Source organism: Roseateles flavus (assembly GCF_039872765.1).
In the GTDB taxonomy this organism is placed as follows: Bacteria; Pseudomonadota; Gammaproteobacteria; order Burkholderiales; family Burkholderiaceae_C; genus Roseateles_B; species Roseateles_B flavus.
Genome location: NZ_JBDPZC010000005.1, coordinates 110851 through 167112, shown reverse-complemented (window position 1 = coordinate 167112; position 56262 = coordinate 110851). Strand labels below are relative to the sequence as shown.

Genomic DNA, 56262 nt, shown 5'->3' with positions numbered 1-56262 from the left:
ACCTGGCGTGACTGCATGCGTTCGAAAGCGGCAGGAAGCTCGCGCATGCCGAAGCGCTGGTCGATCACGGGTGCGATGCGCCCGTCGAGGTGCAGGCGCACGAGTTGCTGCATCATGGCTGCATTGCGCTGCGGTTCCCGCTTGGCAAACTCTCCCCAGAAGACGCCGATCAGGGACGCGCCCTTGAGCAGGCAGAGGTTCAGAGGCAGGGCGGGGATCTGCCCTTGCGCGAAGCCCACGACCAGATGCCGGCCGCGCCAGGCGATGGAGCGGAACGCCGCTTCGCTGAGCTCGCCGCCCACGGGGTCGTAGATGAGGTCGGGCCCTCGGCCCCCTATCAACTCTTTCAGGGTGGCCCGCAGGTCCTGGCTGGAGAGGTCGATGGCGTGGTCGGCACCGATGTCAAGGCAGCGTCGACATTTCTCGGGACTGGAAGCCGCGGCGATCACGCGTGCGCCTGCAGCCTTGGCCAGCTGGATGGCGGCGGAGCCCACGCCGCCCGCGGCGCCCAGCACCAGCACGGTCTCGCCGGCCTGCAGCTGGCCGCGGTCCAGCAAGGCGTGCTGGCTCGTTGCATAGGTGCAGATGAAGGCCGCGGCCATGTCCAGGTCGAAGGCGTCCGGCAAGGGCACGAGCAGAGCAGCGCTGATGCAGGCGTGGGTGGCGAAGGCGCCGGTGCCGCTGAAGCCGGCAACGCGGGCGCCGGCTTGCAGGTGGCGCACGCCTTCGCCCACGGTCTCCACAGTGCCTGAGAACTCGGCGCCGGGCACGAAGGGCAGGGGTGGGCGCATCTGGTACTTGCCCTGCACGATCAGCAGGTCCGGGAAGTTCAGGCTGGCGGCGTGGATCCTCACGCGGACTTCGCCGGGGCCCGGCTCGGGCACGCTCTGAGTCTCCCATCGCAGGGTCTGAACGCCGGCGGCGTCGGGGCTGATCCAGGCTTGCATGGCGGTCTCCTTGATGCTGGCTCGCGGGGTGGGAGCGGCGGCGAAGTGCTGGCTCCCGGCTAGCGGCGCATGCTAGAGGCAAGTGGGGCGCCGCGGCGTCACCCGCGTGACGCAAGTCAAGCCCGTGCCAGCCCCGAGCCGGAGCCGGCCGCCGCTCAATAGAATCGACGACATGCGGATTCTCATTTCCAACGACGACGGCTACCTGGCCCCCGGCCTGGCGGCCCTGGTGAAGGCCTGTGAGGGCCTGGGGCAGATCGACGTCATCGCGCCGGAGCAGAATGCTTCGGGAACCTCCAATGCTCTGACGCTGTCGCGGCCCCTGTCGGTCTACACCGCGGCCAACGGCTTTCGCTATGTCAACGGCACGCCTTCGGACTGCGTCCACCTGGCGCTGACCGGCGTGCTGGGCTACCGGCCGGACCTGGTGCTCTCCGGCATCAACAACGGCGCGAACATGGGGGACGACACGCTCTATTCGGGCACGGTGGCAGCGGCCACGGAGGGCTATCTCTTTGGCATTCCTTCGGTCGCCTTCTCGCAGGCGGACAAGGGCTGGGCGCACCTCGATGCCGCGGCGGCCCTGGCCCGCTCTCTGGTGGAGCAGCTCATCGCGGGGGGGCTCGACGAGCCCTTCCTGCTGAACGTCAACGTGCCCAATCGTGCCGATGCCGCGAGCCTTCCGCGCAGCCTGACGCGGCTGGGCCGGCGCCATGCCAGCGAGCCCCTGATCCATCAGCTGAATCCCCGAGGCGAGTCGATGTATTGGATAGGCCCGGCCGGTGATGCACGCGAGGCGGGCGAGGGCACGGACTTCCATGCCTGTGCCAATGGCCGGGTGTCCATCACGCCGCTGCAGATCGACCTCACCGATCACACCCGACTGCCACAGTGGCGCCAGCGCCTGGCAGGAGTGCAGCCGTGAACGCAGGCACGCCCAAGCCGCGCCGCTTCCCGCTGGGGCTGGAGCAGGTCCAGGCCAAGCCGTCAGCGCCCGCGCGCGAGCTGCTGCGCCCGCAGGCGCACCTGCACATGGCGGCCGCGGATGCTGCCCGGCTGCAGGCCCCTCAGGGCCTGGGGCTGGACTCCGCCGGTGTGCGCCAGCGCATGGTGCAGCGCCTGCAACGCGAAGGGCTGAGGGATGATCGGGTGCTCCAGGCCCTTGCCGACGTCCCGCGCCATGAATTCGTCGACAGCGCGCTGGCGATTCAGGCCTACGAGGACACCAGTCTGCCCATCGGCCATGGTCAGACCATCTCCAAGCCCTCGGTCGTGGGGCGCATGCTGGCCCTGTTGCTGGCCGGCGAGGGCGCGCGCCAGCAGGGGCGCCTGGGTCGGGTGCTGGAGATCGGTACCGGCTGCGGCTACCAGGCGGCCGTGCTCGCGCGCCTGGCCCGCCAGGTGGTGAGCATCGAGCGGCTCAAGCCCCTGCACGACAAGGCCGTGGACACGCTGGCACGCCTGCAGGTGCCAGGTCTGAAGCTGATCCATGGCGACGGTCGCCTGGGTGATGCGGGGTCGGCGCCCTACGATGCGATCATCGCAGCGGCCGGTGGCGAAGACCTTCCGCCCGCCTGGCTGGCTCAGCTGGCTCCTGGCGGCCGTCTCGTTGCGCCCATGCAGGCGCCGGGCGGCAAGGGGCAGGTGCTGGTGGTGGTCGATCACGTGCGGGATGCGAGCGGTCAACGATTTGTTCGTACCCAGCACGAGGCCGTGCTTTTCGTGCCCCTAAAATCCGGCGTCATGTAAGGGCGAAGGCCTCGCCCTGTGATGTCGTCCCGCTTCGGCGGGCTTTCAGGGTGATTGCAAGAACATGCCTTTCCAACTCCGCCCACTGCCGCAGGTGCAGACGCCGTTGATGTCCATCGAGGGGCGCCTTCGCGGCCTCGCGTCCCTGGGCTTGCTGGGCCTGCTGGTGGCTTGCGCAGTTCCGCCTCACCGCGCGCCGGTGGAAGATCGCAGCGCCGGCTCGGCCAGCAAGTCCGCCACCGCCACTCCCGTGCCTGCGGGCACCGGGGTCGTGCCAGCGGTGGATCCCAAGCTGCTGCCCGGTGCCGAGAATGCCGGCAAGCCGGGCTACTACACGGTCAAGCAGGGTGACACGCTGATCCGCATTGCGCTGGACAACGGCCAGAACTGGCGTGACCTCGTCAAGTGGAACAACCTCGCCAACGCCAACCTGATCGAGGTGGGTCAGGTCTTGCGCGTGGTGGCGCCGGGCGCCAGTGCCGTGGTGAGCACCAAGCCGGTGAGCACGGCCAAGGTCGAGACCCGACCCCTGGACGGCAAGCCCCCTGTGGTCGCGCCGGCTGCATCGGCTGGGGGCACGGCGCCTTCGTCGGCCGCGGCATCGTCTGCGCCGGCCAGCGCCGTGGCTTCCGCCGCCTCGTCCACCGCACCGGCGGCCAGTGTGCCTGCTGCCAAGGGCGGCGACGAAGACGTCGCATGGGCCTGGCCCGTGCCCGGCGCGGTGATCCAGTCCTTTGATGACAGCCGCAACAAGGGCGTGGACCTCGGCGGCAAGGCCGGCGATGCCGTGCTGGCCGCGGCCAGCGGGCGCGTGATGTACGTGGGTTCCTCCCTGCGGGGCTACGGCAACGCCATCATCGTCAAGCACGCGAATGACTACCTCAGCGTCTATGCGCATAATCAGACCATGCTCGTGAAAGAGGACCAACTGGTCCACCGCGGTCAGAAAATTGCCGAGATGGGGTCAAGCGATGCCGATCAGGTCAAGCTTCATTTCGAAGTCCGCAAGAGTGGCAAGCCCCTGGATCCCGCCAAGGTGCTGCCGCCGCGCTGAACACGCCTAGCACAAGGGGCTGATCATGGAGAACCCTCTGGAATCTGCCCCTGACCTGCCGCGTCTGCCGCTGAACGGCGCTCCAGGCCTGGCCGACGACAGCGCGTCGCCACACGACGACAGCGAAGAAGCTGACAGCGTGCGCCCCCCCGAGCTGCTGGCTCAGGGCGAGGTCGAGCTGGGCAATGCCCTGCAGGCCTATCTCCGGGACATCCGGCGCACGCCGCTGCTGACTCCCCAGCAGGAGTTCGACACCGCCATGCAGGCGCGTGCGGGCAGCTTCGAAGCGCGGCAGGCCATGATCGAGCACAACCTGCGCCTGGTCGTGAGCATCGCCAAGAACTACCTCGGCCGCGGCCTGCCCATGAGCGACCTCATCGAGGAAGGCAATCTGGGCCTGATGCATGCCATCGGCAAGTTCGAGCCCGAGCGCGGCTTCCGTTTCTCCACCTATGCGAGCTGGTGGATCCGCCAGGGCATCGAACGCGCCCTGATGCACCAGGCCCGCCTGGTGCGGCTGCCCGTGCACATCGTGCGCGAGCTCAACCAGGTGCTCAAGGCTCGTCGTGCGCTCGAGGCCCTGGCCAGCCAGAAGGGTGCCGAGGCGCAAGTGCGCGCCGACGAGATCGCCCATCTGCTCAACCGCCCGGTCGGTGAGATCAACGAGCTGCTGGCCTATGCCGAGCTGCCCAGTTCGCTGGACCTGCCCGTGGACCGCGGCAATGAGGGCGGAGAGGCCATGGTCGACCTCGTCGCCGACGAGCAGTCGCCCGACCCCATGGGCTCGCGCCTCAACCACGAGATCGAGGACCTGCTGGCCCACGGGCTGGCCTCGCTCAGCGAGCGCGAGCGCGAGGTGCTGTCGGGTCGCTACGGCCTGGCGGACCGCGAGCCCGAAACCCTGGACGTCCTGGCGCAGCGCCTGGGCCTTACGCGCGAGCGCATCCGGCAGATCCAGATCGAGGCCCTCACCAAGCTCAAGCGCAACATGATGCGCCACGGCATCAATCGCGACGCCATCTTCTGAGCGGTCGGGGCCGCGCTTCCCGGGCGGTGCCGCCGGCCCTGGGATAATCGGCGCATGACGCAACAATCGGAATGGCTCAAGGTCGAGTCGCTGGACATCGAGGCGCAGGGCATTGCCCACAACAGCGAAGGCAAGGTGGTCTTCATCGAGGGCGCACTGCCCGGTGAAGAGGTGCAGGTCACCGTCGGCCGCAAGAAGAACAACTGGGAGCAGGGCAGCCTCGTCGCCCTGCGTCGCGAAAGCTCGCAGCGGGTGATGCCCGGCTGCCCGCACTTCGGCCTGCATGCCGGCGCCTGCGGTGGCTGCAAGATGCAGCACCTGCATGTCTCGGCCCAGGTGGCCGTGAAGCAGCGGGTGGTCGAGGACAACCTCTGGCACCTGGGCAAGGTCAAGGCCGAGCGCCTGCTGCGCCCCATCGAGGGGCCGGCCTGGGGCTATCGCTACCGTGCGCGGCTGTCGGTGCGCTATGTCGCGAAGAAGGGCGAGGTGCTGGTGGGCTTCCACGAGCGCAAGAGCCGCTACATCGCCGACATGCAGCAATGCCGCATCCTCCCGCAGAAGGTCAGCGACCTGCTGATGCCCCTGCGTGCCCTGATCGCCAGCATGGACGAGCGCGACCGCCTGCCGCAGATCGAGCTGGCGATGGGCGACGTCGACGGGCTGCAGATCACGGCCCTGGTGCTGCGCCACCTGGAGCCGCTGGGCGAGCCCGACAGGCAGCGCTTGCGCGACTTCGCCGCGCAGCACGAGGTGCAGTGGTGGCTGCAGCCCAAGGGGCCGGACACCGTGCACCTCCTGGACGAAGGTGGCACCGAGCTGGCTTACACGCTGCCCGAGTTCGGCATCCTGATGCCCTTCAAGCCGACCGACTTCACGCAGGTCAACCACCACATCAACACCGTGCTGGTGGGGCGTGCGCTGCGTCTGCTGGAGGTGCAGAAGGATGAGCGCGTGATCGACTGGTTCTGCGGCCTGGGCAACTTCACTTTGCCCTTGGCCACGCAGGCGCAGGAGGTGCTGGGCATCGAGGGCAGCGAGGCGCTGGTGCAGCGCTCGCGCGAGAACGCCCGGCGAAACAAGCTGGACCACAAGACCCGCTTCGTGGCGCGCAACCTCTTCGAGATGACCCCCGGGATGCTGGTGGCGGACGGCCATGCCGACCGCTGGCTGGTGGATCCACCTCGCGAAGGCGCCTTCGCGCTGGTCAAGGCCCTGTCGGATCTGTGTGCCGACCCGAGCCTCGCGCCGGGCTGGCAGCCGCCGCGGCGCATCGTGTACGTGTCCTGCAACCCGGCCACGCTCGCGCGCGATGCGGGGCTGCTGGTCAATGTGGGCGGCTACCGCTGCACGGCGGCCAGTGCGGTGAACATGTTCCCGCACACCGCCCACGTGGAGAGCATCGCCGTCTTCGAGCGCTGAGCGGCATTGCCGTCGCCATGAAAAAAGGGCTCCGGTGACGGAGCCCTTTGTACTTTGGCGTCTCCTGCAGGCCGGGAGGACCTGCGGGGGTGCAGGCGCTCAGTCGCGCTCGCCGCCGAAGATGCCCAGCATCGCCAGCAGGTTCTGGAACACGTTGTAGATGTCCAGGTAGATGGCGAGGGCGGCGCTGATGTAGTTGGTCTCGCCGCCGTCGATGATGCGCTTGACGTCGTACACCATGAAGGCCGAGAACACGGCCATGGACAGCACCATCAGTGTCAGCATCAGGGCCGACGATTGCAGGAACACGTTCACCAGGCCGGCCACCAGCATGATGATGGCACCGATGAACAGGAACTTGCCCATGCTGGACAGGTCGCGCTTGATCACGGTGGCGAGACTGGCCATGGCCAGGAAGATGACGCCGGTGCCAGCAAAGGCCGTCATGATCAGCGAGGGACCGTTCTTAAAGCCCAGCACGAAGCTCAGCAGGCGGGAGAGCATGAGGCCCATGAAGAAGGTGAAGGCCAGCAGCGAGGCGACGCCAGCGGCGCTGTTCTTCGTCTTCTCGACGAGGAACATCAGGCCAAAGGCGCCCACCATGAACAGGATGAGGCTGGTCCCGGTACCCAGGGTCGACAGGATGCCAGTGCTCACGCCAATCCATGCGCCGAGCACGGTAGGCACCATGGACAGCGCCAGCAGCCAGTAAGTATTGCGCAGCACACGCTGCCGGTCGGCGGCCAGGCCTTGGGCAAAGCTGCCGAGTTGACCTTGAACGTCGTACATGAATTTCTCCGGTTTCATTGACAGTCCGCCCGGGATGGGCAGGCTGGCCGATTCTAGGGTGAGGCGCGCGACTGTTTTGCCATTCATGCGCCGAATCCCGCGATGGCCTGAGGCTAAAGTGAGGCCTTGTCTGCAATTCTCAAGATCACGGGATCACCTCATGAAGCAAAAGCCCTATCTCGCCCTGGATGACGTCAAGCGCATCGCCGCCGCCGCCGAAGCCGAGGCGCTGAAGAACCAATGGGCGGTCAGCATCGCCATCGTGGACGACGGCGGCCACCTGCTGTGGCTGCAGCGCCTGGACGGCGCCGCCGCCATCTCGGCCCAGATCGCCCCGGCCAAGGCGCACACGGCCGCGCTGGGCCGCCGCGAGTCCAAGGTCTATGAAGACATGATCAACCAGGGCCGGGTGTCTTTCCTCAGTGCACCGGGCCTGAGCGGCCTGCTGGAGGGCGGCGTGCCGGTGATGGTGGATGGCTTCTGCGTAGGCGCCGTGGGGGTCAGCGGCGTGAAGTCGAGCGAGGACGCGCAGATTGCACGCGCCGGTATCGCCGCTCTGGGCTGAGGACAGGCCGCTGGGCCTGCGAGGGTTCGTTTCACACGAATGACGCCGCCATCGATGACGGGACTTTTTGTGCGGAACTTCGCTCGGTAATTACCCTGCTAGGTTATACTTAGCAGGTTTACCCGCAACCATCCCGCACCCAGCGAAACTCGAATCGTTTCCCCTTCGGATTCAGGTCTTTTTCGGCAGCCTCCTGCAGGTCTCTTGAGCCTCTTGCAGGTGCCGATCAGGCCGCACAAGCCGCCTCAGACCTCCTGGTGTGTGGCGGCTTTTTCAGAGCAGAGCTGGGCGCGCACAATAACGGAGAATCCCGTGCTGCCCGATCTGCTTTCCTCCCCCTCAGCGATTCTCGCCCTGGCAGACGGCACGGTCTTCAAAGGCACCTCGATCGGCGCTGCCGGTCATACCGTCGGCGAAGTGGTGTTCAACACCTCGCTCACCGGTTACCAGGAAATCCTCACCGACCCCAGCTATTGCCGGCAGATCGTCACGCTGACGTATCCGCACATCGGCAACTACGGCGTCAACGATGAGGACGTCGAGGCCCAGAAGATCTTTGCCGCAGGCCTGATCATCAAGGAAGTCCCCGTCCTTGATTCCAACTTCCGCAAGACGCGCAGCCTCCAGCAGTACCTGAAGGACGAAGGCACGGTGGCCATCGCCGGCCTCGACACCCGCCGACTCACCCGCGTGCTTCGCACCCATGGCGCCCAGAACGGTTGCATCCTGGCGCTCCCCGCGGGCGAGGCCATCACCGACGCTCATATCGCCGACGCCATCGCCCGCGCCAAGGCAGCCCCCAGCATGGCTGGCCAGGACCTGGCCAAGGTGGTGTCGCGCACCGAGCGCGAAGCCTGGACGCAGACCGAGTGGGCCCTGGGCAAGGGTTACGGCGAGCAGACCGCGCCCAAGTTCCATGTGGTCGCCTATGACTTCGGCGTGAAGCGCAACATCCTGCGCATGCTGGCCTCGCGCGGCTGCAAGATCACCGTCGTGCCGGCCCAGACGCCCGCCAGCGCGGTCTTCGACCTCGAGCCGGATGGCGTCTTCCTGTCCAACGGCCCCGGGGATCCGGAACCCTGCGACTACGCCATCGAGGCGGCCCGCCAGCTGATCGAGGCCGGCATCCCGACCTTCGGCATCTGCCTGGGTCACCAGATCATGGCCCTGGCCAGCGGCGCCAAGACCTTCAAGATGAAGTTCGGCCACCACGGCGGCAACCACCCCGTGAAGGACCTGGACAACCAGCGCGTTTCCATCACCAGCCAGAACCACGGTTTTGCTGTGGACGCCGCCACCTTGCCTGCGAATCTGCGCCCAACCCACATCAGCCTGTTCGACGGCACGCTGCAAGGCCTGGCCCGCACCGACAAGCCCGCCTTCTGCTTCCAGGGCCACCCCGAGGCAAGCCCGGGCCCGCATGACATCGCTTACCTGTTCGACCGTTTCATCGGTCTGATGGCCAAGGCCTGAGGCCGACAGAGAAGGAGAACAAACAATGGCAAAACGCAGCGACATCAAGAGCATCCTCATCATCGGCGCCGGCCCCATCATCATTGGCCAGGCCTGTGAGTTCGACTACTCCGGCGCCCAGGCCTGCAAGGCCCTGCGCGAGGAAGGCTACAAGGTCATCCTGGTCAACAGCAATCCGGCGACCATCATGACGGACCCGGACACGGCGGACGTGACCTACATCGAGCCCATCACCTGGCAGGTGGTCGAGAAGATCATCGCCAAGGAGCGCCCGGACGCCGTCCTGCCCACCATGGGCGGCCAGACCGCGCTGAACTGCGCGCTGGACCTGCACAAGCACGGCGTGCTGGCCAAGTACAACGTGGAGATGATCGGCGCCAACGAGAAGGCCATCGAGAAGGCGGAAGACCGCCTGAAGTTCAAGGACGCGATGACCAAGATCGGCCTGGACTCGGCCAAGTCCGGCATCGCCCACACCATGGAAGAGGCCTGGGCGGTGCAGAAACGCATCCAGGCCGAGATTGGCGGCCCCGGCTTCCCCATGGTGATCCGCCCCAGCTTCACGCTGGGTGGCACCGGCGGCGGCATTGCCTACAACCCCGAGGAATTCGAGGAGATCTGCAAGCGCGGCCTCGACCTCTCGCCCACCAACGAGCTGCTGATCGAGGAATCGCTGATCGGATGGAAGGAGTACGAGATGGAAGTGGTCCGCGACAAGGCGGACAACTGCATCATCGTGTGCTCCATCGAGAACCTGGACCCCATGGGCATCCACACCGGTGACTCCATCACGGTGGCCCCGGCCCAGACGCTGACCGACAAGGAATACCAGCTGCTGCGCAACGCCTCCATCGCCATCCTGCGCGAGATCGGCGTGGACACCGGCGGCTCCAACGTGCAGTTCTCGATCAATCCGAAGAACGGTCGCATGATCGTGATCGAGATGAACCCGCGTGTGTCGCGCTCCTCGGCACTGGCCTCCAAGGCCACAGGCTTCCCCATCGCCAAGGTGGCCGCCAAGCTGGCCGTGGGCTACACGCTGGACGAGCTGAAGAACGACATCACCGGCGGCGCGACCCCGGCGTCCTTCGAGCCCTCCATCGATTACGTCGTCACCAAGATCCCGCGCTTCGCCTTCGAGAAGTTCCCGATGGCCGATTCGCACCTGACGACGCAGATGAAGTCGGTGGGCGAAGTGATGGCCATGGGCCGCAGCTTCCAGGAGTCCTTCCAGAAGGCTCTGCGCGGCCTGGAGACCGGCATCGACGGCCTGACCGAGCGCTCGACCGACCGTGAGGAAATCGTTCAGGAAATCGGTGAGCCCGGCCCCGAGCGCATTCTTTTCCTGGCCGACGCCTTCCGCATCGGCATGAGCCTGCAGGAGGTCTTTGACGAGACCGCCGTGGATCCCTGGTTCCTGGCCCAGATCGAGCAACTGATCCAGATCGAGCAAAGCCTCAAGGGCCGCGAGCTGGCCTCGCTGAGCAAGGACGAGCTGCGCTTCCTGAAGCAGAAGGGCTTCTCGGACAAGCGCATCGCCAAGCTGCTGGGCACCAATCAGCACGAGGTGCGCCGCACCCGTCATGCCCAGGGCATCCGCCCGGTCTACAAGCGCGTGGACACCTGCGCGGCCGAGTTCGAGACGCAGACGGCCTACATGTACTCCACCTATGACGAGGAGTGCGAGGCCGCCCCGACGGACAAGAAAAAGATCATGGTGCTGGGCGGTGGCCCGAACCGCATCGGCCAGGGCATCGAGTTCGACTACTGCTGCGTCCACGCCGCCCTCGCCATGCGCGAGGATGGCTACGAGACCATCATGGTCAACTGCAACCCCGAGACCGTCTCGACCGACTACGACACCTCGGACCGCCTCTACTTCGAGCCGGTCACGCTGGAAGACGTGCTGGAGATCGTCGACAAAGAAAAGCCCGTCGGCGTGATCGTGCAGTACGGCGGCCAGACCCCGCTGAAGCTGGCGCTGGACCTGGAAGCCAACGGCGTGCCCATCATCGGCACGACGCCTGATTCCATCGACATCGCCGAGGACCGCGAGCGCTTCCAGAAGCTGCTGCACACCCTCGGCCTGAAGCAGCCGCCCAACCGCACCGCGCGCAGCGAGGACGAGGCCGTCGCGCTGGCGCAGGAGATCGGCTACCCGCTGGTCGTGCGCCCGAGCTATGTGCTGGGCGGCCGCGCGATGGAGATCGTGCACGGCGACAAGGACCTGGAGCGCTACATGCGCGAAGCGGTGCGCGTCTCCGACAAGTCCCCGGTGCTGCTGGACCACTTCCTGCAGGACGCTGTCGAGGTCGACGTGGACTGCATCTCCGACGGCGAGGCCACGATGATCGGCGGCATCATGGAGCACGTGGAGGCCGCCGGCATCCACTCGGGCGACTCCGCCTGCTCGCTGCCGCCCTACACGCTGTCCGCCGAGCTGCAGGACGAGCTGCGCCGTCAGACCGCGGCCATGGCCCGTGCGCTGAAGGTGGTCGGCCTGATGAACGTGCAGTTCGCCATCCAGGGTGACGTCACCAAGGGCTTGGCCGAGAACCAGGTCTATGTGCTGGAAGTGAACCCGCGTGCCTCGCGCACGGTGCCCTTCGTGTCCAAGGCGACGGGCCAGCAGCTGGCCAAGATCGCCGCGCGCTGCATGGCCGGGCAGAAGCTGGCCCAGCAGAAGGACCGCAAGGGCGAGGTGCCGCATGAGGTCGTGCCGCCGTACTTCAGCGTCAAGGAAGCCGTCTTCCCCTTCAACAAGTTCCCTGGCGTCGATCCCATCCTCAGCCCGGAAATGCGTTCGACGGGTGAAGTCATGGGTGCCGGCCGCACCTTCGGCGAGGCCATGCTCAAGAGCCAGCTGGGCGCAGGCAGCCGCCTGCCGCGCCAGGGCAATGTGCTGATCACGGTGAAGAACAACGACAAGGCCCGTGCCGTTGCCGTTGCCCGTGACCTGCATGCCCTGGGCTTTGGCGTGGTTGCCACCAAGGGCACGGCTGCTGCCATCGCCGAGGCCGGCGTGCCGGTCCAGCTGGTCAACAAGGTCAAGGACGGCCGCCCGCACATCGTGGACATGATCAAGGGTGGCGACATCCAGCTGGTCTTCACCACCGTGGACGAGACCCGCACCGCCATTGCCGACAGCCGCCACATCCGTCAGGCTGCCCTGGCCAACCGCGTGACCTACTACACCACCATGGCCGGCTGCGAGGCCGCCGTGGAGGGCATGAAGCACAAGGACGGCCTGCTGGTGCAATCCCTTCAAGAGCTGCACACCGAACTGAACTAAACTTCAGACCTGCCGGATCGCTCCCTCAGTGCAGGGAGCCCGGTCCGGCCCCAAAAACCGCCGCCGCGGCTCCCTAGCGAGCTTCCGCGGCGGTCTTGTTTTGTCTATCAAGGTTCCATGTATGGCCACGATCCCTCTGACCAAGCGCGGCTCTGAAAAGCTGAAGGAAGAACTGCATCGACTCAAGACGGTCGAGCGTCATGCCGTGATCAACGCCATCGCCGAGGCGCGTGCGCAGGGCGATCTGTCCGAGAACGCCGAGTACGAGGCCGCCAAGGACAAGCAGGGCTTCATCGAAGGCCGCATCCTCGAGATCGAGGGCAAGCTCGCTGCGGCCCAGGTCATCGATCCGTCCGAGGTCGACGCCGGTGGCAAGGTCGTGTTCGGCACCACCGTGGACCTGGAAGAGGAAGCCACCGGCAACGAGGTGACCTACCAGATCGTCGGTGATGACGAGGCCGACCTGAAGCTGGGCCTGATCTCCATCTCCTCGCCCATCGCCCGCGCGCTGATCGGCAAGGAAGCCGGTGATGTGGCCGAGGTGCATGCGCCGGGTGGCGTCAAGCGCTACGAGATCGTCGAAGTCCGGTATGTCTGACCACCCCCTACGCGCTGCGCGCGCGCCCTCAAGGGGGCAAGGCCGTAGGACCGGCAGAGCCGGATCCTCGGCCTTCGCTCGGGAAGGCGGTGCGTGGGTTCAGGGCGCTGTGGTTCGTGTCAACGGAAGCGGCTGATGCTGAGGCGTGTTCGGGCCTTGCTGGCCGCCCTGTGGGGCGGCTTTCTTCTGTGCGTGGCAGGTGTCGCAGCGCCGGTGGCGTTTGGCGTGCTGGCGCGGCCGGAGGCGGGGCGGTATGTGGGGCGGCTGTTCGAGCTGGATGCGCAGCTGGGCCTGGTGCTCGGCTTGCTTCTGGTGATGATGGAGCGCCGTGTGCAGCGGGATGCAGAGTCCGCCCGCATCACGACGCCGGAGCTGCTGCTGCCGCTGGGCGCGCTGTTCTGCGTGGTGCTGGGCTACTACGGCCTGCAGCCGCTGATGGCAGAGGCGCGGGCAGGGCAGGGGGCGTTCAGCTTTGGGGCGCTGCACGGCATCTCCTCAGGCATCTTCGCGCTCAAGGGCTTGCTGGTCCTGAGCCTGGCCTGGCGGACCAGCCGACGCTGAAGCGTTCGCAGACATGAAAAAAGGACCGGCACCCGAAGGTGGCGGTCCCGGCCGGCTGGTGCCAGCGGTGTTCAGTCGGTGACGCGCTTCTTCACGCTGCGCTGCTTGGGCCTGGCGCGCTTGATTTCGCCACCCTGGGCCACGCGCTGGTTGCCCAGCAGCTGGACCTTCTTGATGGTAGGACGGCTGTTGCCATTCTTGGAGAACTTCACGATCTTCACCACCTTGGGCGCTGGCATGCCGCCCTCGCGCTCGTTGCGCTCCTTCTCGGGAATAGGGCGCCACAGGATCAGCAGCTTGCCGATGTGCTGGATGGGCGCGGCATCGAGTTCGTCAGCGAGCTGATCGAGAATGGCGCCGCGCATCTCGCGGTCATCAGACATCACGCGCACCTTGATGAGGCCGTGGGCCTTCAGGGCGTGGTCGGTTTCTTTCACGACGGCAGGCGTGAGTCCATCGGCGCCAATCATCACGACGGGGTCGAGGTGGTGGGCGTCGGCACGTTTTTCCTTGCGCTGGGCAGGGGTCAGTTGAATCGCAGGCATGGCCGTATTATCGGGCCAGACGCTCCAAATCATGAAAATCGACAGCAAAAGCAAGAAGATCAACAAGGCGTGGCTCAACGACCACGTCAACGACCCCTATGTGCGCCAGGCCCAGAAGGAGGGCTACCGCTCCCGCGCGGCCTACAAGCTCAAGGAGATCGACGAGGAACTGCGGCTGATCAAGCCGGGGCAGGTCGTCGTGGATCTCGGCGCCTCGCCGGGCGCCTGGAGCCAGTACCTGCGCCGCAAGTTCGCACCCAAGCAGGCGGGGGCGGGCGGTGCCGCGGTCGGTGAGCTCAATGGCACCATCATCGCGCTGGACCTGCTGGAGTTCGAGCCCGTCGAGGGCGTGCAGTTCATCCAGGGCGACTTCCGCGAAGAGGCCGTGCTGCATGAGCTGGAGGCTGCGCTGGAGGGCAAGCCGGTGGACGTGGTCGTTTCGGACATGGCACCCAATCTCTCCGGCATCGAGATCACCGATGCCGCGCGCATCGAGCACCTGATCGAGCTGGCCATCGATTTCTCCCAGCAGCACCTCAAGCCCGAGGGCGTGCTGGTGGCCAAGGTCTTCCATGGCAGCGGCTACAACCAGCTGGTGGAATTGTTCAGAAAGGCCTTCAAGAAGGTGAAGGCCGTCAAGCCCAAGGCCTCGCGGGACCGCTCCGCGGAGACCTTTCTGGTGGGCATGGGTTTGAAGTAGGTCAAGCCGGATTGCCGCAAAAGTCGCAAGCGCGACTTTTGGCTATCGCGCGGCAAGGATTTGACAATCAGGTCTCAGCCCTTGACTGCAATAGAATCAACCCCATATGCCGTGCATCAGCCGCTCCCTGCGGCATGTGGAATGGAATAAGGAGTCGCGGTGAACAATCAGTGGTTCTCGAAGGTAGCTGTTTGGCTGGTGATCGCTTTGGTGCTTTTCACCGTGTTCAAGCAGTTCGACAAGCAGCGCCCTGTCGATGCCGTGACCTATACCCAGTTCATGGACGACGCCAAGGCCGGCAAGATCAAGCGGGTCGAGACGCAAGGGCGCGTGATCAAGGTCACGCCCAACGATGGCGTGCCTTACTCCATCGTCCAGCCCGGTGATCTCTGGATGGTGGGTGACCTGATGAAGTACGGCGTGCAGGTGGTCGGCAAGGCCGACGACGAGCCGTCCGTGCTGCAGACCCTGCTCATCAGCTGGGGTCCCATGATCCTGCTGATCGGCGTGTGGATCTACTTCATGCGCCAGATGCAGGGCGGCGGCAAGGGCGGCGCCTTCAGCTTCGGCAAGTCCAAGGCTCGCATGCTGGACGAGGCCAACAACAACATCACGTTTGCCGACGTCGCCGGTTGCGACGAGGCCAAGGAAGAGGTCAAGGAACTCGTGGACTTCCTCAAGGATCCGCAGAAGTTCCAGAAGCTGGGGGGCCGCATTCCCCGTGGCGTGCTGATGGTCGGCCCGCCGGGCACCGGCAAGACGCTGCTGGCCAAGTCCATCGCCGGCGAGGCCAAGGTGCCGTTCTTCACGATCTCGGGCTCCGACTTCGTCGAGATGTTCGTGGGCGTGGGTGCAGCCCGTGTCCGTGACATGTTCGAGCAGGCCAAGAAGAGCGCGCCCTGCATCATCTTCATCGACGAAATCGACGCCGTCGGCCGCCACCGCGGTGCCGGCCTGGGCGGTGGCAATGACGAGCGCGAGCAGACCCTCAACCAGATGCTGGTCGAGATGGACGGCTTCGACACCAACCTGGGTGTCATCGTGATCGCCGCCACCAACCGCCCGGACATCCTGGACCCGGCCCTGCTGCGCCCCGGCCGCTTCGACCGCCAGGTCTACGTGACCCTGCCGGACATCCGCGGCCGCGAGCAGATCCTGAACGTGCACATGCGCAAGGTGCCCATCGGTCAGGACGTCAACGCGTCGATCCTGGCCCGTGGCACGCCCGGCATGAGCGGTGCGGACCTGGCCAACTTGGTGAATGAGGCTGCGCTGTTCGCTGCCCGCCGCAATGCCCGCACCGTCGAGATGATCGATTTCGAGCGCGCCAAGGACAAGCTCTACATGGGCCCCGAGCGCAAGAGCATGGTCATGACGGACGAGGAAAAGCGGGCCACCGCTTACCACGAGTCCGGCCATGCCATCGTGGCGGAGTGCCTGCCCGGCACGGATCCGGTGCACAAGGTCACCATCATGCCTCGCGGCCGCGCCCTGGGCGTGACCTGGCAGCTGCCCGAGCGTGACCAGTACAGCCGCTACTACAAGCAGATGCTCAACGAGATCAGCATCCTCTTCGGTGGCCGCATCGCCGAGGACCTGTTCGTCAAGGACATCTCCACGGGTGCCTCCAATGACTACGAGCGTGCCACCCGCATCGCCCGCGATATGGTCACCCGCTACGGCATGAGTGAGCTGCTGGGCCCGATGGTCTATGCGGAAAACGAGGGCGAAGTCTTCCTCGGCCGCAACATGACCAAGACGGCCAATATCAGCGAGAACACGCAACAGAAGGTCGATGCCGAGATGCGCCGCATCCTGGACGAACAGTACGCCGTGGCCCAGAAGATCCTCGAGGACAACCGAGACAAGGTCGAGACCATGACCGAGGCCTTGATGAAGTGGGAGACCATCGACCGCGATCAGGTGCTGGACATCATGGCCGGCAAGCCTCCCCGCGGCCCTGGCGAATCGCCCAGCACCAGCAGCGGCTCCAGCAATGGCGGCACGCCGCCGGTCAGCACGGATGGCGCGCCGGCAGCTGCCTGATCCGCTGCCTTGAAGCACGAGGCCTGTCTCCCTGAGACGGGCCTTTTTCTTTGCTACCGACCCGATGGAGCCCAGCCCGGCTCTTGCAAGCGATGTTCTGGCAGACCACCCGTTTTCGTATCGACCTTCGGACGCCGCAGGTCATGGGCATCGTCAACGCGACGCCCGATTCCTTCTCTGATGGTGGCCAGCACGCCGGCACCGCCGCGGCGCTGGCACATTGCGAGCAGCTGCTGAAGGAGGGGGCTCACATCCTGGACATCGGGGGGGAGTCCAGCCGCCCGGGCGCGCCGCGGCTCAGCGTGGACGAGGAATGGCAGCGCATCGAAGGCGTTCTGCGCGGCGCCCTGGGCCTCGGGGTGCCGGTGTCCATCGATACCTGCAAGGCCGAGGTGATGCGCCGGGCGGCCGACCTGGGCGTGGACATCCTCAACGACATCCTGGCCCTGCGCGACCCCGGCGCGGAGGCGGTGATGCAGGCCCATCCGCAGCTGGGCGCCTGCCTCATGCACATGCGCGGTGACCCCGGCAGCATGCAGTCCCTGACCGACTATGGCGATGTGGTGCAGGAGGTGGCTCAGTTCCTGAGCGAGCGGGCCCAGGTGCTGCGAGGGCAGGGCGTGGCGGCCGATCGCATCGTGCTGGATCCGGGCTACGGATTTGCCAAGACCGTCGAGCAGAACTTCGAGCTGCTGCGTCGCCAGGCGGAGCTTCAGGCCTTGGGCTATCCCCTGCTGGCCGGTCTGTCGCGCAAATCGGCCCTCGGAGTTGTTACGGGGCGTACGGTCGACCAGCGTCTGCCGGGCAGTCTGGCGGCGGCCCTGCTGGCCCTCAGCCATGGGGCGCGGGTGCTGCGGGTGCACGATGTGGCCGCCACGATGGACGCCCTGCAGGTATGGGGGGCGGGCGGTGGCGCAGGCGCCTGAGCCGGCTTGATCGGCGAGAATGCCAACCATTCAAAATTCAGAGGAAGCTCGCAATGAGCCGTAGCTATTTCGGGACGGACGGTATCCGCGGTACCGTCGGCCAATCGCCGATCACGCCGGACTTCATGCTGCGCCTGGGCCATGCCGTGGGCAAGGTGCTGCGCCGCAATGGCGCGGCGCGCCCCAGCGTGCTGATCGGCAAGGACACGCGCATCTCCGGCTACATGCTGGAGTCTTCGCTGGAGGCGGGCTTCGCTTCCGCCGGCGTGGACGTGTGGCTCACCGGCCCGCTGCCCACGCCGGGCGTCGCCTACCTGACGCGAGCCCTGCGCCAGGACCTCGGCGTCGTGATCTCTGCCTCGCACAACCCGTTCGCGGACAACGGCATCAAGTTCTTCTCCGCCAAGGGCGAAAAGCTGCCGGATGCCTGGGAGATCGCCGTGGAGCAGGCCCTGGAAGAGCCCGCCGCCTGGGTGGATTCCGCCAGTCTGGGGCGCGCTCGCCGCCTGCAGGATGCGCGCGGCCGCTACATCGAGTTCTGCAAGGCCTCCTTCAGCCAGGACCTGAGCCTGCGCGGCCTCAAGCTGGTGGTCGATGCCGCCCACGGCGCGGCCTACCACGTGGCGCCGGACGTGCTGCATGAGCTGGGCGCCGAGGTCATCTCCATCGGCTGCAGCCCGGACGGCTTCAACATCAACAATGGTGTCGGTGCCACCGCACCGGCTGCACTGGTGAAGGCCGTCAAGGAACACGGCGCGCACTACGGCATTGCCCTCGATGGCGATGCCGACCGCCTGCAGTTCGTTGACGCTGAAGGCCGCCTCTACAACGGCGACGAGCTGCTGTACGTGATGGTCGCGGACCGCCTGGCCCAGGGCCAGCGCGTGCCGGGCGCCGTGGGCACCCTGATGACCAATATGGCCGTGGAGCTGGCCCTGAAGAAGCGCGACGTCGATTTCGTCCGCGCCAAGGTGGGCGACCGCTACGTGCTGGAAGAGCTGATCTCGCGCGGCTGGCAGCTGGGCGGTGAGGGCTCGGGCCACCTGCTGGCCCTGGACAAGCACACCACCGGCGACGGCATGGTCAGTGCGCTGCTGGTGCTGTCGGCCATCTGCCGCACGGGCAAGAGCCTGTCCGCGCAGCTGGAGGGCGTGACGCTGTTCCCGCAGACCCTGATCAACGTCCGCATGCAGCCCGGTCAGGACTGGAAGGGCAATGCCGAGCTGGCGCGCGTGCAGGCCGAGGTGACGGCCGAGCTGGGCGACCGCGGCCGCGTGCTGATCCGTGCCTCGGGCACGGAGCCCCTGCTGCGGGTGATGGTCGAGGCCAGCGATGCGGCCCTGGCCCAGTCCTGCGCCGAGCGCATGGCGGCCACCGTGCGCGCCTGATCCACCTCAGCGATCCGCGCACCACGGTCCGCGATCCGAACGCAAAAAGGGCGCCCCACGAGGGCGCCCTTTGCATTGGGTGCTTGGCATCAAGGCATGCCGGCCGAGGAGCCGGCGGCCGGCTTACTTCTTGGCCGGCAGCAGCACGCGGTCGATCACATGGACCACGCCATTGGTGGCGCCGATGTCGGCACGCTGGACCACGGCGTCCTCCACCGTCACGAACTCACCGGCGCGCGCCAGCGCCAGGGCGCTGCCCTGCAGGCTCTTGGGGCTGCTGTTCTTCACTTCGGCGGCCGGCAGCTTGCTGGCCAGCATGTGCAGGTGCAGGACGGCCTTGAGCTGTTCCTTGTCCTGGCTGAGCTTGTCCAGGGTGGCGGCGGGCAGGGCCTTGAAGGCCTCGTCGGACGGAGCGAACACGGTCAGCGGGCCGGCGGCGCGCAGCTCCTCGGTGAGACCGGCCTGCTCGACCAGCCGATTGAAGGTGCTCAGCTGGGGATCGCGGCCCAGGGTGTCGGCCAGCGGGGCCGGTGCCGGGGTCGTGGCGCAGGCCACCAGGCCGAAGAGGGTGGCGCTGAGCGCCAGGATGCGGGTCAGATGTGTCATGTCGGGTCTCCACCTTGGCTGTGAATGAGCAATGCCCGGCAGCGTAGGCAGGTGACATGACAGGGCGGTGAAGGCCGCATGACAATTCAGCTGCCCCGGTCAGCAGGGGGAGTGCGGCTGTCATTTGTGTCACGCACCCGTCACAGACCGGTCATAGCATTCCGTTTATCGCTCCACAACCCAAAACGCGATAGGACTGACATGACAAACAAGCTGATCCGCACCGGCCTCCTGATGACTGCATTCGCTGCCGCCTGCGGCCTGGCTCAGGCGCAGGACGTGACGGGCGCTGGCGCCTCCTTCCCGGCACCCGTGTATGCCAAGTGGGCCGACGCCTATCACAAGGCCAATGGCGCCCGCATCAACTACCAGTCGGTGGGCTCCGGTGCCGGCATCCGCCAGATCAAGGCCAAGACGGTGGACTTCGGTGCCTCCGACGCGCCGCTGAAGGACGACGAGCTGGCCAAGGACGGCCTGCTGCAGTTCCCCACCGTGATCGGTGGCGTGGTCCCCGTGGTCAACATCAAGGGCGTGACCCCGGGCCAGCTGAAGCTCACCGGCGCCGTGCTGGGTGACATCTACCTCGGCAAGATCAGCAAATGGAACGACGCAGCCATCACCGCGCTGAACCCCGGCGTGGCCCTGCCTGACGCCACCATCGCCCCGGTGCGCCGCGCCGATGGCTCCGGCACCAGTTTCCTCTTCACCAACTACCTCTCCAAGGTCAATGCCGAATGGAAGAGCAAGGTGGGCGAGGGCACGGCCGTGAACTGGCCGACGGGCACCGGCGGCAAGGGCAACGAGGGCGTGTCGGCCTTCGTGATGCGCCTGCCCAACTCCATCGGCTACGTGGAGTACGCCTACGCCAAGCAGAACAAGATGGCCTATGTGCAGCTGAAGAACCAGGCCGGCAACTATGTCTCGCCCAGCGATGACGCCTTCAAGGCCGCTGCCGCCGGCGCCGAGTGGAACAAGAGCTTCTACCAGGTGCTGACCGAGCAGGCCGGCAAAGACAGCTGGCCCATCACCGGCGCCACCTTCATCCTGATGCACAAGGTGCAGGACAAGCCCGCCGCCGCTGCCGCCAGCCTGAAGTTCTTCGACTGGGCCTACAGCCAGGGCGACAAGATGGCCGACGACCTCGACTACGTGCCGCTGCCCGCCTCCGTCAAGGACCTGATCCGCAAGCAGTGGGCGGACCAGATCAAGGACGCCGCCGGCAAGGCCATCAGCCACAAGTAAGCACCAGAGAAGCAGACGCCCATGCGACACAAGCCCCGACGCTGCTGCCCGGCGCCGGGGCTTGTGCGTATCGCCTGAACTGCTCAAGCACCGTATCGTGGAGGTTTCCATGGCTGCCGTACTGACTCCCCCTATGACCGACACCACCGACCGGGAACGCGCACAGAAGAAGGCGCTGCCCCAGGGCCAGCCGCCTGAGCGCCGCCGCACCCTGCCGTGGGCCGACGCGCTGTTCGCAGGCCTCGCACAAGGTGCCGCCTGGCTGACGCTGGCGCTGCTGGCTGGCATCCTGCTGTCCCTGCTGCTGGGCGCCATGCCGGCGATCCGCGAGTTCGGCCTGGGCTTCCTGATCAGCAAGGACTGGGATCCCGTGCAGGAGAAATTCGGCGGCCTGGTGATGATCTACGGCACGCTGATGACCTCCTTCATCGCGCTGCTGATCGCCGTGCCGGTGAGCTTCGGCATCGCGATCTTCCTGACCGAGCTGTCGCCCAGCTGGCTGCGCAGCCCTCTGGGCATCGCCGTGGAGCTGCTGGCCGCCGTGCCTTCCATCGTCTATGGCATGTGGGGCCTGCTGGTCTTCGGCCCCATCCTGTCGACCTTCGTGCAGCAGCCGCTGCAGAAGCTGTTCGACGGCGTGCCCTACCTCGGCGCGCTGTTCACCGGCCCGCCGGTGGGCATCGGCATCCTCTCGGCCGGCATCATTCTGGCCATCATGATCATCCCCTTCATCGCCTCGGTGATGCGCGACGTCTTCGAGGTCACGCCGCCCATGCTGAAGGAATCGGCCTACGGCCTGGGCGCCACGACCTGGGAAGTGGTGTGGAAGGTCGTGCTGCCCTTCACCAAGACCGGCGTGGTCGGCGGCGTGATGCTGGGCCTGGGCCGAGCCCTGGGCGAGACCATGGCCGTCACCTTCGTGATCGGCAACATGAACCAGCTGAACTCGCCCTCCATCTTCGAGGCCGCCAACAGCATCACCTCGGCCCTGGCCAACGAGTTTGCCGAAGCCGGCGAGGGCCTGCACCAGGCCTCGCTGATCTACCTGGGCCTGGTGCTGTTCTTCATCACCTTCGTGGTGCTGAGCTTCTCCAAGGTCCTGCTGAGCCGCCTGAAGAAGAGCGAAGGAGCCCGCGCATGAACACCTCCGTTGCTCCCGCGATGGACCCCCGGCGCCTGCGCCACCACGCGCGCCGCAAGCGCACCAATGCCATCGCCCTGACCCTGTCCCTGGCGGCCATGGCCTTCGGCGTGTTCTGGCTGATCTGGATTCTCTTCGAGACCGTCCGCCTGGGCCTGGGTGGCCTCAACTGGGCCACCTTCACCGAGATGACGCCGCCTCCGCAGGCGGAAGTCGGTGGCCTGGCCAATGCCATCTTCGGCTCCATCACCATGGTGGGCCTGGCCACGCTGCTGGGCACGCCCATCGGCATCATGGCCGGCGTCTACCTGGCCGAATACGGGCAGAAGACGCGGCTGGGATCCTCGGTCCGCTTCATCAACGACATCCTGCTCTCGGCGCCGTCCATCGTGATCGGCCTCTTCGTCTATGCGGTGGTGGTGTCGCGCATGAAGACCTTCTCGGGTCTGGCCGGCGTGCTGGCCCTGGCACTGATCGTGATCCCGGTGGTGATCCGCACGACCGAGAACATGCTGAGCCTGGTGCCCAACGCCCTGCGCGAGGCGGCCTATGCCCTGGGTACGCCCAAGTGGAAGGTGATCCTGTCGGTGACGCTGAAGTCGGCCCGCGCCGGCGTGATCACCGGCGTGCTGCTGGCCCTGGCCCGCATCTCCGGCGAGACCGCGCCCCTGCTGTTCACGGCGCTGTCCAACCAGTTCTGGACTTCGTCGCTGGGCGAGCCCATGGCCAGCCTGCCGGTCACCATCTTCAAGTTCGCGATGAGCCCCTACGAGAACTGGCAGAAGCTGGCCTGGGCGGGTGTCTTCCTCATCACGATGGGCGTGCTGGCGCTGAACATCCTGGCGCGCGTCCTGTTCAAGAAAAAGCACTGAAGCGAGAGACTCATGGATACCAAGGTCGATATGCCCGTGACGGAGCGTGCCAAGCTGTCGGTGCGCAACCTGAACTTCTATTACGGCAACTTCCACGCCCTCAAGAACATCAACCTGGACATCCCCGAGAAGAAGGTCACCGCCTTCATCGGCCCGTCCGGCTGCGGCAAGTCCACGCTGCTGCGCACGCTCAACCGCATGTTCGAGCTCTATCCCGAGCAGCGGGCGGAAGGCGAGATCCTGCTGGACGGCAGCGACATCCTCTCCAGCGGTGAGGACGTCTCCCTGATCCGCGCCAAGGTGGGCATGGTCTTCCAGAAGCCGACGCCGTTCCCCATGTCCATCTACGACAACATCGCCTTCGGCGTGCGGCTCTTCGAGACCCTGCCTCGGGTGGAGATGGACGAGCGCGTGGAATGGGCGTTGAAGAAGGCCGCGCTGTGGAACGAGGTCAAGGACAAGCTCAACCAGAGCGGTTCCGGCCTCTCCGGCGGTCAGCAGCAGCGCCTGTGCATCGCCCGCGGCATTGCCATCAAGCCTGAGGTGCTGCTGCTGGACGAGCCCTGCTCGGCCCTGGATCCCATCTCCACGGGCAAGATCGAGGAACTGATCCACGAGCTCAAGACCGATTACACGGTCGCCATCGTGACCCACAACATGCAGCAGGCGGCCCGCTGCTCGGACTACACGGCCTATATGTACCTGGGCGACCTGATCGAGTTCGGCCCCACCGCCGAGCTCTTCATGAAGCCCAAGCGCAAGGATACGGAGGACTACATCACCGGGCGCTTCGGCTGAAGCCGTGGCACCGTGGATGTTGGGGCGCAGGCGGGGCCTGCGCCGAGGAAAGCAAGGGCGGCCGGCCGTGAGGGCCGGCCGCCACAAGGAGCAAAAGAATGAGTGACAAGCATCTCTCCACCCAGTTCGATGCCGAGCTGAGTGGCATCTCCACGCGTGTGCTGGAGATGGGGGGGCTGGTCGAGGCGCAGGTGGCGCAGTCGGTCGAGGCCCTGATCAATTTCAGCGCCGACCTGGCCGGCACCGTGCTCAAGACCGAAGACCGGGTGAACGCCATGGAGGTCGAGATCGATCGCGACCTCTCCAGCATCATCGCCCGGCGCCAGCCCACGGCGCGGGACCTGCGCCTGCTGATCGCGGTGTCCAAGACCATCGCCAATCTGGAGCGCGTGGGCGACGAGGCCGCCCGCGTGGCCCGCACCGTGCAGCGACTGATCAACGAGGGCGTGTCCGGCCGCCTGCGCCTGCCCATGTCCGACCTCAGCTTCGAGGCCGAACTCGCCACCGCCCAGCTGCGCAAGGCCCTGGACGCCTTTGCCCGCCTGGATGTGGATCGTGCCCTGGAAGTGTTGAAGCAGGATGACGCCATCGACAAGGAGTTCGACGGCCTGATGCGCAAGCTGATCACCTACATGATGGAAGACCCGCGCACCATCTCGGCCTGCATCGACCTGATCTTCGTGGCCAAGGCCATCGAGCGGGTGGGCGACCATGCCAAGAACCTCGCCGAGGTGATCATCTACGTGGTGAAGGGCACGGACGTGCGTCACAACACGCCGGACGCCGTGGCCACCATGGTCAAGCCCTGACCCTCAACGACAAGGAGCACGAATCATGAGCCGCATTCTCGTTGTCGAGGACGAAGCCGCCATCGCCGAACTCATTTCCATCAACCTGCGCCATGCGGGCTTCGAGGTGACCCTGGCCGGCAGTGCCGACCAGGCCCAGTTCGAAGTGGACCGTGTGCTGCCTGATCTGGTGGTGCTGGACTGGATGCTGCCGGGCCAGTCGGGCATCGGCCTGGCCCGGATGTGGCGCTCTGCCGCACGCACCAAGGAGCTGCCCATCATCATGCTCACGGCCCGAGCGGAGGAGAGCGACAAGGTCTCCGGCCTGGACGCCGGCGCCGATGACTACCTCACCAAGCCCTTCTCGACCAACGAGCTGCTCGCCCGCATCCGCGCCGTGCTGCGTCGCAAGGCGCCCGAGGCCCTGGACTCGGTGGTTGAGGTCGGCCAGCTGAGCCTGGACCCCGGCACGCGGCGCGTCAGCCGCGATGGCGTCGAGGTGAAGCTGGGCCCGACCGAGTTCCGCCTGCTGCATTTCTTCATGACGCACCCGGAGCGCGTGCACAGCCGCTCACAGCTGCTGGACCGCGTGTGGGGCGACCATGTCTTCATCGAGGAACGCACGGTGGACGTGCACGTCAAGCGCCTGCGCGAGGCCCTGGAGAAGGTGCAGTGCCAGCGCATGATCGAGACGGTGCGCGGAGCGGGCTATCGCCTGACCCAGCAAGTGGCTGCCGTTTCCGCTTGATGGGGCCTCTCGGAACGAAGTCGCGAAATGACCCGTGCCGGGTCAAGTTGCAGGAAGTGAAATGACCTGGATGTTGCCTCGCGTCGTACTGGCGGCGCTGGCGGTTCTGCTGGGGGCAGGTCTTGCCTGGCTGCTGGGCCGCTGGTGGCCTCAATTGCCCTGGCTGCCCCCGCTGACGGGCTCGCTGATCGGCGTGGCCGCGCTGTTCACGGTGGACTCGCTGCGTGCGCACCGCCTCATGCAGTGGCTGCGGGGCGCGCTGGCTGGCTCGGCGCCGCGTGATCGCGGGCTGTGGGGCGAGCTTGCCTACCGTGTGGAGCGCGCCGTGCGCGACCGTGACCGTGCCATCGAGCGCGAGCGTCAGGAATTGCTGCAGTTCCTGTCCGCCATCGAGGCCTCGCCCAATGGCGTGCTGATGCTGGATGCGGAGGACCACATCCGCTGGTGCAACCGCGTCGCGGCCGATCACTTCTCGCTGGACCCGCAACGTGACCGCGACCAGCGCGTGACCAATCTCGTGCGCTTCCCGGCCTTCGTGGCCCTGCTGCAGTCAGGGGACTACAGCCAGCCGCTGGTGCTCCCGCACGTGCGCGGTCGGCTGACCCTGGCCGTGGTGGTCCGGGCCTATGGGGAGGGCATGCGCCTGGTGCTGACGCAGGACATCACCGAGCGTGAGCGCGCCGAAGCGATGCGGCGCGACTTCGTGGCCAATGTCTCGCACGAGATCCGCACGCCCCTGACGGTGCTGGCGGGCTTCATCGAGACCATGGCCTCCCTGCCGCTGACCGAGCCGGAGCGCAAGCGCGTGCTGAGCCTCATGAACCAGCAGACGCAGCGCATGCAGTCCCTGGTGAGCGATCTGCTGACCCTCGCGCAGCTGGAAGGCAGCCCGCGGCCGGATGCGGACCGCTGGCTGGGCGTCCAGGCCCTGCTGCAGCGTGTGCTGAGCGATGCCTCGGCTCTGTCCAAAGGCCGCCATGAACTGGTGCTGGAGAGCGGGCCGTCGGCCGAGCTGGCTGGCGTGGAGGCGGAATTGCTCAGCGCAGTCGCCAACCTGGCCAACAACGCCGTGCGCTACACGCCGGACGGCGGACGCATCGAGCTGAGCTTCGGTCTGCTGGCCGATGGCTCGGGCGAAATCTGCGTGCGCGACACCGGCCCCGGCATTGCCCGCGAGCACTTGCCGCGCCTGACTGAACGCTTCTACCGTGTCGACGGCAGCCGCAACCGCGACACCGGCGGCACAGGGCTGGGCCTCTCCATCGTCAAGCACGTGGCCCAGCGCCATGGCGGCGAGCTGAAGATCGACAGCGAGGTGGGCAAGGGCTCGCGCTTCCGTGTGGCCCTGCCAGCGGCCCGGGTGCGCTCGGTGGAGGTGCTGGGCGTCGAGGCCGCGCGAGTGCCCGAGGGCAGCCTCTGAGCGGCCCCTGAAGGCACTTCCATCTGTGGTCCCGTCTGTCTTGAACGCGGGGGGACGAGGAGGGCGGGCCGCCAGCCAGCCAGCCAGCCAGCCAGCCAGCCCTCGCGGCTGGGCTCGAGGCGCTCAGCGTGCCTCGCGCTGGTACAGGCGGTAGGACAGGTTCCGATCGGTTGGCCGCTTGACCGTCGCGAGCAGTTGCCATCCCGGAGTGGGCGCCGAGGCATTGGCGTCATCCGACTGGACCAGCAGCAGCCGGCATGAGGTGTCGGCGGCGCTGCGCAGGGCGTCAACCTTCCAGTGCCCGTGGACTTCCAGGGCCGCCACCAGCGACAGCGCCTGGCCCGGCGTGGCCAGGCAGGTCGTGTCCGCGGGCATGACGCGGGCCAGTCGCTCGACCAGCGGCCGGTGGCTGCGTGCATAGTCCAGCACCGGCAGCCACAGGGTCATGGCCAGCAGCCAGGCCAGGGCCACGCCGCCCGAGGGCAGCACCATGCTCTTCCACAGCGCATGCCGGTGGCGCGCGGTGCGCCAGCGCAGCAGTCCCAGCCAAGCCGCCGTGCCCAGGACCGCGAACAGCAGCGCCAGCGGGTGGAAGCTGGGCTCGAAGCCCTTGGCCAGGTTGCGCACATTGGCCAGTGGCTGGGCCGGCCAGCCCGTCTGCATGGACAGGTAGTAGAGCCAGATGAACAGCGCGATGGCGCTGAAGAAGAACATCGAGAACCAGTCCAGCATGGCACTCATGCTGCGACTGAAGGTCGGCAGTGCGAAGCTCGCCAGCACGGCCAGCGCGGGCAGGCCCAGCATCAGGGCGCGGTCCGAACCGCCCATGGCCAGGCAGCTGAGCAGCGAGACCATGACGGCCAGCAGGGGCACGCTGACATGGCGGCGCTGCAGGTAGGCGCGCCAGCGCCACAGCGTCCACAGCGCCAGCGGCCAGACCGGCCAGGCGAACCACAGCAGCAGGGTCCCGACACGCAGGGGGAAGTCAGCCCCGGGCAGGGCCTGCAGTCGCCAGGCCCAGCTGCCCAGCGCCCAGGCCAGCAGGGCCGACAGCGCGGTGGCCGCGACGACCCACAGCATGCTGGCCCGTACCGGCTCATAGGCCGAGCGCCAGCAGATCAAGGCGCCACCCAGCCCCAGCATCAGGGCGACGGCCGGTGCGGCGGAGGCCGCGAGGATGGGCAGGGCCAGCAGCAGGGCCAGGCGGGCCTTCAGGGCGCGGAAGGGCGCCGCTGCCATGCCGTACACGAACAGGGCCATGCCCAGCAGCTGCAGCAACTCCGGCGTGGTTTCATGGCCCAGCAGCAGCAGCCCCAGCGAGGCCACCAGGGCCAGCAGGGCACCGTCTGCCAGGGCGCGGGCGTAGTCCACCGCCTGCGCCTCGCCTCCGAAGGCAAAGGCCACCGGCTGGGCGGCTTCCGTGCGGGCGAAATGGAAGCTGCTGTACCAGACCAGGGCGATCACCCCGACCAGGATCAGCGCGAAGGGGATGCGCGCCGCCACGGCGGGATCCAGGAAGGGCAGCAGCTTGATGAAGAGGGCGCCGACCCAGTAGGGCAGCAGGCCGCCGTCCGTGGTGATGCCGCCCAGCTCGGGATGATGCCAGGGGCTCAGTCCGGCGGCGATCTTGGCCATGAAGCCGTAGGCCGTGAGGTCGGCGTTGCGCCAGGGGTCGCGGCCGAAGACGCCAGGGATCACATAGGCCGCACAGAAGAGCAGCAGGGCCAGTCGGGGCAGGCGTTGGGCGCCGCGTTCGGCAACGATGGCGGGGGTGGCTTGGTTCACGCAGGCGGCAGAGGGCTTGAAGGCCGCATCATGCCCCAATTACGGGCAGACGCTGGGCCGGTGGCATGCGGCGTCCTACGCCAGGCGCATGCAGGGGGACGTGGACATGAAAAAAGGCAGCCGGGGCTGCCTTTTCTGTGGGGCTCGACGCTCGAAGCGCGGCCGCGGGGCTTACTTCTTGAGGCCGACGCGAGCGAACTTGTTGCGGAACTTCTCGACGCGACCGCCCAGGTTGTCGACGCTCTTCTGAGTGCCGGTGTAGAAGGGGTGCGATTCGCTGGTGGTTTCCAGCTTGACCAGCGGGAAATCCTTGCCGTCGACGGTGATGGTTTCCTTGGTCTGGACGGTCGAACGCGTCACGAACTGGAAGCCGTTGGACTGGTCCACGAACACCACGTCGCGGTAGTTGGGGTGAATGCCTTCTTTCATGGGAAACCTCTCGCCGTAGCTGTTTCAGTGCCGGGAGCCACGTCACACCATGTGACGCACTTTCTGGCGGCGGAAAAACGTTGATTATAGCCACAAATGAAAACGCCGCCTACCCGGTGCGGGAGGCGGCGCTGCGAGGCCAGATTTACCCGCCTCTTCGCATCATGTCGAAGAAGTCGTGGTTGTTCTTGCTGGCCTTCATCTTGTCGAGGATGAACTCCATCGCCTCGATCTCGTCCATGTTGTAGAGCAGCTTGCGCAGGATCCAGCTCTTTTGCAGGATCTCGGGCTTGAGCAGCAGCTCCTCGCGGCGGGTGCCGGACTTGTTGATCAGGATCGAGGGATAGACACGCTTCTCGGCCATGCGGCGATCCAGGTGGATTTCGCAGTTGCCGGTGCCCTTGAACTCTTCGTAGATCACTTCGTCCATGCGCGAGCCGGTATCGATCAGCGCGGTGCCGATGATGGTCAGCGAGCCGCCTTCCTCGACATTGCGGGCCGCACCGAAGAAGCGCTTGGGACGCTGCAGGGCGTTGGCGTCCACGCCGCCGGTCAGCACCTTGCCGGAGGAGGGCAGGACGTTGTTGTAGGCGCGGGCCAGCCGGGTGATGGAGTCCAGCAGGATCACCACGTCCTTCTTGAGCTCTACCAGGCGCTTGGCGCGCTCGATCACCATTTCGGCGACCTGCACGTGGCGGGCGGCGGGTTCGTCGAAGGTGGAGGAGATCACCTCGCCGCGGACGGTGCGCAGCATTTCGGTCACTTCCTCAGGGCGCTCGTCCACCAGCAGCACGATGAGGTGCGCTTCCGGATGATTGGCCGTGATGGCGTGTGCCAGCTGCTGCATCATCATCGTCTTGCCGGTCTTGGGCTGGGCCACCAGCAGGGCGCGCTGGCCTTTACCGATGGGCGCGATGAGGTCGATGATGCGGCCGGTGATGTTCTCGTCGCTCTTGATGTCGCGCTCGAGCTTGAACTGCTCCTTGGGGAACAAGGGCGTCAGGTTCTCGAACATGATCTTGTGCTTGCTCTCCTCGGGGGTGAGCCCGTTCACGCGGTCGACCTTGACCAGCGCGAAGTAGCGTTCACCGTCCTTGGGGACGCGCACTTCGCCTTCGATCATGTCTCCGGTGTGGAGATTGAAGCGGCGGATCTGGCTCGGGGAGAGGTAGATGTCGTCGGTGGACGCCATGTAGCTGGTGTCCGGCGAACGCAGGAAGCCGAAGCCGTCAGGCAGGACTTCGAGGACGCCGTCGCCGAAGACTTGCTCGCCGGCTTTGGCGCGCTTCTTCATGATCGCGAACATCAGCTCCTGCTTGCGCATGCGGGCGACGTTGTCGATCTCCAGCTCCTCACCCATCTTGATGAGGGCGGAAACGTGAAGCGCTTTCAGTTCAGAAAGATGCATGGGGAAACCCGGTTGGGTCGTCCAGGGTCTGCCAGAAACCCGGGACAGGATCTTCGGTCGCCATCGCCATCGCCACAGCCGCCCATGCGCAGCGCATCAGGGCAGTCAATACAAAACAGAAAGGGGCGGGAGCTTGGGCGCCGAGTCCATGCCCCGAAGCCGGTCCGGCTGGGGCATGTTGGCCATTCAAGCCCGGCCGAGTGGGGCCGGGCATGTGGGGAGATTATAGGTTGGCGTCGAGGAAGGACGTCAACTGGGCCTTGGAGAGGGCGCCGACCTTGGTGGCGGCCAGCTGACCGTCCTTGAAGAGCATGAGGGTCGGGATGCCGCGGATGCCGAACTTGGCGGGCACTTCACGGTTCTCGTCCACGTTCATCTTGGTGACCTGCAGGCGGCTGCCGTAATCCTTGGCCACTTCGTCCAGGATGGGGGCAATCATCTTGCAGGGGCCGCACCATTCGGCCCAGTAGTCCACCAGCACGGGCGTGGCGGATTGGAGGACATCGGCGTCGAATGACGCGTCGGAGATGTGTTTGATCAGTTCGCTGCTCATGGATGAGTCCTTGGACAGGCTGCACGCAGCCGGGGCCCGAGTCACTGTCTTGCGAGCCCGCCAGGGGGCAGGACTCAGGGCACAATGATTCTGACACAAGAGCCAAGGGCCCGAACTGATTGGGGTTCATGGCTGGCGAACTGGCGCTTGCCGGGCGCCGGGGATGTCGGGACGGAGCCTTGCACGGCGTGACTGCAGAACAACAGATCGAGACGCAACACCTGCCCCTGGGCCTCGGCGACGGCGCCCGGCCCTTCTGGGACGCGGCCGTCCAGCGCATGGCCGCCTGGATGCAGGCGCGCGGCGTGCAGAGCCGGGATGCCGTCGTCCTGCTGCCCTTTGCCCAGCACCTGGCCTCGGCGCGGCGGGCCTGGCGCAGCACGGGGCTCTGGCAGCCTCGCATGGAAACCACGCACAGCCTGGCCTCCGCCCTGGGGCCCAGCCCGCTCTCGCAAGGACTGCAGATCAGCTTCGATGCCGCCATCGACGTGCTCAACGCACGCCAGCTGCTGGCCGGCCAGAGTTGGGCCGAGGCGCTGTGCGAGCAGGACCCCCGGGCCTGGCGACTGGCCCTGCAGCATCTCGTGGAGGCCGCGCAAGCCCTGGCGCGCCACGCCCAGGCCCTGGGGCCGCAAGGTCGGCAGGCCTTTTGGCCGCATGCCCGCCAGGCCCTGCAGCAGGGCGGGCCGGCTGACCTGGAACGGGCCCTGGCCCTGGTGGCGCTCGAGTGGGCCGCCAGCGACAGCCGCGTGCCGGCGACAGACGCCCTCTTCAGCCTGCGCCCCAGCGCCTGGGTGCTGATGCGCGCCGGCGGTGTCGACCCACTGAGCGACGCCCTGCTGGCGGATGCCGCCGCCCAGGGCATCCCCTGCCTGCTGCTGGATGCCGACTGCGTGCTGGAGCAACTGGCGCTGGATCCTCCCCCGGCCCGCCTGCAGGAGGCCCGCTGCGAGGACCCCGAATCGCTGGCCCAGTGCACGGCTGCCACGGTGCTGGAGCACATCCGGCGGCAGGAGCTGCCCGTGGCCCTGATCGCCCAGGACCGGGTGCTCGTGCGGCGCGTGCGTGCCCTGCTGGAGCGGCAGTCCGTGCGCCTGGGCGACGAAACCGGCTGGACCCTGGCGACCACCCCCGAGGCCGCCCAGCTGATGGCGCTGCTGCGCGCGGCTCAGCCGCGGGCCAGTGTCGACGAGCTGCTGCAGTGGCTCAAGAGCGATCTGGCCCGCGACCTGCGTGAACGCCAGGCTGCCGACGCCGTCGACCAGCTCGAGTCCCAATGCCGCCGCCTGGGCTGGGTGCAGGCCGGTGCGGTTCAGCTCGCGCACCTGAAGGGCTCAGCGGCCTTCCTGTGGCAGGACGCGCAGGAGCAGATCGCCCTCTTGCGCGCGGGCCCGGCGCTGCGCAGCCTGGAGACCTGGCTCAAGCAGCTTCGTCTCTTGCTGGAGCGCCTGGGGGGCCTGGCCTGGCTGGGCGAGCAGGCCGCGGGGCGTCAGCTGCTGCTGGCCCTGTGGCTGCAGCGCGAGCCCTGGCCTGATTCGGCACATCAGCTCGCCCTGCAGAGCACGCTGCTGGGCAGCGCCGACTTCGTCCAATGGGTCAACGAGACCCTGGAGGCCCAGCAGTTCGTGCCCGAGCTGCCTACGGACCTGCAAGTGCTGGTCACGCCCCTGGCCCGGGCCATGCTGCGCCCCTTTGCCGCCATCGTGCTGCCGGGGGCCGATGCCCAGACCCTGGGCCAGGTGGCGGCAGGCCCCGTGCTGCTGCCCGAGGCCCTGGCGCGCCAGCTGGGCCTGCCGGACCAGGCCGGGCGGCGAGCCCAGCTGGCGGCGGGTTTCGTGCAGCTGCTGCGCGCCCCCCATCTGACCCTGCTTCGATGCGACCGGGCCGGTAGCGAGCCCCTGGCGCGCAGCCCCTTGCTGGAGCGCCTGGAGGCCGCCCGGGAGCAGGCCGGTGCCGGGGCGATTCCTGCGTGGCAGGACCCCCGGCCGCAGCGCGCCCTGACGGCCCGGCCCATGCACATGGCCCAGGCGAATGCGCCGGGCCAGCTGCCGCGCGCCCTCAGCGCCAGCGCGCTGGACGCCCTGCGCAACTGCCCCTACCAGTTCTTCGGCCTGCAGCTGCTGGGCCTGCGCGAGGATGAGGAGCTCACCGAGGAGCTGGACAAGCGCGACTACGGCAACTGGCTGCACGCCGTGCTTCACCGCTTCCACGAGCAGCGCAAGGCGCAGCCCGGCAGCGACGCTGCGCAGGCCCTGGCGGACGCCGCCGAGCAGGAGCGCCAGCGCATGGGGCTGTCCGAGGCCGAGTTCCTGCCCTATCTGGCCAGCTTTCGTCGCCTGCTGCCGCGCTACCTGGCGTGGCTGCAGGCGCACGAGTCGGCCGGCTGGCACTACGAGGCCGGCGAGCAGTCCCGGCACTGCCAGCCCTGGACGCATCCGGCCCTGCGCGAGCTGCGCCTGCAGGGTCGCCTGGACCGTCTGGACGACCAGCCCGGGCGCCGTCTGCTGCTGGACTACAAGACCGGTTCCACCGAGTCCATCAAGGACAAGCTCAAGCGCCCGCTCGAGGACACCCAGCTGGCCGTCTACGCCTTGCTGAGCGCCGAGGAGGCTGCCCAGGCTGGCGCGGCGCTGGAGGCCGCCTACCTGATGCTGGACGACAGCAAGGGCCTGCAGCTGCTGCCGCATCCCGAGGTGCAGCACAGCGCTGAGCTGGCGCGCCAGGGCCTGGAGCAGGACCTGGCGGCCGTGCAGGCCGGCGCGGCCCTGCCTGCCCTGGGCGAAGGCCGGGCCTGCGCGCTGTGCCCCGTGCGCGGCCTGTGCCGCAAGGATGACTGGTGGGAGGGGACTCTCTGATGGCGGCGCCCCAGGCGAATGCGGCCTACACGGTCGATGCGCGCGTCGTGCCGCGCGAGCGCTTCTATCAGGTGGCCTGCGACCCGCGGCGCAGCGTGGTCGTGGAAGCCTGTGCCGGCGCAGGCAAGACCTGGATGCTGGTGTCGCGCATCCTGCGGGCCCTGCTGGACGGCGCCGAGCCCCAGCAGATCGTGGCCATCACCTTCACCCGCAAGGCCGCTGGTGAAATGCGCCAGCGCCTGGCGGAGTGGCTCTCCGAGTTCGCCCGGGCAGACCATGCCGGGCGCTGCGAAGCCCTGATCCAGCGCGGCATGGCCGAGGACGAGGCCCAGCGCGCCGCACCGCTGCTGCAGGGTCTGCAGCAGCGCCTGCTGGAGGGCGGGCGGCCGGTGGAGATCCGCACCTTCCATGCCTGGTTCTCCCAGCTGCTGCGAGCCGCGCCCATGGCCTTGCTGCAGCAGCTCGGCATCGCGCCAGAGCTGCAGCTGCTGGAGGATGAGAGCGAGCTGATGCCCGAGGTCTGGCGCGGCTTCCATGCCCGCCTGCTGGCCGACGCGCCGCTGCTGGCCGACTACCAGGCGCTGGTCGACGACTGCGGTCGCAGCAAGGTCCTTCGATGGCTGGAGGCCGGCTTCGGCAAGCGCGTGGAACTGCGCCTGGCCCAGGCTCAGGGCGTGCTGATGGGTAGCGTTGAGGGGGCGGCCTCGGTGTCGGCGCGCTTCGCCGGGGCGGACCCGCTGGACTGCATCGAGGCGATGCGCCCGCAGTGGCAAGACCTGGCCCTCGAGCTGGGCCAGGGCCGCAACGAGACCATGCGCAAGGCGGCCACCGCCATCGAGCAGGCCCTCAGTGATCAACTGCCGCCGGCCGCCCTGTTCGAGGTGCTGCGTGGCAAGTTGCTGACCAAGTCCGGGACGCCCGTGAAGGCCCTGGCCACCAGCCCTCTGGCGGCGGCGTTGGCGGACGACATTGCCCTGGTCCAGCGCGGCCTTGACCAGCAGGAGGCCCAGGTGCTGCACCAGCGGCTGGCGCGGCTGAGCCTGGTGCTGGTCGACAGCTTCGATCAGATCAAGAAGACCCGGGGTCTGGTCGACATGAACGACCTGGAGCGCGGCGCGCTGGCCGTGCTGGGTGATGCCGCGCTGGCCGGCTGGGTGCAGGAGCGCCTGGACACCCAGCTGCGCCATCTGCTCATCGACGAGTTCCAGGACACCAGCCCCCTGCAGTGGCAGGCGCTCCATGCCTGGCTCTCGTCCTACAGCGGGGCAGGGGGTGGGGGCAGCGGGCAGCGTCCGCTGTCGGTCTTCATCGTGGGCGACCCCAAGCAGAGCATCTACCGCTTCCGGCGCGCCGAGCCGCGCGTGTTCGCCGCCGCGCGCGACTTCCTCCAGCAAGGCCTCGATGCGGCCGTGCTGGCCTGCGACCACACGCGCCGCAATGCGCCGCAGGTGCTGGCGGCCGTCAACGCAGCCCTCCTGCAGGCCCAGGGCCTGGGCGAGTACCAGGACTTCCGGGCTCACACCACGGAGTCCGGCGGCGTCGATGCCCTCGCCGGCGTGTGCCGCCTGGACGCCGAGCCTGAAGCCGATCCGGCGGCCGCGGCTCCAGCGGGCGAGGCCGATGGCTCCGCTGACGACGAGGCCGCGCTGGCCTGGCGCCCCAGCCTCAGCGAGGCCCGCCATGAGCCCGAGCTGCAACGCCGTGCGGGGGAGGCCCAGCGCATCGCCCGGGCCCTGGGCGAGCTGCTGGCCGCTGGTGGCCTGCAGCCGGGCGACATCTTCGTGCTGGCGCGCAAGCGCGAGGCCCTGCGTGTGCTGGCCCAGGCGCTCAAGGCGCAGGGCATTGCGCATGTGGCGCCGGAGGAGCTGGCGCTTCTTGACTCGCCCGATGTGCGCGACGTGCTGGCGCTGCTGGACGCCCTGGCCTCGCCCTCGCACGACCTGTCCCTGGCCCATGCCCTGCGCAGCCCGCTGTTTGGCGTCAGCGAGGCGGCCTTGCTGCAGCTGTCCCTGGCGGCCCGCACGGTGCGGCGCCTCGGGGCTGCGGATGCCGACGAAGCCGGCGCGTCGCGCTGCACCTTCTGGCAGGCCCTGATTCAGTCGGACGAGTCCGCGCTGGAACCGGCCCTCCAGCGTGCCCGCGGCCTGCTGGCGTCCTGGGCGGCGAGCCTGCAGCAGAGCACGCCCCAGGAGCTGCTGGACCGCATCTTTGCCGAAGGCGACCTGCTCGCGCGCGTGGCCCAGTGCGTGCCCCCCAGCGAGCGCCGCAGCCGCCTGCATGCGCTGCAGTCCCTGCTGGGCCTGGCCCTGGACCTGGACGGCGGGCGCTATGCCACCGTCTACGGTTTTGTGCGTGCGTTGCGGCAGCGGGCGCTGAGCCTGCCGGCCCATGGCGAAGCCGACGCCGTGCAGCTGCTCACCGTGCATGGCGCCAAGGGGCTGGAGGCGCGGGTCGTGGTGCTGATGGATTGCGATGCCGCGCCAGCCCGGGCCGATCACGCCACCCTGCTGGTCGACTGGCCGGTGGACCTGCCCGGCCCCCGGCGCGTGGCCTTCATCGCCTCGGAGAGCAGCCCGCCGCCAGCGCTGGAGCCGCTGATGCGCTTCGAGCAGGGCGAGCGCCAGCGCGAGGAACTCAATGCGCTGTACGTGGCCATGACCCGTGCCAAATCACGGCTGGTGATCAGCCGCAGCGTTTCGGCGCGGGGCGGTGGGGCGGGCAGCTGGTGGCAGCGGTTGCAGGCGCTCGCCGAGCCCTGGCAGCCGGCCGCCGGCGCGCAGCTGGCGCCTGCCGGCCACGATTTCAGTCTGCTGGAGCTCCCCTTGCTGCCCGAAGTGCCTCCGAAGGTGCAAGCCCTGGGACAAGACCTGGGACAAGACCTGGCACCAGCCGAACCCGCCGAGCTGGTGGTGCGCACGACAGAGCTGGACGAGATGGCCGCGCTGGGCGAGGCCATGCACCGCGTGCTGGAATGGGCCAGTGGCCCGCAGGGGCAGGGCGGGGCGCTGGAGCCGTTGCTGGGCGCTGCGGCCCAGATGTACGGCCTGGACGCTCGGCGCAGCGAACGTCTGGAGCGCAGTGTGCGGGCCATCCTGGCCAGCCCTGACTGCGCGCCCTTCTTCGACGCCGCCCAGCTGCAGTGGGCCGGCAACGAGGTCCCGATCAGCCATGAGGGTCAGGACTTGCGCCTGGACCGCCTGGTGCTGCGCCGCCCGGCGCCTGGCGAGCAGGCCCAGTGGTGGGTGCTGGACTACAAGCTGCACGAGGCACCGCAGCGTCAGCCCGAGTACGTGCAGCAGCTGCAGCAGTACCGCGCCGCGGTGCAGGCCCTGCAGCCCGGCGAGTCGGTTCGCATCGCCTTCATCACCGGGCAGGGGCGGTTGGTGGAGCTGGCATGAGCAGCGCAGCGTGATCGTGAAGCGCTTTTTTCCGGAAAACATAAATTCCCGGGTTAGAATGCAAGGCTTCGTCGGGGCGTAGCGCAGCCTGGTAGCGCATCTGCTTTGGGAGCAGAGGGTCGCGAGTTCGAATCCCGCCGCCCCGACCATTGAATCTGCTGCATGTTCCATGCATGCCCGCAAACCCGCCCCGGCCCCGCCGCGGCGGGTTTTTGCTTTTTGAGGAACGCCGGCCAGGCCCTTTCTTTCGGGACTTGGCCTGGGTCAACAAGCGGACTGCTTCCAGGCCTTCCCGCCGTTTCCAGGGCCGGCCCCTACTGGACAACCCCCTGGTTGCGGCGCGAAGGCGGCTGACACAATCCGCGCACCTTTGCGGCTGGGCGCCACGAGCGCCTGCAGCTGCTCAGTCGGCTTGCCGACGTCCATCATCAAGAACAGCATGGCCATTCAACATCTCAGCGACGAGCAGATTCGCAGCTGGAGCCGGGCAGAGAAAGACGCCTGGTGGTTCAACAACGTCTTCCAGAAGGACATGCCGCAGCTGACGCTGCGCTCCGCACTGACGGGCTTCCTCCTGGGCCTGGTGCTGACGGCGACCGCGCTGTACATCGGTGCCAAGACCGGCGTGGGCATCGGCGTGGGCCTGACCTCGGTGATCCTGGCCTTTGCGCTGTTCAAGTCGCTTTCCAATGCCGGCATGGCCCGCGACTTCAGCGTGCTGGAGAACAACTGCACCCAGTCCATCGCCACCGCGGCGGGTTACACGGTGATGCCGCTGATCGCCGGCCTGCCGGCCTACATGATGATGACCGGCCACATCATCCCCTGGTGGCAGCTGATGGTCTGGCTGATCGTCGTGTCGGTGCTGGGTGTGCTCGTGGCCTTCCCGATGAAGCGTCGCTTCATCAACGAGGACCAGCTGCCTTTCCCTGAAGGCCGTGCCTGCGGCGTGGTGCTGGACTCGCTGTATTCCGGCGATGGCGCCGAAGGGCTGTACAAGGCGCGTCTGCTGGGCAAGGTGGCGGGCATCGCGGCCGTCTACCAGGCGCTGGTCAGCGACGGCTGGATGAAGCTGATCCAGTTCAAGATCCTGCGCATGGACCAGTGGGCCGGCATGAAGGAGCCCTGGTACCTTCACGAGAAGCTGGACCACTACTACTACGCCTGGGCTACCAAGGCTGAGGCCTGGATCCCCAAGATCCTGGGCACCGACCTGCGCGTGCTGGGCCTGCGCCTGACCCTGGACATGGCCATGCTGGGCGTGGGCGGTCTCATGGGCATGGCCGTGGCCACCAGCTGCCTGATCGGTGCGCTGCTGAACTTCGGCGTGCTGGCGCCGTTGATGATCCAGATGGGCGACATCGCGCCGCGCGTGCGCCTGGACGGCTCTGTCGTGCCCCTGGGGCGGACCGAGATCGTCAACCAGTGGTCGCTGTGGTGGGCCGTGACCATGATGGTGGTGGGCGCCCTGGTGGGCCTGCTGGCCAAGCCGGAGCTGATCACCAGCCTCTTCAAGCGCAAGTCCAAGGTCGACAAGGCCAGCGAAGGCCCCGACCTGCTGCGTGACATCGAGATGCCCCTGTGGCTGTCCTACGTTGGCGTGCCCGTGCTGGGCGCCCTCAGCGTGTGGCTGACCCACACCTTCTTCGGCGTGCCCTGGCTGCTGGGCCTGATCTCCCTGCCCCTGATCGTGGTGCTGACCGTGATCTGCGCCAATGCCATGGCCCTGACCTCGTGGACGCCCACGGGCGCGCTGTCCAAGATCACCCAGTTCACGGTGGGTGCCCTGGACCGCAGCAATCCGGCCTCCAACCTGCTGCCGGCGACCATGACCTCGGACATCGCGTCCAATGCCTCCAACCTCCTTTCTGACATCAAGCCCGGCTACATGCTGGGCGGCAAGCCGCGCCACCAGGCCGTGGGCCACATCATCGGCATCCTGGCGGGCACGCTGTCGGCCGTGCCGCTGTTCTTCCTGCTCTTCCTGCCGCCTGACGCCAACGGCGTGCGCAGCGCCGCCACCATCGTCAGCGACCAGTTCGCCTTCCCGGCCGCGCTGCAATGGAAGGGCGTGGCCGAGCTGATCGCCAAGGGCATCAGCCAACTGCCCACCTCCGCGCTGATCTCCATGGCCGTGGCCGCCGTCACTGCCGTGGTCATCGAGGTGCTGCGCATCCGCACGCGCGGCCGCTTCCCGCTGTCCTCGGTCTCCATCGGCCTGGGCGTGGTGCTGCCGCCTGATTCGGTGATCTGCATGTTCATGGGCGCGCTGCTGTTCTGGATCATGCACAAGCGCAACGAGGCCGACCCCAAGAGCGCCGGCTACCGCCGCTGGGTCGAGGGTGCCGAGCCCATCTGTGCCGGCCTCATCTCCGGCGCCGCGCTGATGGGCATCGGCAATGCCCTGCTCAACGTGCTGATCTGAGCCCCCGGGCCGGCGCGAAGGCCGGCCGCGCATGGCACAATTCTGGCCTGCTGATGCACGCCGAGTCGGGAGACTCGGCGTGCATCTCCACATTCAAGTTTCTGCCCGTAGCTCAACTGGATAGAGCAGCTGCCTTCTAAGCAGCAGGTCGGGGGTTCGAGTCCCTCCGGGCAGGCCATTGCGGACATTCCCTGCCCATGACTTCCAGGCGATGCCCCGCCGGCACCTGCCATGGAATGATCGGCGCCTGTCATGAACTCGCTCCCGGGAGTGTGCCCATGAGGCCAGCGACTGCCCCCACCCTGCGTCTTGGCGTCCTGATCGGCCTGATGGCCGCAATCATGCCAGCCCAGGCCGCGCCGCCGGCCTCCGCGGACGCCGAGGTCTGGCGCCGCGAATGCGCTTTTGCCGCCACCATGGCTGACCGCGATTTGCAGGCCTTTGCCAGCTTCGTGTCGGAGCAGGCCCTTTTTCACAGCGGCCCCACGCCGCTGAAGGGCAGGGAGGCCGTCCGCGGGTTCTGGCAGCGTTTCTACGCCGAAGCCGCCGCCCCCTTCAGCTGGTACCCGGACCGGGCCGAGCTGCTGGAGCCGGGCCGGCTGGCACATACCAGCGGGCCTGTCTTTGGGGCCGACGGTGCGCTGATCGGGCGTTTCTATTCGATCTGGCGCAAGGAAGCGGACGGTGAATGGCGTGTGCTGCACGACCACGGCGGCCCGCCCGATGCCAAGGACCGCGAGCGCCACGCCCGTCCCGATCCGGACGCCTGCCGCTGAGGCGGCGGTGTGCCTTCTGCGCAAGCGCAACTGTCCGGCGGAATCGGGCTTCATCGGACTTTCCATCGCCAGGCAAAAGCGTTACACCTGAGGGGTACGCGCCTGCGATCGGGCAGGGCGCCCCAAGGAGAAGCTGATGCACGCCACGAACGAGGCCCAGGCCCCTGGCTCCCCCACGAACGATGCGACCGCCGCCCGCATGCGCGCCCTCATGGTGCGAGCGCCCAGCGCGCTGTGCTTTGTCGACCAGGGCACTTTCCAGGTGGTCAGCGAGCAGTTCAACCACCTGTTCGGCCACGGGGACGACACCGACCTCTGCCAGCAGCCCACACGCGGCATCTTTGTGTCTGACCTGTCCCACCAGGGCCTCATGGAGCGCATGGGCGCAGCCTTCGGTGCGGGGCGGCCGCTGGACGAGGAGATCGAGCACGTGCGCCGCGACGGCTCCCGCTTCTGGGGCCGGCTGCAGGCCACGCCCGTGCACTGGGACAAGCCGGCCGGGGAGGCCTTGTGGATCATCGAGGACGTTACCGCTGCCCGCCAGCTGCGCATGCAACCCACCTGGACGGCCAAGCATGATGTGCTGACCGAGCTGGCCAACCGGCGTGAATTCGAGCGCCGCCTGTCCGAGCATGTGGGCAGCCGCCGCCACGAGCCCGTCTCGGTGCTGTGGGTGGACGTCGACAAGTTCAGCGAAGTCGTGCACGGCATGGGCACCGAGGTGGCCGACCATTTCCTCTACGGACTCGGCCAGATGCTGGTGACCAAGGTGCGGGCCTCGGACCTCGTGGCGCGGCTGGAGAACGACCATTTCGCCGTCCTGCTGCCGGACTGCGACCAGCATTACGCTCAGATCGTCGCCGACAAGGTCCGCTCCTCCATCGCCGCCTACCGCCTGCGCTGGGGCCTGCACCGCACACGGGTCAAGGCCTGCGTGGGTGTGGTGCAGCTGCAGCCGACCCTGGAGACGGTCGATGCCGTGCTGGGCGCGGCGGCCCTGGCCTGCACCGAAGCCAAGGCGGCGGGCGGGGACAGCGTGCGCGTCTACGTGCCGGCCGGCACCTTCGAGGAACTGGCGGGCTGAGCCCCGGCCGCTCCCGACAGAGCCCGCCCCGGCGGGCTTTTTTTCGGGCCTGCGGCCGGTGAAATTCGGCGAAACACCGTGATTTCCTGGGCTGGAGGCGGCCCGCTGCGCCATTTCCTCACTTTTTTTCACCAGGAGGGCTAAAGTTCCGTCGTGATCGGTCGAAAAGGCGGCCAATCACGGTCCATCTTTCGGAGATTCTTCATGGCCATCAGCTTGAGCACGGCGCTTTCCGGCATGTCCGCGGCGAACGAGCGCCTGCGCGCCAGTTCCGAAAACCTGGCCTCCGCAGCCAAGCGCCCGGAGTCCATGGAAGGGCAGGACCAGAAACAGTCCGACACCCTCACGCGCGAGGCGACCAATGCCACGACTTCCGTGCAGGTCGAGAAGGAAATCGTCGAGCAGCGCTCGGCCACCTACGCCTTCGTGGCAAACCTGAAAGTGCTGCAGACCCAGGTGCGGGCCGAAGGCGCGCTGCTGGACATCAAGGCCTGACCCCGGCCTGGCTCAGCGGCTGAGCCTCCCCATTCACGATCCGAGCTACCGGCGGTGGCCGTTCAGCGGCCCGCCCGCCGCGGGCCGCCTGGCTGCTGGCCGAACAGCACCTCGCGCGCCTTGTCGGTGGTGAGGGGCCGGCGCTGGTCGGCCAGCACCTCGAGTCCGCGTTGCACGGCGGGCCTGCGGGCGATTTCGTCGAACCAGCCCTTGAGGTGTGGATAGTCCGACAGCTCCACCCCCTGGTTCTTCCAGGAGCGCAGCCAGGGGAAGACCGCGATGTCCGCGATGCTGTAGTCCTTGCCACCCAGATACGTGCTCGAGGCCAGGCGGCGGTTGATCACGCCGTACAGGCGCTGCGCTTCCTTGGTGTAGCGCTCGATGGCGTAGGGCAGCTTCTCCGGCGCATAGAGCCTGAAGTGATGCGCCTGCCCCAGCATCGGGCCCACCGAGCCCATCTGGAACATCAGCCACTGGAGGACCTCGTACTTGCCGCGCACATCGGCGGGCAGCAGGCGGCCGGTCTTGCCCGCCAGATAGAGCAGAATGGCACCGGACTCGAACAGCGACATCGGCTGGCCGTCGGGCCCGTCGGGGTCGACGATGGCCGGGATCTTGTTGTTGGGGCTGATCTTCAGGAAGTGTTGTTCAAACTGTGCACCGCTGCCGATATCCACTGGAATGACGCGATAAGGCAGGGCACACTCCTCCAGCATGATGTGGACCTTGTGGCCATTGGGCGTTGCCCATGTGTAAACGTCGATCATCGTCGCTCTCCTGTCTGCCGCGATCGCGGTGCCCTTGGATGCACACTGCCTGCCCATGGTAATCAAACAACTTCAGCATTGGTTCGTGGCGCGCGCCAACGCGGCACGCTGGAAACCCATCGCCGACTGGGCGGAGTCGCTCGGCGGTCAGCTGCGGGTCGTGAACGAGGGCCAGGGCTTCATCCTGGACATGCCACCCGGCCGCGCCGGCGGTGCGGTGCGCATCGAGTGGGGGCCCTCGCAGCGGGCCTACATCCCCGGCCATGAGCTGAGGATCCGTTACGAGGCCCGGCTGCACGGTGACCTGCAGATGATGGTGATCGAGCAGCAGCTGATGGAGCAGCTCGAGGGCGCCGTCTTCGAGGCCTACACCGACACCCTGCGCACCCGCGTCGACACCGACACCCCCGAGGAAATGCGCTGGCTGGTGATGTTCCCCAAGCTCACGCAGATCAGCTCCAAGATCGTCCGCGCCCAGTTCGGGGTGCTGGGCATTGCGCGCGAGCTGCTGCATGTGTGGATCGAAGGTCGCTTCAGCGAGGCACTGGCGCGGGTGTCCCAGGACCTGGTGACGCCCGGCCGGCCCTTCGTGCTGATGAGCATGCGCGGCAACCTGTACCTGCGCATGGCCATGGAGGAGCCGCGGCTCAACGACGTGCAGTCCCTCTTCAAGCTCTGCGAGATCGCCGTCGAGGCCGCGGAGCGCGTGAGCCAGGCCCTGGGCGATTCCAGCCCCTGGCCCAGCGTGCCCTCCAGCACCACGATGCACGGCACCCTGCCGGAGCCCGATTCCTCGCAATGAGGGCAGGGCGGCGGGCCTGCACCAGGCCCGGTCCGCCACCCGGCCTTCAGGCCGCCTTCTGCGCGAACTGCCAGGCCAGCTCGGCCAGCGGCCGCGCACCGGCGCCGGCCTCGCGGGCGCGATCGCTGGAGGCCGTGCCATCCTCCACCCGCTTGGCAATGCCCTGCAGGATGGCCGCGATGCGGAACAGGTTGTAGGCCATGTAGAAATTCCAGTCGCGCTGCACGGCGGCCACATCGCTGCGGCCCGTGCGCTCGCAGTAGCGGCGGATGTAGTCGGCCTCGGACGGAATGCCCAGCGCGGCCAGGTCCAGCCCGGCCAGGCCCTGCGCGGCGCCAGCCTTGCGGATGTGCCAGGACATGCAGTGATAGCTGAAGTCGGCCATCGGGTGGCCCAGCGTGGACAGCTCCCAGTCGAGGATGGCCAGCACGCGCGGCTCGGTGGGGTGGAAGACCAGGTTGTCCATGCGGAAGTCGCCATGCACGATGGAGACTTCCGCATCCGAGCGCGCGGCCTCGGGCACGTGCGCGGGGAGCCAGGCGATCAGCGCGTCCATGGCCGGGATGGGCTGGGTCACGGTGGCGAGGTACTGCTTGCTCCAGCGCCCGATCTGCCGCTCGAAATAGCTGCCCGGCTTGCCGTAGTCGGCCAGGCCCACGGTCTCGGGCCGCACGCTGTGCAGGGCGGCGATGACGCGGTTCATCTCGTCATAGAGGGCGCCGCGCTCGGCGGGCGTCATGCCCGGCAGGCCCTGGTCCCACAGCACGCGGCCCTCCACGAACTCCATCAGGTAGAAGGCGCGGCCGATGACGGATTCGTCCTCGCACAGCGCCAGCATGCGCGGCACGGGTACGTCCGTCTGGCCCAGGGCCTGCATGACCTTGAACTCACGCTCGATGGCATGGGCCGAGGGCAGCAGCTTGGCCACCGGCGCCGGCTTGGCCCGCATCACGTAGGTGCCGCCGGGCGTGATCAGCTTGTAGGTGGGGTTGGACTGCCCGCCCTTGAACTGCTCGATCTGCAGCGGGCCGGCAAAGCCGGGCACCTGGGCCTGTGCCCAGGCGGCCAGGCGCTCCGCGTCAATGGCCTGTGAGGGAGGGCGGGTGCCGGTGAATGCGTCCATGAGGGTCCGATCGGAAGGTAAGAAGAGGGGGCAGGCGCCGACCGCAGGCGGTTCGGGCAAGACCTGACCCTCCCTTCCCGATCAGCGCCCCGCGATGGCGAGCAGCTTTTCCTTGCTGAGCACGACAAGGCGCGTGGGTTCCACGCGCACCGCACCATCGCGCTCGAAGCCCTTGAGCTCCTGGTTCACGCGCTGGCGCGAGGCGCCCAGCAGCTGGGCCAGGTCTTCCTGGGCCAGCTGCAGGCCGATGCGGATCTCCTCGCCCTGCGCGATGCCGTAGGAGCGCGCCAGCAGCAGGATCTGCTTGGCCAGGCGCGCCGCGAGCGGCCGCGTGTTGAGGTCCTCCACCGCATCGAACATCAGGCGCAGGCGCCGGCAGTTCAGGCGCAGCAGGGCTTCGTAGAGCTCGGTGTGGTGCTGCAGCAGGTCCTTGAAGTCGGGCTTGCGCACCACCAGCAGGGTGGTCTCGCCATGGGCCGCCGCATCGTGGGTGCGCGGCATGCCGTCGAAGAGGGAGATGTCGCCGAACCAGGTGCCAGGCTCGACATAGGTCAGCGAGACCTGCTTGCCGGCCAGGGACACCGAGCTGATGCGCACGGCGCCCTTGGCGACCCCCACCCATTCCTCGGCGGGTTCGCCCCGGCAGGAGAGCATGGTGCCGTCCGGCACCCGCTTCACCACGGCCCTGGAGAGGATGTCGTTGCGAAGGGGCAGGGACAGCTTGGAAAACCACGAACCCGACTCGATATTGCTGCGTTCGGAAATTGTAAGAACAGTGCTACTCATGCTTTGTCACGGCTGCGACAGCCCCGGTACGACGTGATTCCGGCCTGGACCGGGCGCTCCTGGCCGATTGTCCATGAAGCGTCAACTATTCGTGCAGCGTCGCGGAAACACGGTGCTAGCGTGGCAATTCAGTGCTTGGTCAGCCCGCCGCTGGTGCTAGAGTCTGTTGCAAAGTACTTACAAGTCGCATGCGCCGAACCACGAAGCCCGAGACGTCCGGTCCACGTTGCGCGAGCCCCTGGCTGGCCGCGCTGGGCCTTGGCCTCTCGCTCACGATGCCGGCTGCCGCCTTGAGCGTCGGCGCCCCTCAGACGCATTCGGCGCTGTTTCAGCCGCTGAGGCTGGTGTTCCCGGTGCAGCTGCTGCCTGGCGAGACCCTGCATCCGGAATGCGTGCGGGCGGTGCTGGTCGCGGGGGAGTCACGGCTGGCCTCGGACCAGGTCCAGGTGCAGTTGCTGGGCCGCACGGAAGGCGAGGTCAATGCGGTGCGGGTGAGCAGCCTGGTGCCCATCGACGAACCCATGGTCACGGTCAGCCTGAGCCTGGGCTGCCCGACCCGCTACACACGCCAGTTCACCGCCCTGATTGATCCCCCTTCCGGCAACGCTCGCAGCGACGCGCCGCCTGCCCTGCTGGAAGGCGACGAGCTCTATTCCCCGGCCCTGCGCGCCGCGCTGGCCACCCCGGGCTCCCGCGCCAGTGAGCTGCTGGCGTCCGGCAGGGCCGCGACGGCGCAGGGGGGGGCCGGCACCTCGGCATCGACCGCCGGATCGACGGCATCGCCCGCCGCAGCCCCGACGGACCACGCGGCGGCCACGAAGCCGTCCGCACCGCGCAGCGCCGCGGCGTCGCCGGCCAGGACCAAGCCCAGGGCCGCCTCCAGACTGGATCCGCAGACGCGGGCCGAGCCTCGCGGGGGCACAGCATCGGCGCCTGCAACGCCTGCGCCCCCCCGCCTGCAGCTGGAGGCGCCCGAGGTGCTGTCGGCGGCTCCGGCCGCTGCAGCGGCGTCCGAGGCGGCATCCTCTGCAGGCCAGGAGTCCCAGCAGCGGGTGAAGCAGCTCGAGGCCGAGCTGGCCCGCATGCGCGCCGAGGCGCGCGAGGTGCAGGACACGCTCAAGCAGCTCTCCGCGCAGCTGCGCCAGCCTCAGGGTCATGATCGCAGCTGGCTGCTGATGCTGGCGGGTATCAGCTTGCTGCTGGCGGTGGCCTGCACCTGGCTGTTCATGCAGTTGCAGAGCCTGCGTCGCGCCTCGCATGAGGCGTGGTGGGCCCACATGCCTGAGCCAGACGGCGGGAACGCCGGTCCACGGCCTGCAAGGCGCACCGGCAAGTCCCCGGCCGCCGAAGCCGGGCCCACGCCCACCATCAATGACGGCGCCGGTGCCCTGCAGCCGGTGTCCTCTGCCCATGAGGATGCCGCCGGCCAGGACTTTCTCAACAGCGACCTTCCTTCCATGGATGAGGACACCGAGGCCGCGCCCTTCACCCACACGTCCCCCGAGTCCGACGAGGACGCCGACGCCGTCAGCCTGCAGCTGCTGGACATGCCGCAGGCCAACACCGATCTCCAGCCCCTGCAGGCCCTGCCTGAGCGCTCGGCCGCGGAAGGGGTGAGCGTCGAGGAGCTGATCGACCTGGAGCAGCAGGTCGACTTCTTCATGGTGCTGGGCCAGCAGGAGGCCGCCGTGGAGCTGCTGTCGCAGCGCCTGCACGAGAAGGGCCGCCACACGGCGCTGCCCTACCTCAAGCTGCTGGAGATCCTGCAGCGCCATGGGGACCAGGCCGGCTTCGAGCGCGTGGCCAGCGAGTTCAGCGAGCGTTTCCACGCCCAGGCTCCCGTGTGGAGCGATGACATCGCCGCGGGCGAGGGCCTGCTGGCCTATGCCCAGGCCACCGAGCTGATCGTGCAGAGCTGGCGCGATGCCGCCATGACCATGCAGCTGATCCAGACGCTGCTGGCCCATGGCGACCCGGACGGCCATGCCTTCGACCTGGCGGCCTACCGCGACATCCTGATGCTCTACGCCGTTGCCCGGGACATCTCCGAGCACGAGGTCCGCGGCGAGGACATCGACCTCTTCCTGCCCCTGGACGCCAGCCGTCAGGGCAGCCCCACCTCCATGATGGCGACCATGCCCTTCCAGCGTGCGGGCGGGCCGTCTCCTGCGGCCGGGCCTGTGGACCTGGACCTGGACCTCTCCAAGGACAGCGCAAAGGACAGCGCCCGGGGCTGAGCCCCGGCTGGGCGGTGGCTCAGAGCCGCCGCAGCTTGTCCAGGGCGGACTGCAGGGTCTCGTCCTTCTTGGCGAAGCAGAAGCGGATCAGCCGGTCCTCCCCCGGCTCCGCATAGAAGGCCGACAGCGGGATGGCCGCCACGCCGATCTCCTGCGTGAGCCAGCGGCAGCATTCCTCCGGGGCCATCCCCTCAGCGGCACTCACGCCGCTGTAATCCACGCACTGGAAGTAGGTGCCCTCGCAGGGCAGCAGGCGCAGGCGCGTCAAGGCCAGCCCCTCGCGGAAGCGATCGCGCTTTCGCTGGTAGAAGGCCGGCAGGTCCAGGTAATGGCGCGCTTCACGCAGGTAGTCGGCGAGGCCGTGCTGCATGGGCGTGTTGACCGTGAACACATTGAACTGGTGGATCTTGCGGAACTCGGCCGTCAGGGCCGCGGGCGCGGCCACATAGCCCACCTTCCAGCCGGTCACGTGGTAGGTCTTGCCGAAGCTGCTGACCACGAAGCTGCGCGCCGCAAGGCCTGGAAAGCGGGCCGCGCTCTGGTGCTGCTGGCCGTCGAACACCATGTGCTCGTAGACCTCGTCGCTGATCACCAGCACCTCGGTGCCGGCCAGCAGATCAGACAGGGCCTGGAGGTCCTCGGCCGGCCAGATGCGGCCGCTGGGGTTGTGCGGCGTGTTGATCATCAGGGCCCGCGTGCGCGGCGTCAGGGCGGCGGCGATGGCGGGCAGGTCGGGGCGGTAGCTCTCGGGCTTGAGCTTCACCCGCACCACGCGGCCGCCGGCCAGCTCGATGGCCGGGCCGTAGGCGTCGTAGCAGGGCTCCAGCACGATGACCTCGTCACCCGGATGCACGATGGCCAGCAGCGCGCTCAGCAGGGCCTGGGTGGCGCCGGCGGTGACGGTGATCTCGCGGTCCGAGTCATAGCGATGTCCGTACAGCGCCTCCATCTTGGCCGCGATTGCCTGGCGCAAGGCCGGCACGCCGCTCATCGGCGGGTACTGGTTGTGCCCGGCTCGCATGGCCTGGTGCACGGCCTCGACCAGGGCCGGATCGCAGTCGAAATCCGGGAAGCCCTGGCCCAGGTTGACCGCGCCATGCTGCTGGGCGAGGGCGGACATGATGCTGAAGATCGTGGTGCCCACATGGGGCAGGCGGGACTGGATCGCGGGTGTCTGGCTCATGTCGATGATGGGAGGCGGGCGGCGGCGGTCGCGCCCGGTCAGAGGTCGTAGTCGCTGGCTTCGCCGCTGAGGGCACGCTGCAGCAGGCTGCGGTTGAGGCGGTCGGACAGCAGCTCCGCGAAGGCGTACACGTAGTTGCGCAGGAAGGCTCCGCGCTTGAAGGCGACGCGGGCCGTGTTGAAGCCGAAGACATGCCCCAGCGGCCGCGCCACCAGGTCGCCGCCGGGCGGATCGTCCCGCACCGCCATCTCGGCGACGATGCCCACGCCCATGCCCAGGCGCACATAGGTCTTGATGACGTCGGAGTCGATGGCCTCGAGCACGATGTTCGGGCTCAACCGGCGTGCGGCGAAGGCCTTGTCGATACGCGTGCGGCCCGTGAAGCTGGGGTGGTAGGAGATCAGCGGCTCCTGCGCCAGCTGCTCCAGGCTCGGGCGCTCGACCTGGGCCAGGGGATGCTGGGCCGGCACCACCAGCACATGCTGCCATTCATAGCAGGGCAGGGTGACCAGGTCCTCGAACTCGGCCAGCGATTCCGTGGCGAGGCCCAGATCGGCCGTCTCGTCCAGCAGCATGCGTGCCACCTGCTCGGGGTTGCCCTGGTGCAGGCTCACCTGCACCTGCGGGAACTGCCGCCGCAGCTGGGCCACCGGCGCGGGCAGCACGTAGCGCGCCTGCGTGTGGGTGGTGGCGATGATGAACTTGCCGGCGTCCTGCTTGGAGTACTCCTCGCCGATGCGCTTGAGGTTGTTGACCTCGCGCATGATGATCTCGATGGACTTGAGCACCTGCAGGCCCGGCTCCGTCACGCGGCGCAGGCGCTTGCCGTGGCGCGAGAAGATGTCCACCCCCAGCTCCTCCTCCAGCTCCAGGATGGCCTTGGAGACGCCAGGCTGCGAGGTGAACAGCGCCTTGGCGGTCTCGGTGAGGTTGAGATTGCGGCGCACCGCTTCCTGGACGAACTTGAACTGGTGCAGGTTCACGGCAGGGCTCCGGGGTCAGGTCTTGCTGAGGGGGCCGTCCAGCGGAGCCATGCAGGCCTCAGCCATGGCATCGATGACGCTGGCGATCTCACCCAGCGGTGCCTGGAGCGTCCACTCGATGCGCTCGCCATGCAGGGCGCGCTGCTGATCCACCAGGCCAGGAAGGTCTCGCTGAACATGGCCGCCGCTGCCCAGGAACATGGGCATCACGTGGATGCGGGTGCAGCCCTGGTCGATCAGACTCGCCACGGCGCCGGCGAAGTCGGGCTGCATGAACTCGAGGAAGCCCAGGGCCACCGCCACGCCCGGGCGTTGTTGCGCAATGCGCCGTGCCACGGCCTCGAAGGGGCTGGCCCAGCGCGGGTCGCGGGCGCCGTGGGCAAAGAGGAGAAGTCCATCCATGGGCAGATCAGCGGTAGCGCACCAGCCAGCCGAATGCGGCCAGCGAGATGCAGAGGTAGAGCAGGCTGGGCGCGGATGCCACGGCCCAGGGCGACCATTGCTTGAGCAGGCCCAGGTGGCCGGCCAGGTTGTTCAGCAGCACGAAGCTGATACCGCCCATGATGCCGCCGAAGACCTTGAGGCTGATGCCGCCCGAGCGGCCATGCAGGTAGGCAAAGGGCAGCGCCAGGGCCACCATCACGAAGCAGGCCAGCGGGTAGAGGGCCTTGCGCCAGAACTGGATGTCGTACTGCTGAGCCGACTGCGCCTGGGCCGAGAGGTGCTGCGTGTAGCGGTACAGCTCCAGGGTGGACATCGACCACGGAGGCAGCACGGCCGCGCTCACCACATTGGCGCTGAGGCCGCCATGCCATTCCCATTCGTCCAGATGGCTTTCCCAGACGCGGGCACGCTGCCCTTTCTCTGCGTTGGTCCACTGGCTGCGCTCGACGTCGTACAGGCGCCAGAGCCCGTCCTTGTCGACCTGCGCGCGCTGGGCCTGCGTGCGGCTCAGCAGGCGGCCCTGCGAGTCGAACTCGAACAGGCGCACGCCGCCGAGCTCGCCGCTGACCGTGGCCGACTTGACGTTGATGGAGAAGCTGCGCTCGCCCTCGGGACCGGACTGCCTGTCCTTGAGCCAGACCCCCGGCGTGCCCGCGGCAGCGGCTTCCTTCGGGTCGCGGCGCAGCATCTCGGCCTTCTTCTCCGCCCAGGGCGCCACGTAGTCGCCCACCACGAAGGTGAGGGTCCCGAAGAGGGCGGCCAGCACGGCCAGAAGGCCCAGCGCGCGGCCGGGGCCCAGGCCGCCGGTGCGCAGGATGGTGAATTCGCTGGACTGCGCCATGCGGGCCAGCGAGAAGATGCTGCCGATCAGCACGGCGATGGGGAAGATCTCGTAGAAGTGCGAGGGCATCTCCAGCAGGGCCAGCACGCTGGCCAGCATGGCGCCGCCGCCCAGCTTGCTGGCGCGGCCCAGCTCCTCGATGAAGCCGATGAAGAAGAACAGCGACAGGAAGGCCACGGCCACGAAGATCACGGCGGTGACGATGTCACGGTAGAGCAGTCGGCGGACCGTCCTCATGCGCCCGACTCCTTCAGCTTGCGCGCGCCGCGAGCCATGCAGAAGCGATTGCTGTTGTCCCGCCACCAGAGCAGCAGGAGGGCCAGCACGAAGGCGCTGCCATGCAGGGCCAGCAGGGCGCGGGGCAGGGTGGTGCGCTCGTTGGCCACCCAGGTCTGGGTCAGATTGATCAGGTTGTAGTAGATGATGTAGCTCAGCAGCGCAACTAGCAGGTTCCAGTTGCTGGCACGGCGCGGATTGCTGGCCGACAGGCCGATGCCCAGCAGCACCAGGTTGACGGCGCCCAGTGCCAGGCCCAGGCGCCAGGTGAGCTCGCCCAGGTTGCGCGGCGTGGGCTTGCGCAGCAGGTCCAGTGTCATGGTGGCCTTGGGCGGTAGCTCGGTGTCACCGCGCTCGACCTGCGTGTCCATCAGCACGCGGTAGTGCTCGAAGCGGGAGAGGGTCTTGTCCCCGCTGTCCCTGTCGATCTCGTTGCGCTGGCCCTGCGCGAGCGTCAGGAAGCGGTCATTGCCCTGGAACTCGATCTGACCGCGGTGGGCGGTGGTCACCGATTCCTGCGCCTTCTGCTCGGTCAGGATGAAGACATTGCGGCCCACGCTGCCGTCCTGGCTGTCGCGGTCGATGAAGAACACGCGGCTGCCGTCGCGCGAGGTCTGGAACTGGCCGGGCGAGACACGGGAGAGGTCCGAGCGCTTCTCGTAGCGCTCGCGCAGCTGCTCGCTGTTCTGGTTGCCCCAGGGCCAGACCAGCAGCTGCAGGGCAGCCACGGCCACCAGCACTGGCGCCGTCATGCGCAGCACGGGCTGCACGAAGCGCGACAGGCCCACGCCGCTGGCGAACCAGATGGTCATCTCCGATTCACGGTACATGCGGCCCAGGCAGGCCACGATGGCGATGAACAGCGCGAGGCTGAAGATGATGGGCAGGTAGCCGAGGCTGGTATAGCCCAGCAGCAGCAGGACGTCCTGCGGCGCCACGCTGCCGCCCGCCGCCTGGCCCAGGGTGCGGATCAGCAGATAGGTGAGCACGACGGTCAGGATGACGATCACGGTCACGCCAAAGCTGCGCGCCAGATCCTTCCTCAGGGTGGAATCGAATAACATCCGAGCACTTTACTAATTGCACCGCATTATGGACTTCCGTACTCAGTCTGCGTCCCTGGACGCCCTGGCCGGCATCAATGCCGACGCCCTGATCGTCGTGATCGCCGGTGAGGCCCTGCCGGCCAAGCTGGACAAGGCCGTGGCCGACGCGGCCAAGGACGCCATCAAGCTCGGCGATTTCGAGCTCAAGGCCGGCAAGACCCTGCTGGTGCAGCGCGCCGCCGGCGTGAAGAGCGCCCGCCTGGTGCTGGCCGCCGCCGGCAAGGCCAGCCTCAAGAGCGCCAAGGCCGCCGTGGCCGCCGCGCTGGGCCTGGTCAAGGCCCGCAATGCCGCCCATGCCGCCGTGATCTACCTCGGTTTCGAGGGCATGGACGAGGCCCTGGCCGAGCAGACCGCCCTGGCCGCCGCCGACGCCGTCTACACCTACCGCCACACCAAGCCCAGCGCGCCCGCCGCCTCGGCCCTGAGCAAGCTCACGCTGCTGGCCGACAAGGCCGCGGCCAAGGCCGTGAAGCTGGGTCTGGACCGCGGCCAGGCCATTGCCGCCGGTGTGGAACTCGCCAAGGAATGCGGCAATCGCCCGGGCAACTACGCCACGCCGACCTTCCTGGCCGAGCAGGCCAAGGCCCTGGCCAAGAGCCATGGCATCAAGGTCGAGGTGCTGGACAGGAAGGCCGTCGAGAAGCTGGGCATGGGCTCCTTCCTGTCGGTCGCCCAGGGCTCGGACGAGCCCCTGAAGTTCATTGTCGCCAAGTACGAAGGCGCGCCCAAGACACAGGCGCCCGTGGTGCTGGTAGGCAAGGGCCTGACCTTCGACTCCGGCGGCATCTCGCTGAAGCCGGGTGCCGAGATGGACGAGATGAAGTTCGACATGGGCGGTGCCGCCGGCGTGCTGGGCACCCTGCGCGCCGTGGCCGAGCTCCGCCCCAAGCTGAACCTGGTCGTGCTGATCCCCTCCTGCGAGAACATGCCCAGCGGCAAGGCGCTGAAGCCGGGTGACGTCGTCACGTCCATGGCCGGCCAGACCATCGAAGTGCTGAACACCGATGCCGAAGGCCGCCTGATCCTGTGCGATGCGCTGACCTACGCCGAGCGCTTCAAGCCCGCGGTGGTGGTGGACGTGGCCACCCTGACCGGTGCCTGCGTGATCGCGCTGGGCGCGGTGCGCTCGGGCATGTACGCCAGCGATGACGAACTCGCCGCCCAGCTGATGGCCGCCGGTGAACAGGCCCTGGACCCCTGCTGGCGCTTGCCCCTGGACGAAGAGTACGAGGAAGGCCTCAAGAGCAATTTCGCCGACGTGGCCAATGTGGGTTCGCGCGCCGGTGGCTCCATCACCGCAGCCCTGTTCCTCAAGCGCTTCACCAGCAAGTACCGCTGGGGCCACCTGGACATCGCTGGCACGGCCTGGAAGAGCGGCGGCGCCAAGGGCGGCACCGGCCGGCCCGTGGGCCTGCTGACGCATTTCGTGCTGTCGCACGCCAAGTGAAGCGGAGGAGGCCGGTGGGCATGCTTGGCATCGGCCGGGCCCGGTCCGTAGAGCGCGACGGAGGCCTGCATGGCCGCTGAAGTGAGCTTCTACACGGGTGTCTCCGACCGCCTGCATTTCGCCACCCGCCTGCTGCGCAAGGCCTATGGCAGCGGGGCGCGGGTCCTGGTGCTGGGGCCTGCCTCGCTGCTGTCGCGGCTGGATGCGGCCCTGTGGACGCAGGAGCCCACCGACTTCGTGCCGCACCTGCTGCTGCGCGGTGACGTGGACGAGGCCTTGCTGAAGGCCACGCCCATCGTGCTGGCCGAGCGCCAGGATGCCGCGCCCCATTGCCGCACGGTGCTCAACCTGGGCGCCGACTTCATGGCGGATGTGGCAGCGCTGGATCGCGTGCTGGAGGTGCTGTCGAGCGAGCCGGAGCAGGTCCAGGCCGGCCGCCGCCGCTACAAGGCCTATCGCGAGATGGGTCTGGACATCAAGCATCACGAGGTCAATGCATGAGTTCGACCGGCACCCGCGTGGTGCCCACCCTGACCGAGGTGCTGGATGAGCAGCGCCTCTCCAAGCCCGTCTCGAACCTGAGCACCGAAGCCTGGCCCTCAGGCCGGCGAGGTGACGAGGAGCTGGTGCCCATCAGCCTGGACTGGGGCGACGAGTCCGGGGCCATCGAGGCTGCGGGGCAGCACGCCGATGCTGGCGGTGTGATGACGCCCTGGCAGGTCGTGCAGCCCCGATCGGGCAGCGCGCTGCTGGACGAGACGCCCTTCATCGACCTGTCCATCGACGTCGCCCCCGTGCAGGCGCCTGCCCTGGATGCGCAGGTGCTGGACGTCTTCGCACTGCCCCCTTCGCTCGCCGGAGAGCCGGTGGGCAGCGCCGACGCCGCCTGGCCCGCCGCCGAGCTCGACGCGCCGCCACCGTGGGCTGCCGAGCCAGGCGTGCCTATGCCGCAGGCGGCGGCCGCGCTTATTCCGCCTGTGGGCGATGACGGGGTGGCCGAGGCCGCTGCATCCGCTTCCAGGGCCACGGCGGCGCCAACGGCCCTGGCGGGCGAGGCCCTCGAGGCCAGCGCCCTCGTCGCCGTGGAGCCCGTGGCGCTTGCGCCAGAACTTGCACCTGCACCTGCACCTGCACCGGCTGTCGAGCCTGCGCAGGAAGTTGCCCTGCCGTCGTCGACTGCGGTGCCTGTCGAGGTGCCGGCCTCCGTGCTGAACATGCTGGCCGCAGCCGGTGCTGCTGCGGCGATGGCGCCGATGCCCGCGACCCCGGTGCCCACGAGTGCGGGCCTTGCGGGCACCCCGGCCACCTCCCAGGCCCTGGATCCGGGCATGCATGCGGTCCGCCAGGGCGGCGAGCATGTGCCGGGCATCAGCGAGGAGCGTCTGCAGGCCATCCTCCAGCAGGCCCTGGACCGGCTGCTGCGCGACGAGCTGCCCAGTGCGCTGGTGGAGACGCTGATCCGCCTGTCGCCGCAGCTGTCGGAGTCCCTGATCGAATCGCTGAAGCCCAGCCTGCACCTGCACGTGATGGAGGCGCTCAGCGCCGAGTCCCTGTCATCGCACGAGGGCCGCTCCAAGGCTTGAGCGCGGCGCAGGCGGCATGGAGGCTGCTGCGGCGAGGCCCCGTCCGCGGGCATGCCGCACCGGGCGCGGGCGTGCCCGCACAGGCCCGGTGAAAGCGTGGTCCGAGGTCAACCGAACAGCGGCCAGGGCGTTGGTGTGATCGGCGCAACGCAGACGCGACGCAGGCGGCTTTCCATGCTTTCCCCATAGAGGACGCCTCGGAATTGGAGTATGGTCTGCGGCGTTGAGCAATCGACAACATAACGCTCTCCTTCTTCCAACTCGGAGGTTATTCATGCAAGTCAAGTTGAATGTGGTTGTGGGTGCCGTCGCCCTGATGCTGGGCGGTGCTGCCATGGCTCAAGACCTGGTCGTGAAGATCGGTCACGTCGGTCCCACCAGCGGCGGCATTGCCCACCTGGGCAAGGACAATGAGTTGGGCGCCCGCATGGCCATCGATGAACTGAACGCCAAGGGCGTGACGATCGGTGGCAAGAAGGCCAAGTTCGAACTGCTGGCGGAAGACGACGCCGGCGATCCCAAGCAAGGCACGGCCGCAGCCCAGAAGCTGATGGACTCCAAGGTCAACGGCGTGATCGGTCACCTGAACTCGGGCACCTCCATCCCCGCGTCCAAGGTCTACAGCGATGCCGGTGTGCCGCAGATCAGCCCCTCGGCGACGAACCCCAAGTTCACCCGCAACGGCTACAAGACCGCCTTCCGCGTGGTGGCTGATGACGTGCACCTGGGTGGCACGCTGGGCAAGTACGCCGTGAACCAGCTCAAGGGCAAGGCCATCGCCG

49 protein-coding genes and 2 tRNA genes (2 of these 51 cut by a window edge) are annotated in these 56262 nt (G+C 67.8%); 35 read left to right on the top strand and 16 right to left on the bottom strand.

Going from position 1 to position 56262, the window contains the following annotated elements:
* Positions 1–947, bottom strand: the 5' portion of a protein-coding gene (locus tag ABDJ40_RS12320) for an NADPH:quinone oxidoreductase family protein (protein ID WP_347610067.1). The gene continues 34 nt to the left of window position 1, outside the view; the window shows 947 of its 981 coding nt (coding positions 1–947); the start codon lies at positions 945–947; its stop codon lies beyond the left edge, outside the window.
* A gap of 172 nt (positions 948–1119) precedes the next feature.
* On the opposite strand from ABDJ40_RS12320, the gene surE reads away from it, so the two are divergent.
* The 5 genes from surE (at position 1120) to rlmD (ending at position 6196) form a co-directional block, all read left to right on the top strand.
* On the top strand, positions 1120–1872 hold the full coding sequence (surE, locus tag ABDJ40_RS12315) for a 5'/3'-nucleotidase SurE (protein WP_347610065.1): 753 nt from the start codon (positions 1120–1122) through the stop codon (positions 1870–1872).
* Positions 1869–2696 (top strand): protein-L-isoaspartate(D-aspartate) O-methyltransferase, encoded by an 828-nt coding sequence (locus tag ABDJ40_RS12310; RefSeq protein WP_347610063.1) that lies wholly within the window; start codon positions 1869–1871, stop codon positions 2694–2696. The genes surE and ABDJ40_RS12310 overlap by 4 nt, the downstream gene beginning before the upstream one ends.
* A 109-nt stretch (positions 2697–2805) precedes the next feature.
* Entirely contained in the window at positions 2806–3750 is a 945-nt protein-coding gene (locus tag ABDJ40_RS12305) for a peptidoglycan DD-metalloendopeptidase family protein (RefSeq protein ID WP_347610404.1), read from the top strand.
* 25 nt (positions 3751–3775) lie between these two features.
* The gene (gene rpoS, locus ABDJ40_RS12300) at positions 3776–4777 is read left to right on the top strand and encodes an RNA polymerase sigma factor RpoS (protein ID WP_347610061.1); all 1002 of its coding nucleotides are present in this window, start codon (positions 3776–3778) and stop codon (positions 4775–4777) included.
* Positions 4778–4831: 54 nt separating this feature from the next.
* Positions 4832–6196: a 23S rRNA (uracil(1939)-C(5))-methyltransferase RlmD gene (gene rlmD, locus ABDJ40_RS12295; RefSeq protein ID WP_347610059.1), complete on the top strand. Its 1365-nt coding sequence runs from the start codon at positions 4832–4834 to the stop codon at positions 6194–6196.
* Between the two features lie 99 nt (positions 6197–6295).
* Here the strand turns inward: rlmD and ABDJ40_RS12290 are convergent, their stop codons facing one another.
* Positions 6296–6985, bottom strand: a complete 690-nt coding sequence (locus ABDJ40_RS12290) for a Bax inhibitor-1/YccA family protein (protein ID WP_347610057.1) — start codon at positions 6983–6985, stop codon at positions 6296–6298.
* Between the two features lie 160 nt (positions 6986–7145).
* Here ABDJ40_RS12290 and ABDJ40_RS12285 point away from each other — a divergent pair, with 160 nt between their 5' ends.
* From ABDJ40_RS12285 to ABDJ40_RS12265, 5 genes are all read left to right on the top strand, one after another.
* Positions 7146–7550 carry a GlcG/HbpS family heme-binding protein gene (locus tag ABDJ40_RS12285; RefSeq protein WP_347610055.1) on the top strand — a complete coding sequence of 135 codons (405 nt, stop codon included), beginning with the start codon at positions 7146–7148 and terminating at the stop codon, positions 7548–7550.
* 312 nt (positions 7551–7862) lie between these two features.
* Positions 7863–9023, top strand: a complete 1161-nt coding sequence (gene carA / locus ABDJ40_RS12280; protein WP_347610053.1) for a glutamine-hydrolyzing carbamoyl-phosphate synthase small subunit — start codon at positions 7863–7865, stop codon at positions 9021–9023.
* Positions 9024–9048: 25 nt separating this feature from the next.
* Entirely contained in the window at positions 9049–12315 is a 3267-nt protein-coding gene (gene carB / locus ABDJ40_RS12275; RefSeq protein ID WP_347610051.1) for a carbamoyl-phosphate synthase large subunit, read from the top strand.
* A 121-nt stretch (positions 12316–12436) separates the two neighbouring features.
* Entirely contained in the window at positions 12437–12913 is a 477-nt protein-coding gene (gene greA, locus ABDJ40_RS12270; protein ID WP_269632747.1) for a transcription elongation factor GreA, read from the top strand.
* A 135-nt stretch (positions 12914–13048) separates the two neighbouring features.
* Complete coding sequence (locus tag ABDJ40_RS12265) at positions 13049–13474, top strand: DUF4149 domain-containing protein (RefSeq protein ID WP_347610049.1); 426 nt, start codon at positions 13049–13051, stop codon at positions 13472–13474.
* 71 nt (positions 13475–13545) lie between these two features.
* Here ABDJ40_RS12265 and yhbY read toward each other — a convergent pair whose 3' ends face one another.
* The gene (yhbY, locus tag ABDJ40_RS12260) at positions 13546–14019 is read right to left on the bottom strand and encodes a ribosome assembly RNA-binding protein YhbY (RefSeq protein WP_269632749.1); all 474 of its coding nucleotides are present in this window, start codon (positions 14017–14019) and stop codon (positions 13546–13548) included.
* Positions 14020–14050: 31 nt separating this feature from the next.
* Between yhbY and ABDJ40_RS12255 the strand changes: the two genes are divergently transcribed.
* The 4 genes from ABDJ40_RS12255 to glmM all read left to right on the top strand — a co-directional run bounded on the left by ABDJ40_RS12255 (position 14051) and on the right by glmM (position 19079).
* Positions 14051–14719, top strand: coding sequence for an RlmE family RNA methyltransferase (locus ABDJ40_RS12255; RefSeq protein ID WP_269632750.1), 669 nt, complete (start codon positions 14051–14053; stop codon positions 14717–14719).
* Between the two features lie 159 nt (positions 14720–14878).
* A complete protein-coding gene (gene ftsH, locus ABDJ40_RS12250) occupies positions 14879–16765 on the top strand; it encodes an ATP-dependent zinc metalloprotease FtsH (RefSeq protein ID WP_269632751.1) in 1887 nt (628 codons plus the stop codon).
* Between the two features lie 92 nt (positions 16766–16857).
* The gene (gene folP, locus ABDJ40_RS12245; RefSeq protein WP_347610402.1) at positions 16858–17691 is read left to right on the top strand and encodes a dihydropteroate synthase; all 834 of its coding nucleotides are present in this window, start codon (positions 16858–16860) and stop codon (positions 17689–17691) included.
* A 53-nt stretch (positions 17692–17744) separates the two neighbouring features.
* A complete protein-coding gene (gene glmM / locus ABDJ40_RS12240) occupies positions 17745–19079 on the top strand; it encodes a phosphoglucosamine mutase (protein ID WP_269632752.1) in 1335 nt (444 codons plus the stop codon).
* A 123-nt stretch (positions 19080–19202) separates the two neighbouring features.
* On the opposite strand, the gene ABDJ40_RS12235 is transcribed toward glmM, so the two are convergent.
* Positions 19203–19685 (bottom strand): fasciclin domain-containing protein, encoded by a 483-nt coding sequence (locus ABDJ40_RS12235; protein WP_347610045.1) that lies wholly within the window; start codon positions 19683–19685, stop codon positions 19203–19205.
* Positions 19686–19886: 201 nt separating this feature from the next.
* On the opposite strand from ABDJ40_RS12235, the gene pstS reads away from it, so the two are divergent.
* The 7 genes from pstS to phoR all read left to right on the top strand — a co-directional run bounded on the left by pstS (position 19887) and on the right by phoR (position 26694).
* Positions 19887–20927 (top strand): phosphate ABC transporter substrate-binding protein PstS, encoded by a 1041-nt coding sequence (gene pstS, locus ABDJ40_RS12230; protein ID WP_347610043.1) that lies wholly within the window; start codon positions 19887–19889, stop codon positions 20925–20927.
* Positions 20928–21060: 133 nt separating this feature from the next.
* A complete protein-coding gene (gene pstC / locus ABDJ40_RS12225) occupies positions 21061–22068 on the top strand; it encodes a phosphate ABC transporter permease subunit PstC (RefSeq protein WP_347610041.1) in 1008 nt (335 codons plus the stop codon).
* On the top strand, positions 22065–22940 hold the full coding sequence (gene pstA, locus ABDJ40_RS12220) for a phosphate ABC transporter permease PstA (protein WP_269632756.1): 876 nt from the start codon (positions 22065–22067) through the stop codon (positions 22938–22940). The genes pstC and pstA overlap by 4 nt, the downstream gene beginning before the upstream one ends.
* A gap of 12 nt (positions 22941–22952) precedes the next feature.
* Positions 22953–23738 (top strand): phosphate ABC transporter ATP-binding protein PstB, encoded by a 786-nt coding sequence (gene pstB, locus ABDJ40_RS12215; RefSeq protein WP_269632757.1) that lies wholly within the window; start codon positions 22953–22955, stop codon positions 23736–23738.
* Between the two features lie 98 nt (positions 23739–23836).
* Positions 23837–24547, top strand: a complete 711-nt coding sequence (phoU, locus tag ABDJ40_RS12210) for a phosphate signaling complex protein PhoU (RefSeq protein WP_269632758.1) — start codon at positions 23837–23839, stop codon at positions 24545–24547.
* A 25-nt stretch (positions 24548–24572) separates the two neighbouring features.
* Positions 24573–25274: a phosphate regulon transcriptional regulator PhoB gene (phoB, locus tag ABDJ40_RS12205; protein WP_347610037.1), complete on the top strand. Its 702-nt coding sequence runs from the start codon at positions 24573–24575 to the stop codon at positions 25272–25274.
* A 61-nt stretch (positions 25275–25335) separates the two neighbouring features.
* Positions 25336–26694: a phosphate regulon sensor histidine kinase PhoR gene (gene phoR, locus ABDJ40_RS12200; protein ID WP_347610035.1), complete on the top strand. Its 1359-nt coding sequence runs from the start codon at positions 25336–25338 to the stop codon at positions 26692–26694.
* Between the two features lie 123 nt (positions 26695–26817).
* On the opposite strand, the gene ABDJ40_RS12195 is transcribed toward phoR, so the two are convergent.
* The 4 genes from ABDJ40_RS12195 to trxA form a co-directional block, all read right to left on the bottom strand.
* Positions 26818–28479: a hypothetical protein gene (locus ABDJ40_RS12195; RefSeq protein WP_347610033.1), complete on the bottom strand. Its 1662-nt coding sequence runs from the start codon at positions 28477–28479 to the stop codon at positions 26818–26820.
* Between the two features lie 171 nt (positions 28480–28650).
* Entirely contained in the window at positions 28651–28908 is a 258-nt protein-coding gene (locus ABDJ40_RS12190) for a type B 50S ribosomal protein L31 (protein WP_269632762.1), read from the bottom strand.
* Positions 28909–29053: 145 nt separating this feature from the next.
* Complete coding sequence (gene rho, locus ABDJ40_RS12185) at positions 29054–30316, bottom strand: transcription termination factor Rho (RefSeq protein ID WP_269632763.1); 1263 nt, start codon at positions 30314–30316, stop codon at positions 29054–29056.
* Between the two features lie 223 nt (positions 30317–30539).
* Positions 30540–30869, bottom strand: a complete 330-nt coding sequence (gene trxA / locus ABDJ40_RS12180; protein ID WP_269632764.1) for a thioredoxin TrxA — start codon at positions 30867–30869, stop codon at positions 30540–30542.
* Between the two features lie 188 nt (positions 30870–31057).
* Between trxA and ABDJ40_RS12175 the strand changes: the two genes are divergently transcribed.
* The 8 genes from ABDJ40_RS12175 to ABDJ40_RS12140 all read left to right on the top strand — a co-directional run bounded on the left by ABDJ40_RS12175 (position 31058) and on the right by ABDJ40_RS12140 (position 41902).
* Positions 31058–33724, top strand: a complete 2667-nt coding sequence (locus ABDJ40_RS12175) for a PD-(D/E)XK nuclease family protein (protein ID WP_347610030.1) — start codon at positions 31058–31060, stop codon at positions 33722–33724.
* A complete protein-coding gene (locus ABDJ40_RS12170) occupies positions 33706–37122 on the top strand; it encodes a UvrD-helicase domain-containing protein (protein ID WP_347610028.1) in 3417 nt (1138 codons plus the stop codon). Before ABDJ40_RS12175 ends, ABDJ40_RS12170 begins: the two co-directional genes overlap by 19 nt.
* Before the next feature lie 72 nt (positions 37123–37194).
* Positions 37195–37271, top strand: a tRNA-Pro gene (locus ABDJ40_RS12165).
* 290 nt (positions 37272–37561) lie between these two features.
* A complete protein-coding gene (locus tag ABDJ40_RS12160; RefSeq protein ID WP_347610026.1) occupies positions 37562–39547 on the top strand; it encodes an OPT family oligopeptide transporter in 1986 nt (661 codons plus the stop codon).
* A gap of 101 nt (positions 39548–39648) precedes the next feature.
* Positions 39649–39725: transfer RNA gene (locus ABDJ40_RS12155), tRNA-Arg, on the top strand.
* Between the two features lie 100 nt (positions 39726–39825).
* Positions 39826–40323 (top strand): YybH family protein, encoded by a 498-nt coding sequence (locus ABDJ40_RS12150; RefSeq protein ID WP_347610024.1) that lies wholly within the window; start codon positions 39826–39828, stop codon positions 40321–40323.
* Positions 40324–40459: 136 nt separating this feature from the next.
* Positions 40460–41407, top strand: coding sequence for a GGDEF domain-containing protein (locus tag ABDJ40_RS12145; RefSeq protein WP_269632769.1), 948 nt, complete (start codon positions 40460–40462; stop codon positions 41405–41407).
* Positions 41408–41611: 204 nt separating this feature from the next.
* Entirely contained in the window at positions 41612–41902 is a 291-nt protein-coding gene (locus tag ABDJ40_RS12140) for a flagellar basal body rod protein (RefSeq protein ID WP_269632770.1), read from the top strand.
* A gap of 62 nt (positions 41903–41964) precedes the next feature.
* On the opposite strand, the gene ABDJ40_RS12135 is transcribed toward ABDJ40_RS12140, so the two are convergent.
* Positions 41965–42669: a glutathione binding-like protein gene (locus ABDJ40_RS12135; RefSeq protein ID WP_347610021.1), complete on the bottom strand. Its 705-nt coding sequence runs from the start codon at positions 42667–42669 to the stop codon at positions 41965–41967.
* Between the two features lie 55 nt (positions 42670–42724).
* Here ABDJ40_RS12135 and ABDJ40_RS12130 point away from each other — a divergent pair, with 55 nt between their 5' ends.
* Positions 42725–43471, top strand: a complete 747-nt coding sequence (locus ABDJ40_RS12130; RefSeq protein WP_347610019.1) for a hypothetical protein — start codon at positions 42725–42727, stop codon at positions 43469–43471.
* A 46-nt stretch (positions 43472–43517) separates the two neighbouring features.
* Here the strand turns inward: ABDJ40_RS12130 and ABDJ40_RS12125 are convergent, their stop codons facing one another.
* Positions 43518–44594 carry a phosphotransferase gene (locus ABDJ40_RS12125; protein WP_269632773.1) on the bottom strand — a complete coding sequence of 359 codons (1077 nt, stop codon included), beginning with the start codon at positions 44592–44594 and terminating at the stop codon, positions 43518–43520.
* A gap of 81 nt (positions 44595–44675) precedes the next feature.
* Positions 44676–45380, bottom strand: coding sequence for a Crp/Fnr family transcriptional regulator (locus tag ABDJ40_RS12120; RefSeq protein WP_269632774.1), 705 nt, complete (start codon positions 45378–45380; stop codon positions 44676–44678).
* 188 nt (positions 45381–45568) lie between these two features.
* On the opposite strand from ABDJ40_RS12120, the gene ABDJ40_RS12115 reads away from it, so the two are divergent.
* On the top strand, positions 45569–47617 hold the full coding sequence (locus tag ABDJ40_RS12115) for a type IV pilus assembly protein FimV (RefSeq protein ID WP_347610016.1): 2049 nt from the start codon (positions 45569–45571) through the stop codon (positions 47615–47617).
* Between the two features lie 19 nt (positions 47618–47636).
* Here ABDJ40_RS12115 and ABDJ40_RS12110 read toward each other — a convergent pair whose 3' ends face one another.
* The 5 genes from ABDJ40_RS12110 to lptF are packed head-to-tail and all read right to left on the bottom strand — an operon-like array spanning position 47637 to position 52408.
* Positions 47637–48800 (bottom strand): pyridoxal phosphate-dependent aminotransferase, encoded by a 1164-nt coding sequence (locus ABDJ40_RS12110; protein WP_347610014.1) that lies wholly within the window; start codon positions 48798–48800, stop codon positions 47637–47639.
* Positions 48801–48838: 38 nt separating this feature from the next.
* Positions 48839–49783, bottom strand: coding sequence for a CysB family HTH-type transcriptional regulator (locus tag ABDJ40_RS12105; RefSeq protein WP_347610012.1), 945 nt, complete (start codon positions 49781–49783; stop codon positions 48839–48841).
* A 15-nt stretch (positions 49784–49798) separates the two neighbouring features.
* Positions 49799–50185: a sirohydrochlorin chelatase gene (locus ABDJ40_RS12100; protein ID WP_347610010.1), complete on the bottom strand. Its 387-nt coding sequence runs from the start codon at positions 50183–50185 to the stop codon at positions 49799–49801.
* A gap of 7 nt (positions 50186–50192) precedes the next feature.
* On the bottom strand, positions 50193–51305 hold the full coding sequence (gene lptG, locus ABDJ40_RS12095; protein ID WP_347610008.1) for an LPS export ABC transporter permease LptG: 1113 nt from the start codon (positions 51303–51305) through the stop codon (positions 50193–50195).
* A complete protein-coding gene (lptF, locus tag ABDJ40_RS12090) occupies positions 51302–52408 on the bottom strand; it encodes an LPS export ABC transporter permease LptF (protein ID WP_347610006.1) in 1107 nt (368 codons plus the stop codon). The genes lptG and lptF overlap by 4 nt, the downstream gene beginning before the upstream one ends.
* A 28-nt stretch (positions 52409–52436) precedes the next feature.
* Between lptF and ABDJ40_RS12085 the strand changes: the two genes are divergently transcribed.
* The 4 genes from ABDJ40_RS12085 to ABDJ40_RS12070 all read left to right on the top strand — a co-directional run.
* On the top strand, positions 52437–53897 hold the full coding sequence (locus ABDJ40_RS12085; protein ID WP_347610004.1) for a leucyl aminopeptidase: 1461 nt from the start codon (positions 52437–52439) through the stop codon (positions 53895–53897).
* Positions 53898–53966: 69 nt separating this feature from the next.
* Positions 53967–54398, top strand: a complete 432-nt coding sequence (locus ABDJ40_RS12080; protein WP_347610002.1) for a DNA polymerase III subunit chi — start codon at positions 53967–53969, stop codon at positions 54396–54398.
* Complete coding sequence (locus ABDJ40_RS12075) at positions 54395–55480, top strand: hypothetical protein (protein WP_347610000.1); 1086 nt, start codon at positions 54395–54397, stop codon at positions 55478–55480. The genes ABDJ40_RS12080 and ABDJ40_RS12075 overlap by 4 nt, the downstream gene beginning before the upstream one ends.
* A gap of 274 nt (positions 55481–55754) precedes the next feature.
* Positions 55755–56262 carry the start of a branched-chain amino acid ABC transporter substrate-binding protein gene (locus tag ABDJ40_RS12070; RefSeq protein ID WP_269632784.1) on the top strand. It continues 635 nt past the right edge of the window, so 508 of the gene's 1143 nt are visible here — the first part of the coding sequence; it begins with the start codon at positions 55755–55757; its stop codon lies beyond the right edge, outside the window.

Bases quoted from the DNA above. Each gene is read 5' to 3' on its own strand.
- lptF (WP_347610006.1), bottom strand. From the start codon at position 52,408: ATGTTATTCGATTCCACCCTGAGGAAGGATCTGGCGCGCAGCTTTGGC.
- trxA (WP_269632764.1), bottom strand. From the start codon at position 30,869: ATGAGCAGCGAACTGATCAAACACATCTCCGACGCGTCATTCGACGCC.
- carB (WP_347610051.1), top strand. From the start codon at position 9,049: ATGGCAAAACGCAGCGACATCAAGAGCATCCTCATCATCGGCGCCGGC.
- ABDJ40_RS12120 (WP_269632774.1), bottom strand. From the start codon at position 45,380: ATGAGTAGCACTGTTCTTACAATTTCCGAACGCAGCAATATCGAGTCG.
- ABDJ40_RS12150 (WP_347610024.1), top strand. From the start codon at position 39,826: ATGAGGCCAGCGACTGCCCCCACCCTGCGTCTTGGCGTCCTGATCGGC.
- ABDJ40_RS12080 (WP_347610002.1), top strand. From the start codon at position 53,967: ATGGCCGCTGAAGTGAGCTTCTACACGGGTGTCTCCGACCGCCTGCAT.
- ABDJ40_RS12235 (WP_347610045.1), bottom strand. From the start codon at position 19,685: ATGACACATCTGACCCGCATCCTGGCGCTCAGCGCCACCCTCTTCGGC.
- lptG (WP_347610008.1), bottom strand. From the start codon at position 51,305: ATGAGGACGGTCCGCCGACTGCTCTACCGTGACATCGTCACCGCCGTG.
- ABDJ40_RS12100 (WP_347610010.1), bottom strand. From the start codon at position 50,185: ATGGATGGACTTCTCCTCTTTGCCCACGGCGCCCGCGACCCGCGCTGG.
- pstC (WP_347610041.1), top strand. From the start codon at position 21,061: ATGACCGACACCACCGACCGGGAACGCGCACAGAAGAAGGCGCTGCCC.
- ABDJ40_RS12125 (WP_269632773.1), bottom strand. From the start codon at position 44,594: ATGGACGCATTCACCGGCACCCGCCCTCCCTCACAGGCCATTGACGCG.
- ABDJ40_RS12145 (WP_269632769.1), top strand. From the start codon at position 40,460: ATGCACGCCACGAACGAGGCCCAGGCCCCTGGCTCCCCCACGAACGAT.
- surE (WP_347610065.1), top strand. From the start codon at position 1,120: ATGCGGATTCTCATTTCCAACGACGACGGCTACCTGGCCCCCGGCCTG.
- pstS (WP_347610043.1), top strand. From the start codon at position 19,887: ATGACAAACAAGCTGATCCGCACCGGCCTCCTGATGACTGCATTCGCT.
- ABDJ40_RS12140 (WP_269632770.1), top strand. From the start codon at position 41,612: ATGGCCATCAGCTTGAGCACGGCGCTTTCCGGCATGTCCGCGGCGAAC.
- ABDJ40_RS12160 (WP_347610026.1), top strand. From the start codon at position 37,562: ATGGCCATTCAACATCTCAGCGACGAGCAGATTCGCAGCTGGAGCCGG.
- ABDJ40_RS12135 (WP_347610021.1), bottom strand. From the start codon at position 42,669: ATGATCGACGTTTACACATGGGCAACGCCCAATGGCCACAAGGTCCAC.
- pstA (WP_269632756.1), top strand. From the start codon at position 22,065: ATGAACACCTCCGTTGCTCCCGCGATGGACCCCCGGCGCCTGCGCCAC.
- ABDJ40_RS12255 (WP_269632750.1), top strand. From the start codon at position 14,051: ATGAAAATCGACAGCAAAAGCAAGAAGATCAACAAGGCGTGGCTCAAC.
- rpoS (WP_347610061.1), top strand. From the start codon at position 3,776: ATGGAGAACCCTCTGGAATCTGCCCCTGACCTGCCGCGTCTGCCGCTG.
- rho (WP_269632763.1), bottom strand. From the start codon at position 30,316: ATGCATCTTTCTGAACTGAAAGCGCTTCACGTTTCCGCCCTCATCAAG.
- ABDJ40_RS12085 (WP_347610004.1), top strand. From the start codon at position 52,437: ATGGACTTCCGTACTCAGTCTGCGTCCCTGGACGCCCTGGCCGGCATC.
- ABDJ40_RS12290 (WP_347610057.1), bottom strand. From the start codon at position 6,985: ATGTACGACGTTCAAGGTCAACTCGGCAGCTTTGCCCAAGGCCTGGCC.
- pstB (WP_269632757.1), top strand. From the start codon at position 22,953: ATGGATACCAAGGTCGATATGCCCGTGACGGAGCGTGCCAAGCTGTCG.
- ABDJ40_RS12110 (WP_347610014.1), bottom strand. From the start codon at position 48,800: ATGAGCCAGACACCCGCGATCCAGTCCCGCCTGCCCCATGTGGGCACC.
- ABDJ40_RS12190 (WP_269632762.1), bottom strand. From the start codon at position 28,908: ATGAAAGAAGGCATTCACCCCAACTACCGCGACGTGGTGTTCGTGGAC.
- ABDJ40_RS12285 (WP_347610055.1), top strand. From the start codon at position 7,146: ATGAAGCAAAAGCCCTATCTCGCCCTGGATGACGTCAAGCGCATCGCC.
- ABDJ40_RS12075 (WP_347610000.1), top strand. From the start codon at position 54,395: ATGAGTTCGACCGGCACCCGCGTGGTGCCCACCCTGACCGAGGTGCTG.
- phoB (WP_347610037.1), top strand. From the start codon at position 24,573: ATGAGCCGCATTCTCGTTGTCGAGGACGAAGCCGCCATCGCCGAACTC.
- ABDJ40_RS12130 (WP_347610019.1), top strand. From the start codon at position 42,725: ATGGTAATCAAACAACTTCAGCATTGGTTCGTGGCGCGCGCCAACGCG.
- glmM (WP_269632752.1), top strand. From the start codon at position 17,745: ATGAGCCGTAGCTATTTCGGGACGGACGGTATCCGCGGTACCGTCGGC.
- rlmD (WP_347610059.1), top strand. From the start codon at position 4,832: ATGACGCAACAATCGGAATGGCTCAAGGTCGAGTCGCTGGACATCGAG.
- ABDJ40_RS12305 (WP_347610404.1), top strand. From the start codon at position 2,806: ATGTCCATCGAGGGGCGCCTTCGCGGCCTCGCGTCCCTGGGCTTGCTG.
- ABDJ40_RS12115 (WP_347610016.1), top strand. From the start codon at position 45,569: ATGCGCCGAACCACGAAGCCCGAGACGTCCGGTCCACGTTGCGCGAGC.
- folP (WP_347610402.1), top strand. From the start codon at position 16,858: ATGTTCTGGCAGACCACCCGTTTTCGTATCGACCTTCGGACGCCGCAG.
- phoR (WP_347610035.1), top strand. From the start codon at position 25,336: ATGACCTGGATGTTGCCTCGCGTCGTACTGGCGGCGCTGGCGGTTCTG.
- phoU (WP_269632758.1), top strand. From the start codon at position 23,837: ATGAGTGACAAGCATCTCTCCACCCAGTTCGATGCCGAGCTGAGTGGC.
- ABDJ40_RS12265 (WP_347610049.1), top strand. From the start codon at position 13,049: ATGCTGAGGCGTGTTCGGGCCTTGCTGGCCGCCCTGTGGGGCGGCTTT.
- yhbY (WP_269632749.1), bottom strand. From the start codon at position 14,019: ATGCCTGCGATTCAACTGACCCCTGCCCAGCGCAAGGAAAAACGTGCC.
- greA (WP_269632747.1), top strand. From the start codon at position 12,437: ATGGCCACGATCCCTCTGACCAAGCGCGGCTCTGAAAAGCTGAAGGAA.